At 55.2% G+C, this 57,671-nt stretch carries 51 protein-coding genes, 2 pseudogenes, 1 riboswitch and 2 other annotated features (1 of these 56 running past the window's edge); of the genes and pseudogenes, 15 read left to right on the top strand and 38 right to left on the bottom strand.

What is annotated here, in order from left to right; genetic code table 11:
• Together B4113_RS09035 and B4113_RS09030 are read right to left on the bottom strand one after the other, a co-directional pair.
• Window positions 1-1,259, bottom strand: the 5' portion of a protein-coding gene (locus B4113_RS09035; RefSeq protein WP_033021947.1) for a diguanylate cyclase. Its footprint begins 574 nt before the window's first position; 1,259 of the gene's 1,833 nt are visible here — the first part of the coding sequence; it begins with the start codon at window positions 1,257-1,259; the stop codon falls past the left edge of the window.
• Window positions 1,231-1,443: a hypothetical protein gene (locus B4113_RS09030; RefSeq protein ID WP_165570945.1), complete on the bottom strand. Its 213-nt coding sequence runs from the start codon at window positions 1,441-1,443 to the stop codon at window positions 1,231-1,233. The genes B4113_RS09035 and B4113_RS09030 overlap by 29 nt, the downstream gene beginning before the upstream one ends.
• Before the next feature lie 141 nt (window positions 1,444-1,584).
• On the opposite strand from B4113_RS09030, the gene rpsD reads away from it, so the two are divergent.
• Window positions 1,585-2,187 carry a 30S ribosomal protein S4 gene (gene rpsD, locus B4113_RS09025; RefSeq protein WP_033021951.1) on the top strand — a complete coding sequence of 201 codons (603 nt, stop codon included), beginning with the start codon at window positions 1,585-1,587 and terminating at the stop codon, window positions 2,185-2,187.
• Between the two features lie 46 nt (window positions 2,188-2,233).
• On the opposite strand, the gene tyrS is transcribed toward rpsD, so the two are convergent.
• Window positions 2,234-3,493, bottom strand: coding sequence for a tyrosine--tRNA ligase (gene tyrS / locus B4113_RS09020; RefSeq protein ID WP_033021952.1), 1,260 nt, complete (start codon window positions 3,491-3,493; stop codon window positions 2,234-2,236).
• A 52-nt stretch (window positions 3,494-3,545) separates the two neighbouring features.
• Window positions 3,546-3,844: a binding site (T-box leader), on the bottom strand.
• Between the two features lie 186 nt (window positions 3,845-4,030).
• On the opposite strand from tyrS, the gene B4113_RS09015 reads away from it, so the two are divergent.
• Entirely contained in the window at window positions 4,031-6,802 is a 2,772-nt protein-coding gene (locus B4113_RS09015) for a transglycosylase domain-containing protein (protein WP_051985104.1), read from the top strand.
• A gap of 503 nt (window positions 6,803-7,305) precedes the next feature.
• Here the strand turns inward: B4113_RS09015 and acsA are convergent.
• Entirely contained in the window at window positions 7,306-9,021 is a 1,716-nt protein-coding gene (acsA, locus tag B4113_RS09010) for an acetate--CoA ligase (protein WP_033021953.1), read from the bottom strand.
• A gap of 185 nt (window positions 9,022-9,206) precedes the next feature.
• Here acsA and B4113_RS09005 point away from each other — a divergent pair, with 185 nt between their 5' ends.
• From B4113_RS09005 to B4113_RS08995, 3 genes are all read left to right on the top strand, one after another.
• On the top strand, window positions 9,207-9,839 hold the full coding sequence (locus B4113_RS09005; protein ID WP_033021955.1) for a GNAT family N-acetyltransferase: 633 nt from the start codon (window positions 9,207-9,209) through the stop codon (window positions 9,837-9,839).
• 168 nt (window positions 9,840-10,007) lie between these two features.
• Window positions 10,008-10,652 (top strand): acetoin utilization AcuB family protein, encoded by a 645-nt coding sequence (locus B4113_RS09000; protein WP_033021957.1) that lies wholly within the window; start codon window positions 10,008-10,010, stop codon window positions 10,650-10,652.
• Window positions 10,649-11,818, top strand: coding sequence for an acetoin utilization protein AcuC (locus B4113_RS08995; protein WP_033844361.1), 1,170 nt, complete (start codon window positions 10,649-10,651; stop codon window positions 11,816-11,818). The genes B4113_RS09000 and B4113_RS08995 overlap by 4 nt, the downstream gene beginning before the upstream one ends.
• Window positions 11,819-11,825: 7 nt before the next feature.
• On the opposite strand, the gene B4113_RS08990 is transcribed toward B4113_RS08995, so the two are convergent.
• From B4113_RS08990 to B4113_RS08935, 12 genes are all read right to left on the bottom strand, one after another.
• Window positions 11,826-12,107: a hypothetical protein gene (locus B4113_RS08990; RefSeq protein WP_033844362.1), complete on the bottom strand. Its 282-nt coding sequence runs from the start codon at window positions 12,105-12,107 to the stop codon at window positions 11,826-11,828.
• Window positions 12,104-13,096, bottom strand: a complete 993-nt coding sequence (gene ccpA, locus B4113_RS08985) for a catabolite control protein A (RefSeq protein WP_033021960.1) — start codon at window positions 13,094-13,096, stop codon at window positions 12,104-12,106. Before ccpA ends, B4113_RS08990 begins: the two co-directional genes overlap by 4 nt.
• Window positions 13,097-13,392: 296 nt before the next feature.
• The gene (locus tag B4113_RS08980) at window positions 13,393-14,475 is read right to left on the bottom strand and encodes a bifunctional 3-deoxy-7-phosphoheptulonate synthase/chorismate mutase (protein WP_033021961.1); all 1,083 of its coding nucleotides are present in this window, start codon (window positions 14,473-14,475) and stop codon (window positions 13,393-13,395) included.
• A 322-nt stretch (window positions 14,476-14,797) separates the two neighbouring features.
• The gene (ytxJ, locus tag B4113_RS08975; protein ID WP_033021963.1) at window positions 14,798-15,127 is read right to left on the bottom strand and encodes a bacillithiol system redox-active protein YtxJ; all 330 of its coding nucleotides are present in this window, start codon (window positions 15,125-15,127) and stop codon (window positions 14,798-14,800) included.
• Complete coding sequence (locus B4113_RS20500; RefSeq protein ID WP_081897244.1) at window positions 15,090-15,725, bottom strand: YtxH domain-containing protein; 636 nt, start codon at window positions 15,723-15,725, stop codon at window positions 15,090-15,092. Before B4113_RS20500 ends, ytxJ begins: the two co-directional genes overlap by 38 nt.
• On the bottom strand, window positions 15,709-16,146 hold the full coding sequence (locus tag B4113_RS08965; RefSeq protein WP_231559903.1) for a DUF948 domain-containing protein: 438 nt from the start codon (window positions 16,144-16,146) through the stop codon (window positions 15,709-15,711). Before B4113_RS08965 ends, B4113_RS20500 begins: the two co-directional genes overlap by 17 nt.
• Before the next feature lie 105 nt (window positions 16,147-16,251).
• Window positions 16,252-17,556: a UDP-N-acetylmuramate--L-alanine ligase gene (gene murC, locus B4113_RS08960; RefSeq protein ID WP_033021967.1), complete on the bottom strand. Its 1,305-nt coding sequence runs from the start codon at window positions 17,554-17,556 to the stop codon at window positions 16,252-16,254.
• A gap of 147 nt (window positions 17,557-17,703) precedes the next feature.
• Window positions 17,704-20,265: a DNA translocase FtsK gene (locus B4113_RS08955; protein ID WP_033021969.1), complete on the bottom strand. Its 2,562-nt coding sequence runs from the start codon at window positions 20,263-20,265 to the stop codon at window positions 17,704-17,706.
• Window positions 20,266-20,406: 141 nt separating this feature from the next.
• Window positions 20,407-21,012: a YtpR family tRNA-binding protein gene (gene ytpR / locus B4113_RS08950; protein ID WP_033021972.1), complete on the bottom strand. Its 606-nt coding sequence runs from the start codon at window positions 21,010-21,012 to the stop codon at window positions 20,407-20,409.
• Between the two features lie 18 nt (window positions 21,013-21,030).
• Window positions 21,031-21,828: a DUF1444 domain-containing protein gene (locus B4113_RS08945; protein ID WP_033021974.1), complete on the bottom strand. Its 798-nt coding sequence runs from the start codon at window positions 21,826-21,828 to the stop codon at window positions 21,031-21,033.
• A 45-nt stretch (window positions 21,829-21,873) separates the two neighbouring features.
• Window positions 21,874-22,404, bottom strand: a complete 531-nt coding sequence (locus tag B4113_RS08940) for a DUF84 family protein (protein WP_033021977.1) — start codon at window positions 22,402-22,404, stop codon at window positions 21,874-21,876.
• Window positions 22,405-22,488: 84 nt separating this feature from the next.
• Window positions 22,489-23,565, bottom strand: coding sequence for a M42 family metallopeptidase (locus B4113_RS08935; RefSeq protein WP_033021979.1), 1,077 nt, complete (start codon window positions 23,563-23,565; stop codon window positions 22,489-22,491).
• Window positions 23,566-23,661: 96 nt separating this feature from the next.
• Between B4113_RS08935 and B4113_RS08930 the strand changes: the two genes are divergently transcribed.
• Window positions 23,662-23,958, top strand: coding sequence for a PepSY domain-containing protein (locus B4113_RS08930; protein ID WP_033021981.1), 297 nt, complete (start codon window positions 23,662-23,664; stop codon window positions 23,956-23,958).
• Here the strand turns inward: B4113_RS08930 and B4113_RS08925 are convergent.
• Entirely contained in the window at window positions 23,953-24,804 is an 852-nt protein-coding gene (locus B4113_RS08925; protein ID WP_033021984.1) for an MBL fold metallo-hydrolase, read from the bottom strand. The two genes, B4113_RS08930 and B4113_RS08925, sit on opposite strands and share 6 nt — an antisense overlap.
• Window positions 24,805-25,219: 415 nt before the next feature.
• Window positions 25,220-25,870 (bottom strand): tRNA (guanosine(46)-N7)-methyltransferase TrmB, encoded by a 651-nt coding sequence (trmB, locus tag B4113_RS08920; RefSeq protein WP_033021986.1) that lies wholly within the window; start codon window positions 25,868-25,870, stop codon window positions 25,220-25,222.
• A gap of 295 nt (window positions 25,871-26,165) precedes the next feature.
• Here trmB and B4113_RS08915 point away from each other — a divergent pair, with 295 nt between their 5' ends.
• Window positions 26,166-26,435 carry a YtzH-like family protein gene (locus tag B4113_RS08915; RefSeq protein WP_033844364.1) on the top strand — a complete coding sequence of 90 codons (270 nt, stop codon included), beginning with the start codon at window positions 26,166-26,168 and terminating at the stop codon, window positions 26,433-26,435.
• A 425-nt stretch (window positions 26,436-26,860) separates the two neighbouring features.
• On the opposite strand, the gene B4113_RS08910 is transcribed toward B4113_RS08915, so the two are convergent.
• The 5 genes from B4113_RS08910 to pepV form a co-directional block, all read right to left on the bottom strand.
• Window positions 26,861-27,655, bottom strand: coding sequence for a phosphotransferase family protein (locus B4113_RS08910; RefSeq protein WP_033020152.1), 795 nt, complete (start codon window positions 27,653-27,655; stop codon window positions 26,861-26,863).
• Between the two features lie 227 nt (window positions 27,656-27,882).
• Window positions 27,883-28,800: an NERD domain-containing protein gene (locus tag B4113_RS08905; protein ID WP_033020153.1), complete on the bottom strand. Its 918-nt coding sequence runs from the start codon at window positions 28,798-28,800 to the stop codon at window positions 27,883-27,885.
• A 13-nt stretch (window positions 28,801-28,813) separates the two neighbouring features.
• Entirely contained in the window at window positions 28,814-29,392 is a 579-nt protein-coding gene (gene thpR, locus B4113_RS08900; protein WP_033020168.1) for an RNA 2',3'-cyclic phosphodiesterase, read from the bottom strand.
• Window positions 29,393-29,397: 5 nt separating this feature from the next.
• Window positions 29,398-30,606: an MFS transporter gene (locus tag B4113_RS08895; protein WP_081897309.1), complete on the bottom strand. Its 1,209-nt coding sequence runs from the start codon at window positions 30,604-30,606 to the stop codon at window positions 29,398-29,400.
• A 91-nt stretch (window positions 30,607-30,697) separates the two neighbouring features.
• Complete coding sequence (pepV, locus tag B4113_RS08890) at window positions 30,698-32,113, bottom strand: dipeptidase PepV (protein ID WP_033020154.1); 1,416 nt, start codon at window positions 32,111-32,113, stop codon at window positions 30,698-30,700.
• A gap of 537 nt (window positions 32,114-32,650) precedes the next feature.
• Here pepV and B4113_RS08885 point away from each other — a divergent pair.
• Window positions 32,651-32,872 carry a DeoR family transcriptional regulator gene (locus B4113_RS08885; RefSeq protein WP_033020155.1) on the top strand — a complete coding sequence of 74 codons (222 nt, stop codon included), beginning with the start codon at window positions 32,651-32,653 and terminating at the stop codon, window positions 32,870-32,872.
• Between the two features lie 204 nt (window positions 32,873-33,076).
• Here B4113_RS08885 and B4113_RS08880 read toward each other — a convergent pair whose 3' ends face one another.
• Window positions 33,077-33,823, bottom strand: coding sequence for a pseudouridine synthase (locus B4113_RS08880; RefSeq protein WP_033020156.1), 747 nt, complete (start codon window positions 33,821-33,823; stop codon window positions 33,077-33,079).
• 103 nt (window positions 33,824-33,926) lie between these two features.
• Here B4113_RS08880 and B4113_RS08875 point away from each other — a divergent pair, with 103 nt between their 5' ends.
• Window positions 33,927-34,136 carry a hypothetical protein gene (locus B4113_RS08875; protein ID WP_033020157.1) on the top strand — a complete coding sequence of 70 codons (210 nt, stop codon included), beginning with the start codon at window positions 33,927-33,929 and terminating at the stop codon, window positions 34,134-34,136.
• Between the two features lie 517 nt (window positions 34,137-34,653).
• On the opposite strand, the gene B4113_RS08870 is transcribed toward B4113_RS08875, so the two are convergent.
• Window positions 34,654-36,288, bottom strand: a complete 1,635-nt coding sequence (locus B4113_RS08870; RefSeq protein ID WP_033020158.1) for a polysaccharide biosynthesis protein — start codon at window positions 36,286-36,288, stop codon at window positions 34,654-34,656.
• 114 nt (window positions 36,289-36,402) lie between these two features.
• Between B4113_RS08870 and B4113_RS08865 the strand changes: the two genes are divergently transcribed.
• Complete coding sequence (locus B4113_RS08865) at window positions 36,403-37,710, top strand: NAD(P)/FAD-dependent oxidoreductase (RefSeq protein ID WP_033020160.1); 1,308 nt, start codon at window positions 36,403-36,405, stop codon at window positions 37,708-37,710.
• A gap of 315 nt (window positions 37,711-38,025) precedes the next feature.
• On the opposite strand, the gene B4113_RS08860 is transcribed toward B4113_RS08865, so the two are convergent.
• From B4113_RS08860 to B4113_RS20955, 10 genes and pseudogenes are all read right to left on the bottom strand, one after another.
• Window positions 38,026-38,205, bottom strand: a complete 180-nt coding sequence (locus B4113_RS08860; RefSeq protein WP_008880941.1) for a sporulation protein Cse60 — start codon at window positions 38,203-38,205, stop codon at window positions 38,026-38,028.
• A 305-nt stretch (window positions 38,206-38,510) separates the two neighbouring features.
• Entirely contained in the window at window positions 38,511-40,145 is a 1,635-nt protein-coding gene (locus B4113_RS08855; RefSeq protein ID WP_033020161.1) for a M4 family metallopeptidase, read from the bottom strand.
• Between the two features lie 680 nt (window positions 40,146-40,825).
• Window positions 40,826-40,954 (bottom strand): hypothetical protein, encoded by a 129-nt coding sequence (locus B4113_RS20960; RefSeq protein WP_255358709.1) that lies wholly within the window; start codon window positions 40,952-40,954, stop codon window positions 40,826-40,828.
• A 15-nt stretch (window positions 40,955-40,969) separates the two neighbouring features.
• Entirely contained in the window at window positions 40,970-42,244 is a 1,275-nt protein-coding gene (locus B4113_RS08845) for a helix-turn-helix transcriptional regulator (RefSeq protein ID WP_033020164.1), read from the bottom strand.
• 725 nt (window positions 42,245-42,969) lie between these two features.
• Window positions 42,970-43,284 carry a rhodanese-like domain-containing protein gene (locus B4113_RS08835; RefSeq protein WP_033020165.1) on the bottom strand — a complete coding sequence of 105 codons (315 nt, stop codon included), beginning with the start codon at window positions 43,282-43,284 and terminating at the stop codon, window positions 42,970-42,972.
• Window positions 43,285-43,437: 153 nt separating this feature from the next.
• A complete protein-coding gene (gene leuS, locus B4113_RS08830) occupies window positions 43,438-45,855 on the bottom strand; it encodes a leucine--tRNA ligase (RefSeq protein WP_033844368.1) in 2,418 nt (805 codons plus the stop codon).
• Window positions 45,856-45,936: 81 nt separating this feature from the next.
• Window positions 45,937-46,160: a binding site (T-box leader), on the bottom strand.
• Between the two features lie 298 nt (window positions 46,161-46,458).
• Window positions 46,459-46,985, bottom strand: a pseudogene (locus B4113_RS08825) (MFS transporter); the annotation flags it as partial.
• 388 nt (window positions 46,986-47,373) lie between these two features.
• Window positions 47,374-47,538, bottom strand: a complete 165-nt coding sequence (locus B4113_RS08820; RefSeq protein ID WP_033020385.1) for a hypothetical protein — start codon at window positions 47,536-47,538, stop codon at window positions 47,374-47,376.
• 75 nt (window positions 47,539-47,613) lie between these two features.
• Window positions 47,614-47,877, bottom strand: coding sequence for a YtzC family protein (locus tag B4113_RS08815; protein WP_033020386.1), 264 nt, complete (start codon window positions 47,875-47,877; stop codon window positions 47,614-47,616).
• 229 nt (window positions 47,878-48,106) lie between these two features.
• Entirely contained in the window at window positions 48,107-48,238 is a 132-nt protein-coding gene (locus B4113_RS20955) for a hypothetical protein (protein ID WP_255358708.1), read from the bottom strand.
• Between the two features lie 15 nt (window positions 48,239-48,253).
• Here B4113_RS20955 and B4113_RS08810 point away from each other — a divergent pair, with 15 nt between their 5' ends.
• Window positions 48,254-48,859 (top strand): class I SAM-dependent methyltransferase, encoded by a 606-nt coding sequence (locus B4113_RS08810; RefSeq protein ID WP_061912410.1) that lies wholly within the window; start codon window positions 48,254-48,256, stop codon window positions 48,857-48,859.
• Between the two features lie 158 nt (window positions 48,860-49,017).
• Here B4113_RS08810 and B4113_RS08805 read toward each other — a convergent pair whose 3' ends face one another.
• On the bottom strand, window positions 49,018-50,100 hold the full coding sequence (locus B4113_RS08805) for a tetraprenyl-beta-curcumene synthase family protein (RefSeq protein ID WP_033844371.1): 1,083 nt from the start codon (window positions 50,098-50,100) through the stop codon (window positions 49,018-49,020).
• 206 nt (window positions 50,101-50,306) lie between these two features.
• Here B4113_RS08805 and B4113_RS08800 point away from each other — a divergent pair, with 206 nt between their 5' ends.
• Window positions 50,307-50,837, top strand: coding sequence for a gamma carbonic anhydrase family protein (locus B4113_RS08800; RefSeq protein ID WP_033020391.1), 531 nt, complete (start codon window positions 50,307-50,309; stop codon window positions 50,835-50,837).
• Window positions 50,838-51,032: 195 nt separating this feature from the next.
• Here B4113_RS08800 and metK read toward each other — a convergent pair whose 3' ends face one another.
• Window positions 51,033-52,247 (bottom strand): methionine adenosyltransferase, encoded by a 1,215-nt coding sequence (metK, locus tag B4113_RS08795; protein WP_033844372.1) that lies wholly within the window; start codon window positions 52,245-52,247, stop codon window positions 51,033-51,035.
• 123 nt (window positions 52,248-52,370) lie between these two features.
• Window positions 52,371-52,485: riboswitch (SAM riboswitch) on the bottom strand.
• A gap of 186 nt (window positions 52,486-52,671) precedes the next feature.
• On the opposite strand from metK, the gene pckA reads away from it, so the two are divergent.
• Window positions 52,672-54,258, top strand: coding sequence for a phosphoenolpyruvate carboxykinase (ATP) (pckA, locus tag B4113_RS08790; RefSeq protein ID WP_061912409.1), 1,587 nt, complete (start codon window positions 52,672-52,674; stop codon window positions 54,256-54,258).
• Between the two features lie 193 nt (window positions 54,259-54,451).
• On the opposite strand, the gene B4113_RS20495 is transcribed toward pckA, so the two are convergent.
• Window positions 54,452-55,333, bottom strand: coding sequence for an HEXXH motif-containing putative peptide modification protein (locus tag B4113_RS20495; RefSeq protein WP_025949573.1), 882 nt, complete (start codon window positions 55,331-55,333; stop codon window positions 54,452-54,454).
• An 811-nt stretch (window positions 55,334-56,144) separates the two neighbouring features.
• Here B4113_RS20495 and B4113_RS08780 point away from each other — a divergent pair.
• Both B4113_RS08780 and B4113_RS18780 read left to right on the top strand, forming a co-directional pair.
• Entirely contained in the window at window positions 56,145-57,392 is a 1,248-nt protein-coding gene (locus B4113_RS08780; RefSeq protein ID WP_033844377.1) for an MFS transporter, read from the top strand.
• A 62-nt stretch (window positions 57,393-57,454) separates the two neighbouring features.
• Window positions 57,455-57,671, top strand: a pseudogene (locus tag B4113_RS18780) (IS4 family transposase); the annotation flags it as partial.

The following is a 57,671-nucleotide window of genomic DNA, read 5'->3' as shown; positions in this document are numbered from 1 at the left end:
AACGTAAATCGGTACGGCTCGCGGGCCAACGCGATGCAAACGCCTTTCGTTTCCTTGTTTTGCTGCATGGGCGCGGCCATGATCGAGCGGAACGGCGTAAGGGAAGACGCCCATGCATCACCGGCAAACAAAATATCTTGTCCATCCCGGCGCCGCTCTTCCACCCATTTGACGTACATCGCCGACCGCTCTTCATAAAAAAACGGCGTGCTTCCCGGCAACAGCTCCCGCCGGCCGTCCGCGAACAAGAAAAAACCGACTTCATCGGCGCCAAACGACTGGCGAATTTGCGACACCATGTACTCAATGCCTTCGTGCAGGCGCATGCGGGCGTTCAGCTGGCGCATCGTGTCGTTAATGAGCTGCAAGTCGGCCACGAGCCGACGCGACTGCTCGTACAATTTGGCGTTCTCGAGCGCGCTGCCCGCCGTTCCGGCAAGCAAGGAAATAAAACGAACCTCCCGCTGCGGAAACGGGGCCGCATACGGCGCGATAATTTGAATGACCCCATACACGGCCTGAACTCCTTTGATCGGCGCATACAATACGGAACGGCGCGGCGTTTCCAGCTCGTCGCACTGCACTTGGCCGGTCAAAAACGCCCGCAACGCCGCGGTTTGTCCTTCGCCTTCATCCAAAGCGAGCACTTTGATCGGCAAATGATCGCGCAGGTGGTTGTCGTGCGACAAGAGAAGATAGTATGTAAACGATGGGTAGACGTTTTGCAGCGTGCGGATAATTTCCTCGAGCACATCATCAATGCGCATGGAGGAATGGATTTTCGCCGCAAACCGATGCAGCTGCCCGTACCGCTTTTCTTCGCCCTCCCCTTGAAGCATGGCGGCGAGTTTGCCGAACAAATCAGCAAAATCGGCCCGCACCGCCTGGAGCAACGGTCGGTCGATGGCGCGTTCTTTGCGGTATGTCAGCTCGAGCAACGCCGGCGTTCCGTCCGGAAGCGAAAAAAAGAGCCTAGCTTTCTCATGCGAGCCGCCATCGAGCAAAGCGATTTCCTGCCCTCCGTCAGCTGCCACCGCCCCCGCTCCCATCGCCCCGCCGGCGGACGCTTCCGGATAAAACGCCGCCCGCTCCGGATCGAACAAATAAAAAACGGCTTGCTCGAGCCCCATCTCCTCTTTCAACAGCGCGAGCAGCTCGTCGGCCGCCGCCAGAAACGGTTCGTCGTCAGGAAACGCCAAAAACCAGTGGAAAAATTTTTGTTTAAATGATTCATATCGCTTCATCTCTTCCATGCACATCATCTTTTCCACCTAAATTGGCATTGTCAATAGATATAAGCGAATTTTTTCTAAAAATTGCATCTTTTATTATATCATAGAAACCGGAAAAAGGGAAAACAAAATGTTGACTTTGTTTGCAAAAAATCATATAATAGCCTTTGTGTAAAATATAGCAGCCTTTGTGCTCACCTTTATGGCCCATTTTGTTCCTCGGCTTCCCGTCGAGGTGCATCGCGTAACTCTTAGCTGCGAGAGCGAGGATGCATGAAAACAAAATGGCCATAATTGTTGGCGCACATCTGCTTTTATTTTACGGGAATAAAAGCATAAGGAGGAGCAGTGCATGGCTCGTTATACCGGACCAACATGGAAAGTTTCCCGCCGCCTTGGCATCTCGTTGAGCGGCACGGGGAAAGAATTGCAAAAACGCCCGTATCCGCCGGGTCAACACGGCCCTGGCCAACGGCGGAAATTGTCGGAATATGGCTTGCAGCTGCAAGAAAAGCAAAAGCTGCGCCATATGTACGGCGTGAACGAGCGCCAGTTCCGCAAAACGTTCGATGAAGCAGGCAAAATGCCGGGCAAACACGGCGAAAACTTCATGATTTTGCTCGAGTCGCGTTTGGACAACCTCGTCTATCGCTTAGGGTTGGCCCGCACGCGCCGCCAAGCTCGCCAGCTCGTGACGCATGGCCACATCTTGGTTGACGGCAGCCGCGTCAACATCCCGTCGTACCGCGTCAAACCGGGGCAAACGATCGCCGTCCGCGAAAAATCGCGCAACTTGCAAGTGATTAAAGAAGCGATCGAAGCGAGCAATTACATTCCGGATTACTTGACGTTCAATCCGGAAAAAATGGAAGGCACGTATACCCGCCTGCCGGAGCGCTCCGAACTGCCGGCGGAAATCAACGAAGCGCTCATCGTTGAGTTCTACTCGCGTTAAGGCGCAAAAAAGATCCGAAATGCATCAGCATTTCGGATCTTTTTGTTTACGCGTAGCGAATCAAATAATACTTTTTCTTTCCGCGGCGGATGACGGTAAAGCGCCCTTCCAAGCGATGCGCGGCGGTCAGGACGGCGCCCACGTCTTGGATGCGCTCCCCGTTCACATAAATGGCGCCGTTTTGGACGTCTTCGCGCGCTTGCCGTTTCGACGGCGAAATACCGGCGGCGACAAGCAGCTCGACGAGCGGAACGTCGCCTCCTTCATGAACGAATGACGGCACATCTTTGAAGCCTTGTTCAATTTCCGCCGCCGTTAACTTCGCAATATCGCCGCTAAAGAGCGCCTCGGAAATGCGGACGGCTTGCTTGAGCGCCTCTTCGCCGTGCACGAGTTTTGTCACTTCCTCAGCGAGCGCTTTTTGTGCCGCCCGCTTCTCTGGCGCCTCACGCAGCTCGTGCTCAAGCGCCTCGATTTCCTCTTTTGACAGGAACGTAAAGTACTTCAAGTAACGGATCACATCACGGTCGTCAGTGTTGATCCAAAACTGGTAAAACTCGTACGGCGACGTTTTCTCGGGATCGAGCCAGATCGTGCCGCTTTCCGTTTTGCCAAATTTCGTCCCGTCCGCCTTTGTCACAAGCGGAATCGTCAAGCCGAACGCCTTCGCTTCGCTGTTCGTTTTGCGAATGAGTTCCAGCCCGGCCGTAATGTTGCCCCACTGGTCGCTCCCGCCGATTTGCAGGCGGCAGCCTTCCCTCTCGTACAACTTCAGAAAGTCATACGCCTGCAGCATCATGTAGCTGAACTCGGTGAACGAAATGCCGGTTTCAATGCGCGACTGCACCGACTCTTTCGCCAGCATGTAGTTGATGCTGAAATGCTTGCCGACATCGCGCAAAAACGAGATCACATCCAGCGGCCCGATCCAGTCGTAATTGTTTTTCATTTTCGCCGGGTTGTTTACAGCCGTAAAGTCCAACAACCGTTCCAACTGCCCTTTAATGCGGGCGCTCCACGCTTCGACCGTCTCTTTGGCATTGAGCGTGCGCTCGCTTTTTTTCCCGCTCGGATCGCCGATCAATCCAGTGGCCCCGCCGACTAGCGCAATCGGTTGATGGCCCGCCTGTTGGAAACGGCGCAGCGTCAAAATGGCGGCCAAGTTGCCGATGTGCAAGCTGTCGGCCGTCGGGTCAAACCCGCAATAAAGCGTCACTTTTTCCTCGTTCAGCAGCGCTCGGAGCCCGTCTTCATCCGTCGTTTGGTTGACGAGCCCGCGCCATTGCAATTCTGCAAGCAAATCCATGTCCTTCACCTCTCTATGGAATGTTCTACATAAAGAAAACACCCGCCCTGTATGAAGGGGCGAGTGTTCATCGCGGTACCACCCTACTTAGAAAGCCATAGGCTTTCTCGCTCATTTCGGTAACGGCGCATGCCGGCCAATGGCTACTAGGCCGCCAGCGGCGTGGTCCTCCGCGCCAGCTCCGTCGCAAAACGGAGCCGATGCCTCGTTTGACCCGACCGCAAAAAACGAAACCGTTCGCCATCGCTGCTCAGGGAGGTAATTCACGCCTGCCTTTGGGCTGGCTCGCACCGCCCGCCAGCTCTCTGCACCAGGGAGACAGCCGCTACTTGTTCCCGTCATGGCTTTGTCATGATGAAGCTATACTTTCTTTTACCATATGCGGCGCTCCATGTCAACCGGGTGCACGCAACGCCCCGACCAAAATTTGCGTCCTTTTTCGTCTTCAGCAGCGAAAAAACGGCAAAATTCCACAACAGCCGCCATCGGTATGGTATACTTATAGAAACACCGATTGGCCAAGATAGGGGGGCCGTCATGAAACACCAGCCGTTTCCACTTTCTTTGGAAAAAACGTGGCATTATTTTTCACGTACTTACCGCCTCGTTTGGAACACCGTCTTCGCGTTGCTCGTCGCCCTGCTTTGTCTCGCCTGCTTTGCTGTCGGCGCGGGCGCGGGCTATTTCGCGTTTTTGGTCAAAGATATGGACGCCCCTTCACGCGAGAGCATGTACAGCGCGATTTCCAGTTACGAGGAAACGAGCCATATGTATTTTGCCAATGGGGTCTATTTAGGGCGCTTCCGGTCCGACCTCGACCGCGAGGCGGTGCCGCTGTCTAATGTCTCCCCGTATGTTGTGCAAGCCATCATCGCTACCGAAGATGAACATTTTTACGAGCATCACGGGGTCGTTCCGAAAGCGGTCATCCGCGCCATGTTCCAGGAGCTGACCAACTCGCCGATCAAAAGCGGCGGCAGCACGCTTACGCAGCAGCTCGTCAAAAACCAGCTCCTCACCAACGAAGTATCGTTTGAGCGCAAAGCGAAAGAAATGCTCTTGGCGCTGCGATTGGAAACGTTTTTTTCCAAACAACAAATTTTAGAGGCGTATTTGAACGTCGTGCCGTTCGGCCGCAGTTCCTCGGGACGGAACATCGCCGGCATTCAAGCCGCCGCACAAGGAGTGTTTGGCGTTAACGCCAAAGACCTCAACCTCGCCCAAGCCGCCTTTTTGGCCGGCTTGCCGCAAAATCCGTTCGTCTATACGCCGTTTGCGCCAGACGGCAGCGTCAAACCGGACATTTCGGCCGGACTGCGGCGGATGAAAACCGTGCTCTACCGGATGAAACGCGCCGGCTACATTTCCGAGAAGCAGTACAACGAGGCGCTGGCATACGACGTCGCCAAGCATTTCGCCGCTCCGAAGCCCTCGCCGTTCGAGCAGTATCCGTTTTTGACCATGGAAATTGAGCGGCGAGCCAAAGACATTTTAGCGGAGGTGCTCGCTAAGCGCGACGGCCACCAACCGGCCAAACTGAAGCGCAACCCTTCTCTGTTCCAGCGCTACGTCGGTGAAGCCGAGAAAGCGCTGCGCCAAGGCGGATACCGAATTTACACGACGATCGACAAGGACCTGTATGAGCAAATGCAGCGCATCGCCGCCCGCTATCCATACTATGGCAACGACAACGTCTATTACGCGAAAGACAAACAAACAGGCAAAACGATCGCCCATCGCCAGCCTGTGGAAGTCGGGGCGATGCTCATCGAAAACAAAACCGGCAAAATCCTCAGCTTTGTCGGCGGGCGCGACTATAAGCGCGAACAGCTGAACCATGCCACCCAAGCGCACCGATCCAACGGCTCAACGATGAAGCCGCTCTTGGTGTACGCACCGGCGATGGAAATGGGCATCGTCCAGCCCGCTACCATCATCCCTGACCTTCCGCTGTCCATCGGCTCGTACAAGCCAAAAAACGCGGATGGGAAAACGCACGGGCTCGTCACGGCGCGCTATGCCTTGCAGCAATCGTTCAACATCCCAGCCGTTCGCGCCTACATGCGAATTCAGCATCGCCACCCGGTCGACTATTTGCACAAAATGGGGATCACCAGCGTTACCAAGCAAGAGGAAAGCCATCCGGCCTTAGCGATCGGCGGAACAAACGTCGGCATCACCGTCGAAGAAAACGTCAACGCCTACGCAACGTTCGCCAACTACGGCACGTTTGTCGATGCCTATATGATTGAAAAAATCGTTGACAAGAACGGAACCGTCGTCTATCAACATCAAAGCAAGCCCGTTTCCGTCTTTTCCCCGCAAACATCGTACTTGATGATCGACATGATGCGCGATGTGCTCCATGGCGGAACGGCGTCTTCACTGCCTAGCTATTTAGCGTTTTCCGCCGACTGGGCCGGCAAGACCGGCACGTCGCAAGCCAACCGCGATTCGTGGTTTGTCGCCGTCAACCCGAACGTTACGTTTGGCGTTTGGATCGGCTACGACCGGCCAGCGCCGCTGGAAACGTATTATAAAGGGCTTTCCTATGGGAAACGTACCCAACTGTTGTGGGCGCAGTTCATGAACGCCGCCTATCGGGTTCATCCGAAGCTCATCGCTCCGCGGGAGCGGTTTGCCATGCCTGGAGGCATCGTCCGGCGCGCCTACTGCGCCGCCACCGGCCTCAGCCCGTCGGAGGCGTGCCAAAAAGCCGGGCTTGTCCGCTACGATTTGTACAATACGCGCTTTGCGCCCAAAGAAGGGAGCGGCGCCGATTTGACGGAAAGCCGGCTCGTGGTCATTGACGGACGCCGCTACTTAGCGTTGGCGACGACGCCAGAGGAGTTTGTCACCCGCGGAGTCATCGCCCAGCCTGAGCTGCTCGCCGCTTGGGAAATGGCGAAAGACGACTGGGACAGAATGGATTTCACCGCTGCGGTGCTCAAAGAAAACGGCCATCCGCCCGCCCCTCCGTCCGCGCGTCTTGATGGCCACACCCTTGTCTGGACGCCCCACCGCGAACGCGATGTCATCGGGTATCGCGTCTACCGAGTGGGCGATGGCAGAGCGCGGCGCGTAGTGGCGGTGGTGAAAGCCGGGGAGCCGACGGCGTTTTCCGCGCTCGAACCCGGAGCATCGTACGATGTCACGGCAGTGGACATCGCCGGCCAAGAATCGGCGCCATCCAATCTCGTTTCGCAGACGGCGGCCGAACGACCCACACCGCCGGCCGCCGAGGACGGGGCGAAGAACGACACTCCTCCCCATTCGGAAGCAGCCGAGGAAGAGACGGATGCCGACTGATCCCTTCGTTGTAAAGCTGTATCCACGATTACATCACCAGCCTAAGAGGAGCACAACAGCCAACAGAAGCAGCCGATTCGTATCTAGTAAATAAAGAGGGTGTCCCGCCCCCGTTGGGACACCCTCCCTCATTTTTTGTTCGACCCTACTCGCCCCGTTTGTTTCACCCGGCGTGGCCCCCAAATGCAACGGTGCGCTTCGGCCCACCCTTATTCTATCCTTTTCTTGAGCCCGCTCTAGGAGGCAGGTGATTTACTCGCACAACCGCTTTTCCGAGTAGAAAAGCTTGTTCCATTAGCCTCTATGTTCACACGTTCCATCGTTGATCAAGGCAAACAATGATTTTTCACCAAGCCCTCTAGAAGGCGGGTGATTGAAGGGAGCCGGCCGCACACCAATCTTGTTTCCCAAATAGAAACACCCTGTCACATCAGATCGCCTTTCACACGCTCCCCCATTGCCGAAAAGAAACAACCGCTTTTCACCAGCCGTCTAGCAAATGTTCAGTCTTCCATCGTCGACAAGTCGCCGGTCGGCAAGTTGAGCTCCCACGCTTTTAAGACGCGGCGCATAATTTTCCCGCTCCGCGTTTTCGGCAGTTTGTCGCGGAACTCGATCTCGCGCGGCGCCGCATGGGCAGCGAGCCCTTGTTTCACAAATTGGCGAATGTCCTCTTTCAGCTCCTCGGACGGCTCGTACCCTTCACGAAGCGCGATAAACGCCTTGATGATTTCGCCGCGCACCGGGTCTGGCTTGCCGATGACGCCGGCTTCAGCCACCGCCGGATGCTCAACGAGCTTGCTTTCGACTTCAAACGGCCCCACGCGCTCACCCGACGTGTTGATGACATCATCGACGCGCCCTTGGAACCAGAAGTAGCCGTCTTCATCCATGTAGGCCGAATCGCCGGAGACGTACCAGTCGCCGATGAAATATGATTCATATTTTTGCGGATTGTTCCAGATCGTTTTCATCATCGACGGCCAGCCTTTTTTGATGGCCAAGTTGCCCATCCGGTACGGCGGCAGGACGTTGCCTTGGTCGTCGATGATCGCCGCCTCAACGCCCGGAATCGGTTTCCCCATCGATCCCGGCTTGATGGCCATGCACGGATAGTTGCAGATCAAGTGCGCCCCTGTTTCCGTCATCCACCACGTGTCATGGATGCGGCGGCCAAACACTTTCATCCCCCAGCGAATCACTTCCGGGTTGAGCGGCTCGCCGACGCTCAAAATGTGGCGGAGCGAGCTTAAATCGTACTTTTTCACGATCTCATCGCCGGCGCCCATCAGCATGCGGAACGCCGTCGGCGCGCTGTACCAAACGGTGACGTCGAAATCTTGAATCGTTTGATACCAAGCGTCCGGGCTGAACCGGCCACCGACGACGACGCTGGACGCTCCGCACAGCCATGGGGCGAAAATGCCGTACGACGTCCCGGTCACCCAGCCCGGGTCGGCCGTGCACCAGTAAATGTCGTCCTCTTTTAAGTCGAGCACCCATTTCCCCGTTTGATAGTGTTGAATCATCGCGTTATGGACGTGCAAAACACCTTTCGGCTTGCCGGTTGAACCGGAGGTGTAATGCAAAATCAACCCGTCTTGGCGGTCGACCCATTCGATGTCAAAGTGCTTGCTCGCTTCCTTCATCCGCGTTTTCAAATCGATGTACGGCCCTTCCTCGGTGATGCCGTCCCCGACCAAGAAAACGTATTTCAGCTCCGGCAGGTCGCCGACCGGCACGCGCGGCAGCAGCTCCGGCGTCGTCACGATCGCTTTCGCCCCGCTGTCTTCGAGACGGTCGCGCACCGCGTCTTCCATGAACGCCTCAAACAGCGGTCCGACGATAGCGCCCGTTTTGATGATGCCAAGAACGGCAAAATACAGCTCCGGAGAACGCGGCATAAAAACAAACACGCGATCGCCTTTTTGAATGTCAACCGTCTGTCTCAACACGTTCGCTACTTGGTTGGACAGCTCTTTCATTTCTTTGAACGTATATTTTTCCTTCCGAACCGCATCACGGTAGTAAAGCGCCACTTTATTCTTGCGGAACGATTCGGCATGGCGGTCGATCGCCTCGTACGCCATGTTGACTCGTCCCGTTTCATACCAAGAAAATGCTTTCTCAGCTTCTGACCATTGAAAATGGGGATATGTGTCCTCATAGCTTTTCAAGTTGTAATCCCCTTGTACGGCTGGCAACAGTTCCGTCTTCATTCTCCGATCCCCCTTATGTAAGTGGTTACATTTTTATTATAGTGGATCGTTCACAGTTTCTCAATTTTTAAAATATTCATCGTCCTCGCTTTTTGAATTTTTTTTGAATCGCTTGTTATGATAGCGTTTTCATTCCTGTTTTCATGTATAATGGAAGCAGAACGATCGATTCAGGTGGTGACCGAATGGAGCATCGAAAAACGTATAATGCCAAAGAGCTGAAAACACCAAAAGGAACGCTGCTCATCGAAGGGCCAGTGACGCCGGAAGCGTTGGCCCGCTATGCGTTTCACCATGATTTGACGTCCTTTCGCCAACCCGAGAAACAGCACCGCGCGCTCATTGACATCGCCCATCTTCCCGAGGGGCGCATCATTATCGCCCGCCGCGGCGAAACGATCGTCGGCTATGTGACGTTTTTGTATCCCGACCCGCTCGAGCGGTGGTCGGAAGGGAACATGGAAAATTTGCTTGAACTGGGCGCCATTGAAGTCATCCCCGAGTTTCGTGGGTTTGGCGTCGGCAAAAATTTGCTGATCGTCTCGATGATGGACGATGCCATGGAAGACTACATCATCATTACAACCGAATATTATTGGCATTGGGATCTAAAAGGCACTGGGCTGAACGTATGGGAATACCGAAAAGTGATGGAGAAAATGATGAACGCCGGCGGACTTGTCTGGTATGCGACCGACGACCCGGAAATTTGCTCGCATCCGGCGAACTGCTTGATGGTCCGCATCGGCAAACGGGTCGACGCCGAATCGATCCAACGGTTCGACCGGCTTCGGTTTATGAACCGCTACATGTACTAACATATCGGATGCCTAAAAAGCCGGTGACAAACCGCTGTCACACGCCGATCGGCGGCGTTTTCATTCAGAAGAGAAAGCGGATTCTGCAAGGTTTTTTCTAATTGAGAAATGAGTGGAATCAGTCGTTTTTGCACTAAATCACCAGCCTCATAAAGGGAGAGGGAAACGATGCTTGTTGAGCAAATCATGAAATCGCCGGTCGTTACGCTCCGCGCCGCGAACACGATCGCTGAGGCGCTGCAGCTGCTTCGAACGCACCGCATCCGCCATTTGCCGGTCGTCGATGACGAAGGGCGCTTGATCGGGCTTGTCACCAGCCGCGATTTGCGCAGCGCCAGCCCGCCGATTGACGATCTTCCTAAACAGCTCGATGACCTGCAAAAACCGGTCGGCTCCATCATGAACACCGACGTCATCGTCGGCCATCCGCTCGACTTTGTCGAGGAAGTAGCCGCGCTCTTTTACGAACACCGCATCGGCTGCCTGCCGATCGTCAACAACGGAAAACTCGTCGGCATCATTACGCAGACGGATTTATTGCGCACGTTCGTGGAACTGACCGGCGTGCATCAGCCGGGATCGCAAATCGAAATTAAAGTCCCGAACGAAGCCGGAATGCTCAGCAAAGCGGCGGCCATCATCAGCGAGCGCCATGTCAACATCGCCAGCGTCCTGTTGTACCCCGACCCGGACCCGAACGACAAAATTTTAGTCTTCCGCGTGCAGACGATGAACCCGCTGCCGTTGATCCGCGACTTGCAAAACGCCGGCTATCACGTGCTATGGCCGAACTTGCCGGGGGTTACGTCATGAGCCGAAACTGTGCATTCGTTTACAGCGAGGATTTTCTTCAGTACAAATTTCATGACGACCACCCGTTCAACCAGCTGCGGGTCAAACTGACGCATGATTTGCTGCGCACGCTCGGCGCTTTGGATGATCGACATATCATCGCCCCGCGCATGGCGACGGACGATGAACTTGCGCTCATTCATGACCGTTCGTACATTGCGGCGGTCAAAGCAGCCGGGCGCGGCGAACTGCCGGAGGCGGTGGCGCTCAACTACGGCCTTGGCACAGAAGATACGCCGGTGTTTCCAAACATGCATGAAGCGAGCGCCCTGCTTGTCGGCAGCACCCTCACCGCCGTCGACGCCGTGCTGTCCGGGCGGGTGGAGCACGCGCTCAACCTAGGCGGCGGCTTGCATCACGGGTTTCGCGGCAAGGCGTCCGGCTTTTGCGTTTACAATGACAGCGCGGTCGCCATTCAATATATCCGGGAAAAATACGGGCTGCGCGTATTGTACGTCGACACCGACGCCCATCACGGGGACGGGGTGCAATGGGCGTTTTACGATGATCCGAACGTCTGCACGTTCTCGATTCATGAAACGGGCCGCTACTTGTTTCCAGGGACGGGAAATGTCAACGAACGAGGGCATGGGGCGGGGTATGGCTATTCGTTCAACATTCCGGTCGACGCGTTTACGGAAGATGAATCATGGCTGGCCGCCTACACGACCGCCCTCCGGGAAATCGCCGATTTTTTCCGTCCCGACGTCATCGTGACGCAAAACGGAGTCGATGCCCATTACTATGACCCGCTCACCCATTTGTCGGTGACGATGAAAACGTATCGGGTCATTCCAAGACTTGCGCATCAAATCGCTCATGAATATTGCGGCGGACGCTGGATCGCCGTCGGCGGCGGGGGCTACGACATCTGGCGCGTCGTGCCGCGGGCATGGGCCCTCCTTTGGCTGGAGATGACCGATCAAGCCGATGTGTTCGGCCCATTGCCGGCCGCTTGGCGCGAACGATGGCAACCGCTTTCACCCGTCGCGCTGCCGCTCGAGTGGGATGACCCGGATGATTTGTACCCGCCCATTCCGCGCCGAGCGGAAATTAACGAGAAAAACGCCCATACGGTGGAAAAGGCGTTGTCGTTCATCCGCCGTTCCCATTCGAACCAGCTGTAGCCGTATGTTAGGCGGCAAAGCGGACGCGGCGATGTCCTGAACGCCGGCCGCTGCCGACAGCCCCAACGCCGGACGACTTCGGCAGCTGGCGGTCCGCCCCGCTCGCCGGGCGAACGGCGCCTCCTCCTTTCCTGTGCGGCTTCGCGCCAGCGCTTGGGATGAGCCAACGGCCTTCACGATCGGCAAACATCCCGCTTGGCAAAAGAGCGGAATGAATCCTTTTTTGCCCCAGCGAACGAAAACGGCTGATTCCGAACGCGTCTAGGCGTGGAATCAGCCGTTTTGTCATTTCGTCGACTCGCGTACCTCGAGTCGGTGCGGCAACACAACGATATGGTTGTCAACCGGCTCTTTGTTCATATACTTCGTCAACAGCCGCATCGCCACCGCTCCAATGTCATACATCGGCTGGACGACGGTCGTCAGCCGCGGCCGCACCATCGTCGCCAATCGCGTGTTATCAAAACCGACGACTTCCAAGTCATCCGGCACGCGCACCCGATGGTCTTGGGCGCTGTGAATGATGCCAAGCGCCATTTCATCGGTGCCTGCAAACACCGCCGTCGGCCGTTCGGCAAGCTCGGCGATTTTTTCATACGCCTCCAAGCCCGAATCGTACGAGTTGTCGCCCTCGATGACGAGCTCTTCATCATACGACACCCCGCGCTCCTCAAGCGCCCGGCGATACCCGGCCAACTTCCGCTGGTTGATCGGGTCGTCGGTCGGCCCAGTCACATAGGCCACGCGGCGGTTCCCTTTTTCCAACAAATACGTCACCGCTTCAAACGCCGCCTGCTCGTAATCGATGTTGACCGACGGAATCTCCTCCGGACCCATCGTCGCCGCCAGCACAATCGGCACGGACGACTTTTGAAATTCGGCGGCGTGCTCCTCGGTGATCGTCCCGCCCATAAACAAAAGGCCGTCCACTTGCTTGGCGAGCATCGTATTGAGCAAATGCAGCTCCTTTTCCTTGTTTTGATCGGAGTTGCTCAAAATGATGTTGTATTTGTACATCGTGGCGATGTCCTCAATGCCGCGGGCCAGCTCGGCGAAGAAGATGCTCGAAATATCCGGGATGATCACCCCGACCGTCGTCGTTTTTTTGCTGGCGAGGCCGCGCGCCACAGCGTTCGGGCGATAGCCAAGCCGCTCGATCGCTTCAAGCACTTTTTTCCTTGTCGATGGTTTGACGTTCGGGTTTCCGTTGACGACGCGCGAAACGGTCGCCATCGAAACGTTCGCCTCACGGGCCACATCGTAAATCGTTACGGTCATTCCGTTCACTCCTTTTTACTCGATCCGATACCCGGTGAATTCCGAATGTATGTACACCTATCATACGATACATTATCGCCAACTCGCAACGAAATCGCAACCATTTTGCCGGTTTGTTCACAAACCGTTCACGAACGGCACCGCTTGACAACAACGGGCGGAAACAGCGGATTGGTTCACAAACGACCGTTCACAGGTAGCTTTCCCCAAACAATCGCCGGGCATGAGAAAAGCCGCCCATCAAATGGACGGCTTTTTTCGGCGGACCCTGTACGGCGCAAGCCGGGGAAGCGGCGTTACGCTTGAACAAACTGGCGCTGGAAGGCGCGCACTTCCCGCATAAACTCATCAAACTGGGCAAGGTCCATTTGCTGGGCGGAATCGGACAGGGCGACAGCCGGATCCGGATGCACTTCGGCCATAACGCCGTCGGCGCCGATCGCCAAGGCGGCTTTGGCGCACGGGAGAAGCAGATCGCGCCGCCCGGTCGAGTGGGTGACATCGACGAACACCGGCAAGTGCGTTTCTTTCTTCAAGATCGGCACCGCCGAGATGTCGAGCGTGTTGCGCGTCGCCCGCTCGTACGTGCGGATGCCGCGCTCGCACAAAATGATCTGCCCATTTCCTTGCGACATGATGTACTCGGCGGCGTTGATAAACTCTTCGATCGTCGCCGCCAAACCGCGCTTGAGCAAAATCGGCTTGTTTACTTGACCAGCTGCCTTGAGCAGCTCGAAGTTTTGCATGTTGCGCGCGCCGATTTGGATGACATCGATATAATCCAAGGCGGTTTCAATATCCGCCGGTGTGACGATTTCACTGATGACCGCCAAATCAAATTCATCGGCGATCCGTTTTAAAATTTTCAGCCCTTCCACGCCGAGCCCTTGAAAGTCGTACGGCGAGGTGCGCGGTTTGTAGGCGCCGCCGCGCAGCAATTTAATGCCGTGCTTCTTCACCGCGGCAGCGACAGCGGCGACCTGCTCATAGCTTTCGACCGCGCACGGCCCCATGACAAAATACTGGCTGCCGTCGCCGATTCGCTCCCCTTTGATCTCGACGATCGTGTTTTCCGGATGTTTTTTGCGCGAGACAAGGAGCGCTTTCCGATGGTCGTCCTCCTGCAGTTCGAGCGCCGCTTTGAAAATCTCCTTGAAAATGTGCTGCAGCGTTGACGTTTCAAACGGCCCGTCGTTATGCTCGGAGATGAGGTCGAGCATCTTCCGCTCGCGCACCGGGTCATAGCGGTGCGTTCCTTGCGCCTCTTTGATTTTGCCGATTTCCTGAACGAGCCGCCCCCGTTCATTGATCAGCTTCAGCAGCTGCAAGTTGATCTCGTCCACGCGCGCCCGCAGCTCGTCTAATCTGTCATTGCTCATGCTTCCCTCATCCTTTCCCAATATCGTACATCATTGCGCCGCCCAGCGGCATCCCCGTCATGGCGAACGGAGTTTTTTAATTAGTGTTTATTATAATCGATAGCCGCATCGTTGTCACGAAAAAATTGCTTTTTTAATTAAACGCTTTTAAGCATTAAAGCAAAAAACAAAAAACGAGGGCAGACGAGCTTGGCGAGACAAGCGCCGGACAGCCGGCGATTGTGAAGGAACTTGCTTTGTGCGTCAAACAACGAGCGGCCGGCCACCGCCAACCTCGTTCATCCCGTGCTGGCGACAATAGCCGTCCGCTCGTCTGAAGAAATCAGCTTCCCGCCGCCGTTTCTAGCGTCGCGTACGTGATGTTCCCATGCGAGGCGTGCCAAACGACGCGGCCGTTTTCAAACAGCAACGCTTGCGGCGACTCGTGCTTCACCCCGGTCGTCTCGGCAATATGGTTGGAAAGCGGGCGCGCCTCTTGGACGTACAAGCAATATACGGGCAGCTCTGGATGGTCGGCCGCAAACGTTTCGCATTCGCGGAACGCCGCCCGACTGATCGGGCAGGTCAGGCTGTGCTTGACGAACAAAAAGCGGCCCGTTTCACTCTTGAGGCGTTCAAACTGTTCGATCGTCTCCAGCTTCTTCATGCCCATAGCTCTCCCCTTCTTTCGGCGGCTTCACGTTTTTCTCGGCATCATCCAAGGCCGTTTCCGCTTCTTTCAGAAGGCGTTGGAGCGTGTCGCGGTCCATGTTTCCTGACGCCGCCACGTCTTTTATGTTTTCGGCGATCTTCGCCACGTTGTCAACGGCATTTCCCGCCTGCGCCGCCACCTCATCCGCCGCTTGTTCCACCTTCTTGGCGGCTCGATCTGCGACCTGTTTGGCGCGCGGCGCCGTTTCGCTGATCGTTTTTTCCACCGTGGTCATCATTTCTTTTGCCGTATGTTTCATTTGATTGGCCGTTTCTTTGAGTCTTTGTTTGGCGTTGGCGGCTGCTTCCTTTGTGGCTGCACCGACATTCGACACCATTTCGTTCGCTTTAATCGGGATGTATTCTGCCACTTCTTTCGTTTTTTCTTTCGCCGTTGTCAAAAAGTCGTTCGCCGTATCTTTGACCGGCTTCCATGCTTCTTGATCGCCCCATTCGGCGAGCCATTTCCGCCCTTTTTCGCTCGTCAAAAACAACGCCGCCGCCGCGCCGGCCAAACCGCCAACCAGTGCGCCAAGCAAAAAGTTATTGTCTTTGCCCATTGATTTCAACCTCCTTGCCTGATTGTTTTCTTCTCCATTTTGCCCATCGTTTGCGGAAAACATTTGCCTTTTGCAGCGTTTCCCACCATTTCATTTTCGATGAATCGGCCGCGCGCAAAAGCGTGGCCGCCGTCTGACGCAGGGCACGATTGGCCAATTTCAGCGCCTCCCCGGTTTCCCCAACGGCTTCCACCACCCCGGAAAGGGCGTGAACGTTTTTTTGCACATCATGGGCAACCCCGTTAGCCGTCTGCAAAAGCTGGCGCATTTCCCCCGCCACCGCTTGCACTTGCTCATCCGTGTGGCCGATCATTTCCGTTAAGCGCCGGAGCGTCTCCTGCAACACCGTCAGCGTTTTCGCTATGTAAACGGCCAAAAGCGCAAAAGCAAGCGCCACGACAGCGAGGCTTGCATACAACATCCACTCCACTCCATTTCCTCCCCTCTTCTGTTTTTTTTACCCTAATGGTTTCGACTTGAAACAGAAGCGGGCCTTCCCCTCCTTGGCCCGCTTGCTTGACGGTCGTCAGGCGGAAAGAACGACCCGCTCATACGCCTGCTGGAATTTTTGAATGTCACCGGCGCCCATAAACACCAGCACCGCGTCTTGATGTCGCTTGAGCACGGCGACATTTTCTTCCGCGAGCAGATGTGAACGCGGAATTTCCGCCTGCAAATCGCGGATCGTCAACTCGCCTTCATGTTCGCGCGCCGAGCCGAAAATGTCGCACAAATACACGTGATCGGCTTGCCGCAAACTTTCGGCGAACTCGCGCAAAAACGTTTGCGTCCTTGTATACGTATGCGGCTGGAAAATGGCGACGACTTCACGCCCCGGATATTTTTGCCTAGCCGCTTCTAACGTCGCCGTAATCTCGCGCGGATGGTGGGCATAATCATCGATGAGCACTTGGCGCCCGACCGTCTTTTCGCTGAACCGGCGCTTCACTCCTTGGAACGTTTGCAGCCCTTTGGCGATCACCTCGGCCTCCACTCCCTCATAGTGGCAAAGGGTGACGACGGCAAGCGCATTGAGCACATTGTGAGTGCCGAAGCGCGGAATGGCAAACGAAGCAAAAAACGTGTTGCGCACAAACACGTCAAACGCCATCCCGTCCGACGTTTTCACGATGTTGCGCGCTTGAACGTCGTTTTCTTCGCCAAGCCCGTAAAACAACATCGGCACTTTCGCTTGAATGTTCGGCAAATACGGATCGTCTCCACAGGCGACGATCGCTTTTTTCACCTGATTCGCCATTTCCTGAAACGCCGAAAACACATCGTCAATATTGGCGAAATAATCAGGATGGTCGAAATCAATATTCGTCATGATTGCATAGTCTGGAAAATAGGATAGGAAATGCCGGCGGTATTCGCACGCTTCAAAGATGAAGTATTGGCTGCTAGGCTCCCCTTTTCCCGTTCCGTCCCCGATTAAATACGACGTTGGATGCGCTCCTTGCATCACATGAGCGAGCAACCCCGTTGTTGTCGTCTTTCCGTGCGAACCGGTCACCGCAACGCTTGTAAACTGGCTGGCCAACTCGCCCAAAAAGCGATGGTAACGGATGACAGGAACGCCGAGCTCGCGGGCCGCCTCAATCTCCTCATGCGTATCCGGAAACGCGTTGCCGGCAATGACGATGCAGCCCGGGCGAATATTGTCTCTCGAAAAAGGCAAAATCGGAATGCCCCGCTCCTCAAGCGCCCGCTGCGTAAAAAACCATTTTTCCACGTCCGAGCCTTGCACGGTATGGCCAAGGCCGTGAAGCACTTGGGCAAGCGCGCTCATCCCCGTGCCTTTAATGCCAACAAAATGGTAAACGGTCATCGCTAAGCCCTCCAACCATCGTCTCTCTGTAAGACAGTATATGATCTCACACTCGTTTTGCCATTTCTTTCATCCGGCTGTGCCGGTCGTTTCATTTTCCCATTATAGCATGATGCCGGCCAAAACACTACCTTGATCGGCCCGCGCTTAGCTGCCTTGCCCGCGCCGGCGCTCCCATTCTTCCTCGCTCATCAACACCTCGCGCGGTTTGCTGCCGCGCGCTTCGGAAATCAGCCCTTGCTCTTCCATCATCTCGATCAATCGGGCGGCGCGGTTGTAGCCGATGCGGAAGTGACGCTGCAAACTCGACGTCGATGCCCCGCCTTGCGCGATGACAAACCGGCACGCTTCGTCGAACAAATCGTCATCTTCTTCGCCAAACGCCGCCGCTTGGCGAAAATCGTCCGAGCTGAACAGATAGGAAGGGCTTTGCTGCGCCTTTACATGCGCGGTCACCCGCTCGATTTCTTCATCGGAAATAAAACAGCCTTGCAGCCGAATCGGTTTGGCCGATCCATTTTCCAAAAACAGCATATCGCCGCGCCCTAGCAGCCGCTCGGCCCCATTCGCATCCAAAATGGTGCGCGAATCCACTTGGGAAGAGACGGAAAACGCCAAGCGAGTCGGGATGTTCGCTTTGATCAACCCAGTAATGACATCGACCGATGGCCGTTGGGTGGCGATCAGCAAATGAATGCCGCACGCGCGCGCCTTTTGCGCCAGCCGGCAAATCGATTCCTCGACATCGGCCGGAGCGGCCATCATCAAATCGGCGAGCTCGTCAATGACGATGACGATATACGGCAGCGGTGGCTCACCGCCGCCGGCTTCACGAAGATGGCGGTTGTACTTTTCGATGTCGCGCACGCCGGCATGGACAAACCGTTCATATCGCCGCTCCATCTCGCCGACCGCCCATTTGAGCGCTCCGGCTGCCGCCTTCGCCTCGGTGATCACCGGGCTGAGCAAATGGGGCAAACCGTTGTACGGAGCGAGCTCGACCATTTTCGGATCGATCAACAGCCATTTGACTTCATGAGGGGCGGCTTTATACAACATGCTGACCAGCATGGCGTTCATGCAGACGCTTTTGCCCGAGCCGGTCGCTCCGGCAATCAGTCCGTGCGGCATTTTTTGAATATCCGTGACAACCGGCGCGCCGCTGATGTCGAGTCCAAGCGCGACGGTCAACGGCGAATGGCGATCGCGGAAGGCGCTGCTTTCTAGGATTTCTCGCAGACGCACCGGACGGCTCGCGGGGTTGGGCACTTCGATGCCGATCGTCCGCTTGCCGGGAATCGGCGCTTCGATCCGGATGTCTTCCGCCGCCAAGCTGAGCTTGATGTCATCGAGCAAACTGGTGATTTTGCTCACTTTCACCCCTAAATCGGGCTGCACTTCAAATTGGGTGACGGTCGGCCCTTGGGTCGCTCCGACGACGTTGGCACCAATATGGAAGCTTTCAAACGTCCGGGCGAGACGGGCGCACTGTTCCGCCAGCCATTGCTCATCGCGGACGTCCAGTTCCGCCGGAGGGTCAAGAAGCGCAAGCGGCGGCCGGCGATAGCGGTTCGGGCTGGAAACGGTCTTCTCAGCCAGCTTGCGCCGGTCCTGCTGCAACATGATGACATTATACGGGATGCGGATCCGCTCCACTTTGGAAGAAACGGCCGCCAGCTCGCCACCCTGATCGTTCTCCTGCGATGGTGCCGCCGTTTCTTCCGGCACCTCTTGCGGCAGCCGCCCGTCTCCTTCGCCGTCCGCTTTCCCTTCGTCAGTCGGCGACTTGGACGGCTCAACGCCGCATAAGTGCTGGCTGTCCCCCTGTTCCGCCGCCTCCTCCGCTTCGTCGGCCACCGGCGGCTCAGTCACCGGCGCCGCTTCCGCTCGATCGATACCGATGTCGCTGTTCCGGATTTGATGACGGTGAAAGGAGGGGACCAATGAGGCTCGACCGAAACCGGTGTCGCTGTTCCCTTGGTGCGCCGCCGTCTTCTGGCAGCCCGCCGCTCGCTCGGCAAGCGGCCCGCTGTCATCGCCAACGAACGCACTGGCGCCGCTGTCATCGAGCCGTTCTTCCGTCGGAGCCCGATCCGCGTTCGGAACGGCTTCTTCGACTGCCGGCTCCCCCAACTCCGCAGCGCGCCATCGCGTTCCGGTGTCGCTAGACGATTGGGCGCTCCCATCGTTCATCTCGTTCGGCGGCTGGCGACGCGAGCCGGCGCTTTTGTCCGCTTCAGTTTCCTCCGCTGCGGTCGACGGCCCACCCGGCCGAACGTTTCCGCGTTCTAGCGCTGTCCGCAGCCTAGCGCTTTCCCGTTCCGGCGCCAAGGAGACCGCGTTCCGCTCCTCCGCCGCTTCCTGTTGTTCGCGTTTCTGCTTATGATAGCCAAAAACGGGAGAAGGCACATCGGACGGTCGGAACGGCCGCTTTTCTCCTTCTCTTCTCATCGCACCGCCCGCTCGCTGACGGTTGACATTGTTCCGGACTTCTTCTCCTGCGGGCCGCTGCGGCGCCTCCCGCCTTTCGGAAGGCGGATCATCGGGAATGAGCGGGAAACGAAAACGGCCTTGCGGATATCGATCGCCACCGCTTGCCTCGCCCTCGTCAAACGTTCCGGCCGACGGAAGGCGACGAATGGGCGCCCCGCTCTCTTCCCTCTCTTCCTCGCCTGTCCAAAAACGAAGCCATCGTTTCCACCAATTCATCGATTCATTCCACGCTTTCTTTCTAGGGGCCGAACGCCGGTCCGGTGACCCGTTCCGAGCCGCTTGCCCCGCTTGGTTGCTGCTGGGAAAAGACGGGAAAAAACGCCACCGGAACTTCCAGTGACGTTCGTTCACCGCCTGCTAAAAACGAAACGGTTGACCGACTTCGTACTCGTCGGAAAGCACCAAAATGCCTTTTTCCTGCGGAGCGTTCGGCAATCCGAGCTCACGCGCCGAGCAAATCATGCCCGATGACCGGACGCCGCGCAGCTCGCTTTCTTGAATAACGAGACCGCTTGGCATGACCGCGCCGATTTTCGCGACGACGACTTTTTGCCCTTCGGCAACGTTCGGCGCCCCGCAGACGATTTGCAGCACCTCATCGCCGACATCGACTTGGCAGACGCTCAACTTGTCAGCGTTCGGATGCTTCGCTTTTTCCTTCACATACCCGACGACGAATTTCGGCGACAAGTCCGCGTCAATCTGTTCATCATAGCCGTTTTTTGCCAAAATATCATTGATGATGCCGACGAGTTCCTCGTTCACTTCCAGCGGGCCGTTTCCTGAAAACGGATAGTAGGAAGAAGCGGAAAAAATATTATAGCCGACCGGCTCGCCGGTGCGCTCAGAAACGATGCGGACGACATCGCCTTGTTTCGTAAACGCCCGCTCCTCGTCAGCTGTCGGCTTTAGCGATACGAGCAGCACATCACCGATCCCTTCGCGGTTGTAGAACACGTTCATCGCTTGGCTCCTCCTTATTTACGTTCTCCGTTTTTTTCCTAAAATGAAAATCGGTTCGAGTTTGCCGTTTTCGTATAAAAACGACAGCGCCGTGATCGGCACGCGGCCGCCGGCAAAAAAGCTCATCGTCATTTGCGCGAGCACATCGTAGCCGATCTCATTGCGCAAATCGGCAAGAATGAGCACGTCTTGATGCGGAACGGCCAACGCCATCGTTCCTTCGATGCGCGTGTGCATTTCGGCCAAAAACGCATCGTTTAGGATTCGGCTCGCGTCATAGCCGTCGTTCGTGTTGACAAAATAAAACACGTTGCCGGCGACGCGGTCTTCTTTGACCGGCGTCGGCAGCGAGCGAACGTTAAAACGGGCGATCTCTTTCACCCGGTCGCGGCTCCATCGCTCGCTCTCGATCATTCGTTCGTCAATCAAGCGGTACGTTTTCCCTCGATCAAGCGCGTAGTAAACACGCGTTTCCGCCGTATGATCATCATAAAGGAGCGGAACGCCTTCTTTCGTTTCCGTCGGAAACGACGTCGAGCGAATGACGGGATAAATGTTCCGTTCGTTTCCGGAAAGCGTTGCCGCTTCCTCCATCGTTTTCAGCGTTTCTTCCACGTAATAAATGATTTCGCGCACCGCTTCGTCTTTTTGTTCGTGCCACTTGGCGATCACGCCGGGAAGCGAGATCGTCACCCCTTTGTTCGTGCGGCGGTCTTCGATGCGCATCGTGTCTTGTCGGGCATCAAAGTGGAACGTCCAGTGCGGATAAGTTGCGAGACGTTCCTTGATCATTTCATACATTTGCCGGCTGTTCATCCGTCTGCCTCCTTGTTTTATGGCGGCGCCAGCGATTCTCCTTTATCATACCGTGAACGGACCGTTTTGACAAAAAAATTCGTATTGGCCAGCCAACAGCGCGACGATATGGGAAAACATCGCCGCGCGGTCGATGCGTCCGTTCGTAAATACGCCGATCGCCCCTTCCTTTGTGCGGATATTCCGCCGCCCTGTATACTCCTCCATCAGTTCGCCGAGCTCGCGCCCCGCCTCAAGCCCGGCGCCGAGCTCCGGCGGCAAGGCGAGGCGCGCGCCGCCGGCCGCGACCGTCATGCCGTTTCGGTCAATGAGCGCTCCCCAGTTGCAAAGCCACCATTGCCCGTCGATGTTCATCACACCGCCCTCAAGCCCGATGCCGATGTCCGCCTCTATCGCTTCCAGCGCCCGCTTGGCGCGCTCGATCGCGCCACGCCGCGTTTCCTCGTCCGAAAGCGGCTGCCGGGAGACGCCTGAGGGCACCTCAAGCGGAACGAGGCGATCGCCCGTCTCCCCGAACACCGCGCGGACGGCAGCGATTTTCGCTTCGTTCTTTGTTCCGACCGCAATTGTTTTCATTGCTCAACCTCCTAGCATGGAAAAGGAGAAGCCGATGCTTCTCCCCCTGATCTGTTTTGCCTCTTTGCCGCCATTCGTTTTTGTTTAGCTGTTGGCGCGGATCGCTTCAACGGTTGCCCGGTCGCACCGTTTGACAAGCTCAACGATGAGCGCTTTTGCCGCCGCATAATCATCGACGTGAATGATCGCGGCATGCGTATGAATATAACGGGCGCAAAGGCCGATCACCGCCGACGGCACGCCGCGGTTGGCGATATGAACCCGTCCGGCGTCCGTCCCTCCGCCTGGGGAAATGAAAAACTGATACGGAACGCCAATCGTTTCCGCCGTATCGAGCACGAACTCGCGCATGCCGCGGTGCATCACCATTGTCCGGTCGTACAAACGGACGAGCGCTCCTTTGCCGATCTGGCCAAACGCCTGTTTGTCGCCGGACATGTCGTTTGCCGGGCTCGCCTCAAGGGCAAAAAAGATGTCCGGATCGATCATCGTTGCCGCCGTCTGCGCCCCGCGCAGCCCGACTTCCTCTTGGACCGTGGCGCCGGCATACAACACGTTCGGCACCGATTCCTCTTTCAGCTCTTTTAACAGCTCGATGGCGAGCCCGCAGCCGAACCGGTTGTCCCACGCTTTCGCCATCACCGTTTTCCCGTTTGCCAGCACCGTAAACGGGCTGACCGGCACGATCGGCTGCCCCGGACGAATGCCGATCCGCTCGGCGTCCTCACGGCTTTCCGCACCGATGTCGATGAGCATCTGTTTGATTTCCATCGGTTTATTCCGCTGCTCGTCATCGAGCAAATGGGGCGGAATCGAGCCGATGACGCCGACGACCGGTCCGTCGTTCGTGATAATTTGCACGCGCTGGGCGAGCAGCACTTGATTCCACCAGCCGCCGAGCGTTTGAAAGCGAATCATGCCATTGTCGGTAATCGCCGTGACCATAAACCCGACCTCGTCCATATGGCCGGCGACCATCACCGTCGGGCCCGTCTCGTCGCCGCGCTTGACACCGAAAATGCTGCCGAGGCGATCTTGAATGATTTCATCCGCGTATTTGGCGAGCTCATTGCGCATAAACTGCCGCACCGCGTGTTCATGGCCCGGCGCTCCCGGCAGTTCGGTCAGCGTTTGAAACAGTTGCCGTGTGTCTTCGTTCATCACCGTTCTCCTTTCTTTTTCCCTTCCGCTTTGCTTACATCGTTCGCCAACATCGGCTATACTAAACGATAGCAAAGCAAAAGGAGGAATGTGCACATGGCTTGGAAAAAGTGGCTCGTTGGCGCCGCCGTCGGTGCCGCGGCCCTGTACATGGCGCGCGCTTCCGGCCGCCCTGCGCTTCTTTCGCCCGAACGCGCGCTGAAGCTGGCAAAACAAGCGCTCGGCGGGGCGCACCCGATTCGCGGCTCTTGGATTCAAACCCATCCCGAGCGCTATGAAAAAAACGGGTGGACGTACACCGTCTACCGCGGCGGCCTTTGCCGCGATGACGGGGATGACGAGTTTTGGGTGAACACGTACACCGGCGCCATCGTTGACACGCGGCCGTTATAGCGACGGCCGGTTGCGCTTCACCTGTTCCGCGATCGCGCCGTCCTCCCCCCATTTGACTGCCCGGTAATAGGCATCGTGGTAAAACGTAAACCACGCGTTCCGCTCGATGCCGTACGGAAGCCAGCGCTGTTTGGCGAAAATCGAATCCATCGGGTAATCGTCATACGCCATCACCCAAAGGACGTTTTGATGGGCGTGCGTGCCGAGCAAATCGCCGAGATGGATCGCCATTTCCCCCTCCGATTCGATCAAGATGATCGCATGGCCGGCGCTATGCCCGCCGGTATGTATGAGGCGAATGCCGGAGACGACTTCCGTTTCTTTCGCAAACGGCACGACTTGGTCGGCGATCGGTTCCCAATTTTCTTTCCAATACGTGTTGCGCGAGCGAATGTTGGGCTGGCGCATCTCTTCCCACTCGACCTCCGAAGTGATGATGGCCGCGCGCGGAAACGCCGGTACGAGCCGGCCGTCTTCCCAAACCGTCAGCCCGCACGCATGATCGAAATGAAGGTGGGTCATGAGAACCACATCAATGTCGTTGCGCGTCAACCCAAGGGCGGCGAGCGATTCGTCAAGCGCCGATTCCTCGGTGACGCCGAAATTGCGCTTTTGCTTCTCAGTCAGCTTGCCGTTGCCGATGCCGGACTCAATGAGCAACCGCTTGCCGCCGGCCTCGACCAAAATCGGGTCGGTGCGCAGCTCAATTTGATTGTTGGCATTGGGCGGATATTTTTTCGACCAAAGCGGCTTCGGCACAACCCCGAACATCGCCCCGCCGTCAAGATGCGTAACTCCTCCGTTCAGCCAAGTCAATGTCACTTGTCCGACTGTCAATTGCTCCATGCTCCTCTCCCCCCTATCTTTAGTGTACCATTTTCTTCATCGGGTGGAAATCAAAAAGAGAGGGATGCAAAAAGAGCGCCCTCTCTCGTCTATATGTGCTTGCTGGTTGTTATGTCGTGACATACTCCCATCGCCTACGCGGACGGTTAAAAGGCTGGTGATTGAAGGGAGCCGACCTTCCTTTTTGAGATGGAACCGGAATTCATCTCCTTTTTTCACTTTGTTTTGAAGTGGGAGACTTCTTCCGTTAGGTAAGTTAAAAGCAGGCTGAATCGGCGGCCTTACCCAAGAAGCGCGAGACCGCTTCTTCCATTAGGTTCAAAGCAGGCGGTCACCCATCCGTCCTCTCCGGCCGCCGCGCTGGCCCGCTACTTCCATTAGGTTAAAAGCAGTTCCCTTTTTCAGCCAGCGCCGATCATGGCCGCCTAGGCGGGCGCACCGCCTCGCAGCGATAAATGCGGTTCCCTTTTAAGGAAAATTTTTCCTCGTACTCCGTCATGACGTTGCCGACGACATCGCTCCGATGCAAATCGAGCTGAACGGCGGCAAGCACAAATCCGTATTGGGACAAGCTGACAAGCGAGTATTCAAAAAACGACTGATTGTCCGTTTTCAAATGGATGTCTCCGTCTTCTGCCAAAACGCGCTCATAGAGCGACAAAAAACCTCGATGCGTCAGACGCCGCTTTTCGTGCCGCTTTTTCGGCCACGGATCGGAAAAGTTCAAATAAATGCGGGCGACTTCTCCTTCGGCGAAAAAGGCGGTGAGGTCTTTGGCGTTCGCATTGAGCAGCTTGACGTTCGGAAGCCCGCTTTCGATCAGCTTGTCAAGCGCGGACACGAGCACGCTCGGGTACAGCTCAATGCCGATAAAATTCATATCGGGGTGAAGACGGCCCATTTCGGTGAGAAACTTCCCTTTCCCCGTGCCGATCTCTACATGAATCGGCCCGTCGTTGCCAAACAGCTCGTGCCAGCGCCCGCGCTGGGCTTCCGGATCAGGGATGACATGTTGCGGATAAGCGGCGATTTTGTCTTTCGCCCATGGTTTGTTGCGCAAACGCATATGGACACCTCTACTCATGTTCGATTTGTTGCCTTGAAGGAGTGGCAGTCAAAGAAGCAAACAGCCCAAAAGACTCGTGATTTCATCCTAAGATCGTTCACGCCTTCATTCATTTCTGGTTCGGACAACGCCCGAGTGAAAAGGTGTGTCATCGCCCGTCCCATCGGGTTAGATCGTTGGGCTCGCTTTCATCCCCCATCGAAAAAAGTGGGTTTTCTCGCTCGCTCTCTTATAAACGGCGCACCGCCGGGGCATGCTACAACCGTACCCATTTTGTGAAAGGACGGTGACCGACATGCCGCTCGACCACACCCACCAATTGACCATCCTCCGCGACATTTTGTCGGAACATCAACTCGATTGCTGCGGAACGGTGGCCGAATGCGAGCAAATCGAACGGCTTGTCAAGTCGCTGCTTGCGAACAACGAAGTGAGCGCAAATGTCAAGGACATTCTGCCGAACATTTATGCCTACGGACAAGGCGGGAAATTCACCGCCGATCTGAACGCCCACATTAGCGCGCACCAACGCGAGCTGGCTGACTGGGTGGACCAACTGTCGTAACCCGGCTCTGCTCGGCCGCTAATCGACCGGCTTGGGCCGGATCGGTTTTTTGCCCAGCGGAGCTAGGCGGCGATCTTGTTTCGGCCCCGCGTTTCTTCGCTCCCTCGCGCCAGCGCCCTCCCGGCGGGCGACCGCGTGGCCAAGAACTAGAAGGCTGGTGAAAAACAACCGATTCGCTCGATTGGTTAAAAATTCCAAGTGTGAAAGGGTAGCGTTGTTTGAGAAACAATGTTGGAAAGCGGTATTGCCCCTAAGTCACCAGCCTTCTAGACAACGGGTCCGTACGTTTCCTAAGTTCCGGGCCCATCCGCGCTCGCCGGGCGCCAAAGGGGCGAGGGAGCCGCCGATCACCGCCTTTCGCTTACGGCTCGCTCCGTTGATCCGGGCCATCTCGGACAATCCTCGCCACGGGCGACCTCTTTCGCTTATGGCTCCGCTTCGTCGCCAGCCAGCACCCGTTTCACTAAATGAAGCGACTGCTCCCGCTCTTTGTCGCGGTCTTTTCCCTTCGGCCAAAACAGCGAATGAAGCGCGTGAGCAAGCGTGTACCATTTGATTCGAAGGGCAAGCCCCTCGCTCCACGCCAGCCCATAACGGTCAAGCCATGCGTTCCACCTAGCGCGCGGAATATACAAATAAAGCAACATGCCGATGTCGATCGCCGGATCGCCGATGACCGCGCCGTCCCAATCGATTAAATACAACGTGCCGTCATCAGCCAACAGCCAATTGTTATGGTTGATGTCGCAATGGCAAACGGCACGCTGATCGTCAGGCAGCGACCAAACGCGCTGTTCGAGCCAGTCCAGCGCTTTTCGAACCAAAGGCTCCCCGCTCGGCTGGCGCCGCTGCTGCCGTTCCAGCGCAGCCAGCAGCCCGCTCGGAGGCAGCGGAGACTTGCCGAGCCGCATGAGCATGGCCGCCAGTTCCTTGGACGTATGAATTTTTCGGAGCAGCGCTGCCACTTGGCCGCTCCCCATCTCACACGGCTTGAGCTCCCGGCCGTTTAGCCACTGCTGAGCCGTAAACACATCGCCGTTTTCCAACCGTTTTGTCCAGACGAGCTTCGGAACGATCCCTTCCGCCGACAAAACGGCAAGAAACGGCGAAGAGTTCCGCTTCAAAAACAGCTTTTTCCCTTCATACTCGGCAAAATACGCATCCCCTGTAGCGCCGCCAGCCGGAGTGATCTCCCACTCCTTACCTAATAACTGTTCCAAAGCTTGTTCACCTGCGACTTAAAAAATAGAAAAACGTGTCCGTTTGCTTCTTGCGCACAAATAAAAAGGACGGCTATGCCGCGTCCTTCTTCCGTTCATTTTACTTGTATTATACTGAAATACCGCCCCGGCATGCAAACATTTTTCGTGCCCGCCTCCATGCCGAAAACTGCCAACTTCCGAGCGAACCACCGGTGCCCCAAATACGTCGAGCGCGCTTCCATCGCTCATGATCCGCCTTCCTCGCTATCCGCCCAGGCAAGCCGCTCATCGTAAAAACTGGCGCAATGGCGAAGCAACGCGGCCGCTGCCTTCAGCTGCCCATGGCGAAGCGGAAGCGGAGAACGGCGCAGCCGCGAAAACCATTCATCATAATTTCGCTTATCAATATAGTGAACGAACGGAAACAAACCGCCGCTGTCGACATAGCCATACCGGTTGAGGAGCACCGGGTGAAGCGGCCAATCGATCCCTTCTTTTTCAAAAATATCGGTCACGACCCGAACCGTTCGTCGCAGCGACGCCACCGGACTGACCCGCTTCCGCTCAACCGCTCCAGCTCGCTCGACCCAAAAGCGCCCGGTCGAGGCGATGATGATGTTATCACGCGCTCCTTCAGCGAAGACGAGACACCAAGCGGCCGTCGGCGTCACCACCACCGTGTCCAATTCCACCGCCGCCCGCCCAACGATAGCGACCGGTCGATAAAAACATAAATGCGTGTCTGGAAACCGCTGCAACAAATATTTCAGCGTTTCATCTCTGTATAGCGACTCATCGAAAGACGAAGCATGCCCGACCGTTGAACTCGCCCAACGAAGTTGCAGTGCGAACATCTCCTCTAGAAACTGCCGCTTCAATTCATCCAATGTCGAAGCCCCCGGCGACGCTGCCGGCGGCTCGTCCGCGACCTCATCAGCGCGCCGCCGAAACAGCCGCTCCCACCACGACGGCTGATCAAGCCAATCTTCCCTAATTTCAATCGTGCCACCGCTCCCCCTATCCCACTCTTCTCGCTCCGCCTCCCATCGCGCCTTCGCCCGCTCCCACTGCCGCCTTTTCAAGCGGATGAATTCCGGCACATAATGATAAATGTCCGTTTCATAGCGAGAAATGCAATCCCGCAGCTTGATGAGCTGTGCCATGGCCTCCTTCCTCCTACCGCTTGCTGGCCGTCGGCGTCCCAAGCAGCGGGAACGCGGCCATCGCTTCATACTTCGGCGTCCGCTCCATATTCGTCCGATACAGCACGATTTCGGGCACAGAAAACGTCGCCGAAGCGGGCGCCAATGGGCGAAGACAGTCCGGCGCAAACGGCTCTTCCCCTTGCCAGCGGCGGGCGATCGTAATATGCGGGGCAAACGGGCGCCGATCGAGGGAAAAGCCAAGGCGGAGGCACGCTTCGTACACATCGCGCTGCAGCGCGCGCAGCGGCTCGCTTTCGATGACGCCTTGCCAAAAAACGCGCGGCGCCTTCCGCTCCCCAAACGTCCCTAATCTAGCGAGCTGAAGGGAAAACGAGGCATGATGGGCGGTCGTTGCCGCTAACGCCTCAGAAAGCGGCACCATCTGATCCGGCGGCACATCGCCCAAAAAAGCGAGAGTAATATGGTAGTCTTTTTCGTGCACCCATGTTCGGAACGGCAGCGATGGCGCCGCCTGATCCGCAAAGCGAGCCATGGCTTGCTTTGCCTCATCCGTCAATGGAACCGCGATAAAATAATGAGTCCGTTTCAATCTGTTCACCTGCCCATTTGATCCTCTCGTTTTCTAAGCGCCAAAAGCACCGCGGCGCCAGCGAGCGTACAGACACCAAAAAACGAATAGACCGCGCCCATCCCCCAGCGCTCGAGCAAATAACCGCCCACCAGCGTGCAAAACCACGCGCCCAAGCCGTTGCTGACTGCCGAGTACAGCGCCACAGCCGTCGCCTGCACGGGCTCTGGTGCCAAGCGGCGCGCCCACTGGAGCGCGGTTGGAATCGCCAGCCCGACCGAACACCCTTGAACCACTGCCGTCATATACACAAGCCAAAGGGGGGGATCGGCGACATACAGCCACCAGCGGGCAGCCGACACGAACGCCGCAAACAGCAACAGACGGGCCATGCCGAAGCGCAGAATGAGGCGATCGGCCGCTTTCATAAACGGCGCCTCGCTGCCAGCCGCGAGCAAAAAAGCAACCCCGATGCCGGTGAGCGTTCCCCCGAGCTCATGAATGAGCAGCCCGAAATATGAGTTGTTGGCCAAAATCGGGCCGAACAGCAAAAAGACGGCCACCAACAACAAACGGAACGGGCGAATCGACAGCAACCCGCCGATAGCGCGCCTCGTCAACCGCCCCGTCGGCGCCGCCTGCGAGCGCGGCAGCCGGGCAGCCAACGCGGCCGCCGCCAACAGCATCGCCGAAAATGCGTAAAAGATGGCGGCGAATCCGAAACGCTCGGACAACCAACCGGACAAAAGAACCGCTGCGGCGAATCCGAGCGACCCCCAAAGCCGAATCGCACCGTAGTTTCCCCCTCGCGTCCGCACATGCTCAAGAGCGATGCTATCGGAAAGCGGCACGATGGCGCTTTGCGCCGCTGAAAGAAGAACGGTCAGCACCACAAACGCCCGATACCCATCGGCGAACGAATACAACCATCCGAACAGCGCCGCCAGCCCAAGCGCCATCATCAACAACCCGACCGGCTTGCGCGTATAGTCGGCAGCCATCCCCCACAGCGGTTGCGCCGCCATCGTCACAATCGGGGGGAGCGACATGATCCAGCCGATGGCCGTCCCCGCCAAGCGCGCCTCTTCCTGCAAATAGAGGGACAACAGCGGAAACAATGCGCCAAACGCGAAAAAAATCAAGAAATAAAAGAGCGGGAACATCGATTTTCGCTCCGCCGCATGCTTCAGAGCTTTTCGATCGGAGAAACAATGCTCAAGAACATCATGTGCCATGTCGTCACCGCCCTTTTTAGTGAAAAGCCAAGAAAACACGTTTTTCACAAACGTTTGCCGCCCTCGTGTCGCGAGAGCCGAGCCGGGATGGCTATCGCGCCAATTCATAAATCGCTTGCGCATAAATGGCGGTCGCTTTGATTACATCGTCTATGTCGATGTATTCATCTTTTTGATGGGCGACATCGGGCCGACCGGGAAACAACGCGCCAAACGCTACGCCGGCATTGAGCGCGCGGGCATACGTTCCCCCGCCGATGGCCAATAGGCGAGCCGGCTCGCCGGTCTGCTCCTCATAGACGCGCTGCAGCGTGCGAATCCACTCTTGATCGGGCTTAACGTAATGCGGCTTCGTATCGGAAAACCGGCCAAGCGTCAAGCCGGATCGAGCCGCTTTGTCGGAAAGCGTGCGCCGGATCGACTCGCCATCCGCCGTCACCGGATAGCGAATATTTAGCCCCACGGTTCCGCCGCGCTCGCGGTCATACGACAACAAACCAACGTTCACGGTCAACTCGCCGCTCGCCTCATCGCGATAGGCAAGGCCGAGCCGCCGGCCGCGCGTATCGCCGGCAAAGGTTGCTGCAACAAACTCGACAAACGGGCGGCTGCGGCCATCAAGCGGAAGAAGCGCCAAAAACTCCATCAACGCCACACCGGCGTTTGTTCCTTTCTCCGGCTCCGCTCCATGGGCCGACACTCCTTCAAGCGCCAGCGTCACCGTTTCGTCCGCCCGGCTCGCCGTGCCGTTTAGCCCGCGCGCCCGGCAAAACGCTTCATACCGGCGGATCCATTCGTCCGCCCCCTTCGCCCCTTTCATGACGACCTCGGCCGCATCAGGCACCATATTATAGCGGCGGCCGGCTTGAAACGAGACAAGCGTCGCCCCTTCCCCCTCTTTCTCGCCGTCCGGCCGGTAGATCAAATCGGCGTCAATGATTCCTTTTTCCGCATGGATAATCGGAAAATCGGCATCAGGCACAAACCCGACGTCCGGCATTTCTTCATGCTCGAAATAATGGCGGACGCACCGCCACTCGCTCTCTTCGTCGCCCCCGATGATAAGGCGCACCCGCTTGTTCAACGGCAACCCGAGCTCTTTGACGATTTTCATCGCGTAAAACGCCGCCACCGTCGGGCCTTTGTCATCGATCGCCCCCCGCCCGTAAAGGCGACCGTTTTTGACCTCGGCGGCAAACGGGTCAACGGTCCAGCCGTCACCCGCCGGCACAACATCGATATGACCGAGCACGCCAATGAGCGCCTCCCCGTTCCCCATCTCCAAATGCCCGGCGAATCCATCGACATTTTTCACGCGAAATCCTTCTTCGCGACCGCGGCGGAGCAAATAGTCAAGCGCTTCAGCCACCTTCAGGCCAAACGGCGCGCCCGGACCCGCGCTGCGGTCATCGCGAACGCTCGGGATGCGGACGAGAGCTTGCAGCTCGCGAACTAGCTCATCCTTCCGCTTCCGCGCCTCTTCGAACCAATCGATGTTTACCGTCATTCCCTTCCCCCTCCAGTCCTATAAGGTTGGTGAAAAATCGCTGCCTTGATCGATGATGGAACGCGCAAACATAGAGGCTGATGAAACAAGCTTTTCGACTTGAGAAACGGTTCCGGTAAGCGGTTGCGCGAGTCAATCACCGGCCTCCGATAAGCCATTCAAACACGATCTGCCGGCCAAGAGCGCAGCCAGCTCGCCTCATTTCTCCGTCGACAACCGCGGGAAAAACCGGCCAAGCCGGATCGCTTCCCCGCCTTCGGGTCCGAACGATCTTCCAGCCGTCTCCGGTCCAGTATCATCGTGGTTTTCCATCTGTTGTCAACGTACCATATCAAAAAAAAGAAGTCAAAATGTTTCGTTTGTCACCATTTGTTTTCGATTCGGCAACAAAAAGTTTAAATTTTTCGTGAATACGGGCAAACGGGTAGCATTTTTCCAGCCGTTTCGTGTACAATGGTAACAAACAGAGAAAGACATCTCTCATCTGCCAGCTGTCGGTTGTGCCATGCGAATGATGCTAAGATAGGGAGTGGTCTTTTGAAACCTTCCACACACCGGATGCTTACCCGGATCAAATCCGTGTATATGTACATTAGTGAAAAAGGAACGGTGACGACCCAGGAACTGGTTGAGGAGTTCGGCACCACCCCAAGAACGATTCAGCGCGACTTAAACGTGCTTATGTACAATGATCTCGTTCGCAGCCCGAGCAAGGGCAAATGGACGACCACCAACAAAAAAGTGCGCATTTCCTCTTGATCTGTTGGTGCCAAAAAGGCTGGCAAACGCGCCGCTTCTGGCCCGAACAGAGCGGAAATGGCGAGGAAAAACAGACGGCCCAAGCGCCTTCTCGCCTGCACTCCTTGTCCGCCTGACTGCCGGCCTGCGGGATGAGGCAAGATGAGAGAAGCAAGTCCTGACGAACGGAGATTCATTCCTTTTCCATAAAACAGGAACCCCTTGCTAGGTTCCTTTTTTTTCGTTGCTGTTCGGCCGGTACTGCTTCAGCAGCTTGATCTCTTCCTCCGTCAATTCGCGATATTCCCCCACCGCCAAATCCGGATCAAGGAAAAGCGGCCCCATCCGCACTCGCTTCAAATAGACGACGCGCTTGCCGACCGCTCGAAACATCCGCTTCACTTGATGAAACTTCCCTTCTGTGATCGTCAGCTCGACGTCCGAACGAAGGCCCGATCTCAACACGACGAGCTCGGCCGGCTTCGCTTCATAGCCGTCATCGAGCACGACACCGCGCCGAAACGCCTTCACGTCGTCTTCCGTCACCTCACCGTCGATGATCGCCACATACGTCTTCGGCACGTGCTTTTTTGGCGACAGCAGCTGATGAGCGAGCGCGCCGTCATTGGTGAGCAGCAGAAGCCCTTCCGTGTCTTTGTCAAGCCGTCCGACCGGAAACGGGGCAAACCGCCGATCCTCGTCCTCTAACAAATCAATGACCGTCTCCTCGACGGGGTCTTCCGTCGCCGAGACGACACCAGGCGGTTTGTTCATCAGCAAATAAATATACGGTTTATACTCGACCGGTTCTCCCCACACCGTCACGGTCTGCTCCTCCGGTCGCACTTTTGTTTTCGCATCGTGGACCGGTGCTCCGTCCACTTTCACGGCACCGGATTTCAGCAACTTCTTTACTTCCTTCCTCGTCCCGTATCCCATATGGGCGAGCAGTTTGTCAATGCGCAAATCCACAGGAACTCCCTCCAAAAAAACGGATTCTCTGGGCGTTCATCTAGTCCGCTTTCGCCTTGTTTCCATACACTATGAGGGAAACATACAGAAAGGGGTTTTGCTCATGAACGAATATTACCACGTTCCGGTGTTTGACAGCTATCGTCAACAACCGCCAGCCGGCCAATTCTGGCCCGGGTATCCCGGTGGGCCGTTTGCCGGTTGGGCGCGCCGCATCGAACGGCTCGAGCGGGCCGTCGAACGGCTCGACCGGCGGCTCGACCGAGTGGAAAGCCGCCTCGACCGCATCGAGCGCCGGCTCGGCCTCTCGTAAGCCGCATTGGTAACACGAAGGCGGGATGGTCTACCGCCTTCTTTTTCGTTGGGGCGGTGTTCCCAGCGAGGAATCGAAACTTCCCCATCGGTACATAAGAGACCGGTGATTAAATCGTGCATACTGCTTCCCGGCATAAGGGTGTCTAAAAAGGATCGGGATACCCTTTCTCAACACCATATATAGACTATGACATACTAATACACACTATATGTCGTGTCTTTCTTGAGAGAGGATCACCTTTTGGGTCATCCCCTTGCAGCACTGAAGGCATTGATTCATCGACCAAAGGAACGCGCTGTTTTTCACCAGCCTCATAAGGAAAAGGTTCCGCACATTTTTCACTTGCCGACGAGCTGTCGCCCTTCCTCCATCCAAGTCCCTCTAGGAGGCTGGTGATGTAGTGATACTACTGATTCCATCCATTTCTCAATGAGAGAAACTTTGCACAATCAGCTTTCTTTTTTGAATGAAAACGCCGCCGATTGGTGTTCGACAACCGTTTTTCCCCAGCTTTCTAGGAAGCGGCGTCGCTCGTTTTTCGGCGCCAAAACGCCCACCGCTCAAAACGGCGGCCAAACAAAGCCGCAAACAAGCCAGAACGAATGCTGAGAAACAAATAGACCGAAGCGCCTACCGCCATTCCGACAACGGCAAGAACGACCGATTCCCCTTTGCCGGCTCGATAGTCAAGCCATTGCCCGGCCAACGCCTCGGCGGCCGCCACAGCGAGCGACATCACCGCTGTCAATATGACCATAAAAGTAGCTCGTCGGAGAACAAAACGGTAGCGGTAACGAGCATACCGATGAATCACCCATAAATTGAACGCCACCGAAACCAAATAGCCAGCTGTCGTCGCGACAACGGCGCCAACCGTCCCCCACTTCATAATCAACAGCGTATTCAGCGCCCCTTTCACCAACAGTCCGGCCGCTAAGCTGACAACGGTAAACCGCTGTTGATTGATGCCCTGCATAATGGCGGCCGTGACGGAAAACAAAGCAAACAGCACCGCTGTTGGCGCATACCAGTGCAGCACTTGCTCCCCGAGCGGGTCGTAGCTGTAAAACGAACTGTACATCGGGCCGGCGAGCACGGCCATGCCGATCACCGCCGGCAACGTCAAAAACAAGAGCACTTGAAACGTCTGGTTCAAATATTGCCGCATCGCCTTCCGGTTTTGCTCGACGTGCGCTTTCGTAATCGCCGGGATGAGCGCCGAGCTGAACGATGTCGCCAACGTCACCGGAATGATGACGAGCTTTTGCGCCCACATGTTCAGCACGGAATACGCATGTTCCGATACGTGCCCGCGCCCGGCTGCCGCCATGGCGTGATTGAACGTAAATTGATCGACCAACTGATAAAGCGACATCGCCAAGCCGACGAGCACAAACGGGATGGAAGAAAAAAGCAGCTCGCGATACATGGCGCGCAGTGGCACATGCACTTGATCGCGGCTCTGTTCCAAAAGCGATCGCAAATGCTCGCGCCGCTTCCACCAATACACAAGCAGCACCGCCAGTCCTCCGATCGCCCCGACAAACGCGGCAAACGTCGCCGCGCTTACAGCGGTCACGATCGAGCCGTCCCACCAGCGCAAAATGACATAACAAGCCCCAAGCAAAAACGCGATGCGCAACACTTGCTCGATGACTTGCGACAGCGCCGTCGGCCCCATCGATTCATGCCCTTGAAAAAAACCGCGGATCAAGCTCATCACCGGGACGATCACAAGGGCAAAACTGACCGCGCGGATGACGGCCGTGACATCGGCGACCGAATTGACGTTCGTTTTCGCGTCAATGACATATGGCGCCAAAACCGGAGCCAACGCGTACAACACAAGCCACGAAACAACCCCGCTCGCGAGCATGAGCGCAAGGCCGGAGCGGAACAGCGTATAGCCGACCCGGTACTCCTCGAGCGCGTTATATTTGGAGACAAATTTCGAAACAGCGACCGGTATGCCGGCCGTTGCCAAGCTTAAAAAAATTTGGTACGGCACATAGCCGTAGCCATACAGCGCCCCGCCGCGCTCGCCGACGAGGTGGTAAAACGGAATAACGTAAAACAAGCCAAGCAGGCGGGAAATCATCACGCCAGCGGTCAAAATAAACGTGCCGCGCAGCAGCTTCGATGTTGACATACAATCCCTTCCCTAACCGTGGACGTTGAAAATCACAACATTTGTATTTTATCATAGTTGTCAATGGAACGAAAAACATTGTCTCCTGTGGACAAACGAAAGGATGGAATCAACATGGGGCATGACGTCATCGTTATCGGCGGCGGTCCATCCGGGCTGATGGCGGCCATCGCGGCCGGCGAATGCGGGGCGGACGTGCTGCTGCTGGAAAAAGGGACGAAACTCGGGCGCAAGCTGGCCATCTCCGGCGGCGGCCGCTGCAATGTGACGAATCGGCTGCCGATCGATGAAATCATCCGCCACATCCCCGGCAACGGCCGCTTTTTGTACAGCGCCTTTTCCGTCTTTAACAACGAAGACATCATCCGCTTTTTCGAACGGCTCGGCGTGCCGCTGAAGGAAGAAGACCACGGCCGCATGTTTCCAAAAAGCGACAGCGCTCAATCGGTCGTCGAGGCGCTCATCACCGAACTTCACCGGCTCGGCGTCCGCATCCGGCTCGAAACGCCGGTAGGCGATATCCTGTACAAGGGGGGAAAAACGATCGGCGTCAAGCTGAAAAGCGGGGAAACGATCGGCGCTACCGCCGTCGTGGTCGCCGCCGGAGGCAAATCGGTGCCGCAAACCGGCTCAACAGGCGATGGCTATCCTTGGGCGGAAAAAGCCGGTCATACGGTAACGGAGCTGTTTCCGACCGAAGTCCCGATCGTATCGAACGAACCGTTCATCCAAGCGCGGACGCTCCAAGGCCTGTCGCTGCGCGATGTGGTGCTTGGCGTCTTAAAACCGAACGGCAAACCGATCGTGACCCATCGGATGGACATGCTGTTCACCCATTTCGGCATCTCCGGCCCCGCCGCTCTCCGCTGCAGCCAGTTTGTCGTCAAAGCGCTGAAAAAGGCGGCGAACGGCGCCGTCGCCATGAGCATCGATGCGCTGCCGGACGTCACGCGAGAAGAACTGTTTCAACACCTAGCCCAATTATGCAAAGAAGAGCCGAAAAAAGCGGTGAAAACCATCGCCAAAACGGTGCTGCCGGAGCGGTACGCCGTCTTTTTGCTGGAACGAAGCGGCATCGACCCGCAAGCGGCCGCCGGCACGGTCAGCCATGAGGCATTGCGGGCGTTCGTCCGCTGCTGCAAACAGTTTACGTTTCACGTCCACGGCACGCTGCCCATCGAAAAAGCGTTCGTCACTGGCGGCGGCGTATCGGTGAAAGAAATCGAACCACAAACGATGGCCTCCAAACGCATGGCCGGGCTTTATTTTTGCGGCGAAATTTTGGACATCCACGGCTACACCGGCGGCTACAACATCACCGCCGCCCTAGTGACCGGCCGGCTCGCCGGCATGAACGCCGCCCGCTATGCGTTAGAGGCGAAAACCAGCCGAAGCGAATCACCGGTGCAGACAGCCGATTGACAGTGTCGAGATAGACGTAATCGTCATCATAAGTGGCGCCATATCGGTAGTAAACAGCCGATTGGTAGTGTCAAGATAGACGGATTTTCGACGAATGATGGGAATCACAGCTGATTGACAACAGCCAAACGAGGCGCAGCCGCTTTCCCACCGATGGAGCGGACAACGGCCGGCAAAAAGCAGGCCGCCAAGCCTGTTACAAAAAACTGGGCGTGTGTTTATGGCCGCTTTGCCACACGACCGGCAAAATCCGCCAAACTTCTTACAAAAAACTCGGCGTTCCGGCCCCACCTGCAGCCGGGGCGGCCCGGCCCATTACGTCCGGTAAATGACCATGGCGGAAAAGCAATAAATTTGCTCGCCTTCTGACTCCATGGCTGCCACGCTGTATTTGACGTCAATCAGCTGCCCATCTTTTAAGCGAGCTAAAAAATCGTTGACCGCCGCTTCCAAATCTTTTTCGTGTTCTTTATCAAAAACTTTGACTTTGTACATCCTATCCCTCCCGTTTTTTGCTTTGCACGCGCCAAGCCAGGCGGGCTTACGAAACATTTCTCCTTACAGCGGCATAGTCCTGCCGACAAACGACCGGAAATAGAAAGGGGGGCCCGCAGAATGGGAACCCCCTCTTTCACTAGACCGCTGCTTTCCGTGAAAATGCCGAACTGGCGCGAGATTTTCATCCCCGGGCGGAGGGCAGATCGTGCTGCCCATGGATCTTTTCTGAGACTTGTCTTTCATACACAGAGATCGTCCTTGACGGAGAGACGCGACGCTCCGCACTTTTCCAAGTCTCGTCTTTAATACACCCCAACCGCATTGAACGCCTGTTTCACCGAGCTGACTTCTTGGCTCGCTGAACCGTACAGATCGGCGGCCGCTTGGATGCAGGCGGCGCGCAGCTGGCTGAAGTTTGACGTCGGCGTCAAATAATAGACGAGCGCACGGTAGAAGATTTTCCCCATTTTGTCGCGGCCGATGCCGGTGACGCTGACTCCGTAGTGCGTGCCGCCTTGGCTAAGCAAATAGGCAGCTTTGTTAATGATACCGCTGTTCGTATGGACGCCGCCGTTATCTTGTGTGCCGGTATAGCGTTTGGAATAATGATCCGGGTCCCCGTATTTCGCCGGGTCGGACATAGACCGGAGCGCATCGCCGGCAATGCCCGGCGTATAAATGTCTTCGCCGATTTCCCAATCGGGATTGCGGTTTGCGTAAAATTCAACCAGCGTCCCGAAAATATCGGAAATCGCTTCATTGATGGCGCCGGATTCATTTTGATACACAAGACCAGCTGTGTAATCGGTCACGGCGTGGGTCAGCTCATGGGCGACGACGTCAATGCCGCCGGAAAACGGCAAAAACGTTTGCCCGTCGCCGTCGCCATATACCATTTGCGATCCGTTCCAAAACGCGTTGTTGTAGCGGCTCCCATAGTGAACGGTCGAGCGGATGGCGGCGTTGTTGCCGTCATAGCTGAGCCGGCCATGCACGTTTTTATAATAGTCATAGACCACTCCGGCGTAATAATGTGCATCCACTGCAGGAGCGTCATAGCTAGCAAAAAACTGGTTGTCGCTATCGGCCCACAAGCTGCCGGGCAGTGTCGTCCGGTTGCGCCCGTCATACGTGAAAATGCCGTTGCCGCGCGTATTGTCTTGCAAATAGTAATAGCCGTAAGAAGAAGAATACGTCGTGTTGATCGATTTTTGATCTCCCAACACCCCGCGCCCGGTGCCGACCGTTGACGTGCCTGCCACTGTCTGCCCGCCGCCCGGCTTCGCCTCGTCCAGCTCGTTCCATTTATTCAACACCGCGCCGCCGGCGGCATCAATGAGGTAGACCCAATTGCCGGGAGACGGGTCCAAAAAGCGAACGTTCACTTCATAAGCGAGATGAACGGTATCGCTAGTTGGATAAATCACAAGCCGCGTCGGGTTCCCCTGCTCTTTGACCGGTGATGCCCCGATGGAAGCGGCGACATCCCGTTCGGCAATCGCTTCCGCTTCCTGCGATGAAATGGTCTTTCCGCGCTTCCAGTGTTTCTCCACATCTGGAATGAGCGTACCGGAGAGAGCTGTCAACGCACCGGCTTTGACATGGGCCACCAAGACGGCACCAAACACCGGAATGCCTTGATACCGCTGTTCAAACCGCATGACCGTATGGCCGAGATCATCCGTCTGCTTGCTGAGCAGAACCAGCCGCTCCGCCGCCCGGCCGCCGAGGCGGAACGTTCCCGCCTGTTCATCGATATAGCGGTATACTAATGTTTGTGGATCAACAGCGTTGTCCTTCGCCAACGTTCCAGACATAAAGGACGGCGTTTCCCATTCGCTCCACACTACGGAGTCGCTTTTTGGCGCCGCTCCTGCTGGTGTAGCGATTAGGCCGAGCGCCAATCCAACCATCCCGAGCATCGTCCGCTTTTTCATTTCCCTCTTCCCCTTTCGTTTTGATAATTAACTATGTCATTCATTTTAATCAAATTCGTCTATTTTGAGTATTGGGAAAATAAAGACCTGCGAGCGGGATTCATCGCGTCTTCCCCCTTCCTCCGTTTCCTTCGCTGCGCCATGGGTCCTATGTCTGAAGAAAGGCGTCCGGAGCGGTTGCGATGAAACCCGGTCCGTACCGTTGCTTGTTCCCACCTTTCTCCATGCCCGGTTTTCCTCGTTGTGATGAAACCGAGTCCACACCGTCGGCAGCGAATGGCCGGCTTCCGTCAAAACCCGTTCATAAGCTGGGCCTGACCCAAAAAGTTGTCTGCCTTCAAGATCGTCACAACCGATCGCGCGGCAGAAGCCGTCAGCACGTATAGATAGCAACGAAAGAGGGGGAGCCCGATCTTTTTGGAACATCCTCGGGCTGCCTACGTCGAATCGAACGTTACCCTTGCCGCGCTGCCGCCGGCTGTTCCCAACGGGCGAAATCGTTCGGAGCCACGGCAAAAAATCGGCCGCCCGTATTCTCCCGATCACCCCCGGAAACTTAGGACAGCCTTTTTCACCGCTCCTTTGCACCCGTCCGCACTAGGAACGGAACGCTCTCTTTTTTCGCTCCGTGCTTCTAGAACAGCCCGCTGCTCATCACACAGTCAAAAACAAACGTCCGCTTAGCGAGCGATCACAGTCGGCGGCGGATGCTCGTCTTTCGCCGCTTCCTTGACCCCGATTCCATGGCCAAAGCCCGCAGCGAGGCCGAGGGCGGCCAAAGCGATGATCAGAACGATCCGCTTTTTCACGCCTTTCACCTCCTTTCACGTGCCCGTTCGTCTTCGCAACAGTTCGCAGCTCAATCGGTAATAGTGGGCCGCCTGTTTGTATTGGCGGGCGCGGGCGTAGTAATCGGCCAAATAGCCGGCGTATTGGGCGGCGTCTTCATACTCTTTTCGTTTTTGAAAATACGGAATCGCTTCGTGTTTCAGCAGCCGCTCGAACTCTTCCCCTTCCCCGGCGAGCAACAGCCGGTAGACGGAAAAATGCAAATAGTATTCGTAGTGTTCGGTCATGCCGTTTTCCGTCTGCTCAAGCAGCTGCCATCCTTCTTCCGCGGTCGACAGCGCCTTGCGATAGTTTTGCGCGGCATAATGCTCGCGCAAAAGCGCCAAAAACGTAATCAGCCGGTCGGCCAGCGGAGCGTCCGACTTGTACACGAGGCTATGCTCGTAATGCTGCACCGCCTCGCGGTATTGTTTTTTCATCGCCTTCAAATGGCCGAGGTTATGCTCGACGATGCCGATCAGCAGCCGATCGTTGGCGAGCTGCGCTGCCTTCTGCGCCAACAGGCAGCAGTCGATCGCCTGATCGATTTCCCCGCAGCGCCGGTAGCAAATCGCCAGCAGCACATGGCATTCGGCCCCGCGCCGCAGTTCATACTCCGCTTGGCTGAGGGAAAGCGCCCGCTCCGTGTAGCGGATGCATTGGAACACTTTCCACAGCCGGCTGTACGCGAGCGCTAACAAATACGACAAATCCGCTTCTTCCCAATTCGGCTTCCTTTGTGTCCCCAATAATGCTTCTGCTTTTTGATAGAAGTGCAAAGCATCGTCATATTTTTCTTGGCAATAAGAAAGCAGGCCAAAAAATTTCCAATAATAGTAGCGCATCGGTTCATCGAGCGCCTCGTACCATTCGCGCACGCTCCGCGCCGCCGCTTCCGCCCCTTTCAAGTCGCGCAGCAGCAGCAAATATCGAATGCGCATCAAATGAAAATAGATCATCGCCTCGGCATCTCCGGATTCGCTGCACTGTTGCCGGACGGCGGCGTATTGCTCCCTTGCCGCGGCCACGTTTTTGTCCGTCATCGCCTTATACCACGCCATGACCGATTCAAACCATCCGGGTGCTGTGCCGCTTTGGCCGCGGTGAATGCCGAGCCGGCGAAACAGCAATTCAATGACATCTTCTCCCGGCATCGCTTGATTGTTCTCGATTTTCGATAAATACGAAACCGAGATAATTCCTTCCGCTGCCTCCTCTTGGGTCATTCCTTTCATCAGCCGAGCAAGCTTCAAGCGGTCGCCTAGTTTCAAACAGCATCGACCCCTTCGGTCTTTTTTTACTGAACATTATATCTTTTCTTTCTTCTCCCTTCTATCACCCTTTAGCACTATAAGGAAAAATTTGTTCTTCAGCATAGCGGTGATGAAATAAAGAAGACCCCCTCCATTCGGTGGTTGCCATGCCAAATAAAAGGTTCATCACCAAAACGTGTACTTGCCAGACGGTGCACTTCTCTTGAAGGTGTATGCAAAAAATGTTTTGTTTCCTATTTCTTTTGTGGATACAACGTTTGGTGAGGAGCCTAAAAATGATCCTTCGGTTGAAAATCGGCCAAAATAAAAACCTAAAGAATGCTGATTGTCGAACATCCTTTGGGTTTGCTTTTTTAGGGATCTGGTAATTTAAGGGGGCAAACCGTCTATCCAGCTCTTTTCGCAAATAGAAAAGCCCTGTCGCATCAGGAGCGCCGTTCAAACGCTCCCCCGTTGCCGAAGAGAAACAACCGTTTTTCACCAACCATTTAGGAGGGCGGTGATGAAAGGGATGGGTTGCTTCACCGCCTTGTTTCTCAAATAGAGAACCCTTGTGGCATCGGTTTCTCGTTTCACGTCATCCGCCGTGGGCTAGGGGCGATTGCTGTTTTTTACCAATCATTTGGATTTCGGGATGTAATACCACTTTTCCGACAGCCCCGTTGTTCCCTTCGCGAGCCGCGGTGCCGAACCGCGTTTCCGCCGAGCGGAAAACGGCGCCATTACTGCTTCGGCGCCGTTTCTCCTTCCCACTCGAGCATGCCGCCGGTCATGTTGCGGACGCGATAGCCGAGCTCCTGCAAGTAGCGGCAGACGTTTTCGCTCCGCCGTCCGGAGCGGCAGACGAAAATATATTCTTCATCGCGGTCGAATTCCGCAAGCCGGTCAGGGATGTCGCCCATTTTGATATGCTTCGCGCCGGGGATCATGCCGAGGGCGACTTCCTCATCCTCGCGCACATCGACAATGTTCAGTTTTTCACCGCGCTCAAGTTTTTCCTTCACTTCGGCCGGCGTAATTTCCTTGATTTCTTCCATAGCCGATCAGCCCCTTTCTCTCGCGTTTTCGACAAAAGACGGCGGTGAAGGCGTCGATTCCTCCCTGCTTGCGCTAGCTAGGCGGAAACTAGTTTCAGATGATCGTTCCTTCCCGCCGCGTGCGCCGCCTCAAGGCGGGCGGCCGCTTTTCCATCAATTAGCGACGATATTGACGAGCTTGCCGGGGACGGCGATCACTTTGCGCACCGTTTTGCCGGCAAGCTGCTCTTTGATTTTTTCATCGGCGAGCGCCCGCTCCTCGAGCGCTTCTTTCGATAAGTCCGCCGGCACGTTGAGCTTGGCTCGCACTTTGCCGTTGATTTGGATGACAATTTCGACGACGTCTTCGACCAGCTTCGCTTCGTCATACGCCGGCCATGGTTCATAGGCGATCGTGTCCGTGTGGCCGAGCTTTTGCCACAGTTCTTCGCCGATGTGCGGGCAAACCGGCGACAAGAGCTTGACGAACCCTTCCATGTATGCTTTTTTCATTTGCTCCGCCTTATACGCTTCATTGATGAAGACCATCAGCTGCGAAATGGCGGTGTTGAAGCGCAAGGCTTCGTAGTCTTCCGTCACTTTTTTCACCGTTTGATGATAGACGCGCTCAAGTTGGTCGTTCGCCGGCTCGTCGACGATGTTCGGGTTCAATTCCCCACTCTCAGTGACAAACAGCCGCCAGACGCGGTCAAGGAAGCGGCGCGCCCCGTCGAGCCCTTTCGTCGACCAAGCGATCGACGCCTCGAGCGGCCCCATGAACATTTCGTACAGCCGAAGCGTGTCAGCCCCATGGCTGTCAACGATGTCATCCGGGTTGACGACGTTGCCTTTTGATTTGCTCATTTTTTCGTTGTTTTCGCCTAAAATCATCCCTTGGTTAAACAGCTTTTGGAACGGCTCTTTCGTCGGCACGATGCCAAGGTCATAGAGAAACTTATGCCAGAAGCGGGCGTAAAGCAAATGCAAGACGGCGTGCTCCGCCCCGCCGATGTAAACGTCGACCGGCAGCCATTGTTTCAGTTTTTCTGGATCGGCAAGCTGTTTGTCGTTGTGCGGGTCGATGTAGCGCAAATAATACCAGCAGCTTCCCGCCCATTGCGGCATCGTGTTCGTTTCGCGCCGCCCTTTTTTGCCCGTTTTCGGGTCGACGACGTTAACCCATTCGTCGATGTTGGCGAGCGGCGACTCACCCGTTCCCGACGGACGGATTTCATCCGTTTTCGGCAAGACGAGCGGCAGTTCCTCTTCCGGCACGGTCGTCATCGTTCCGTCTTCCCAATGGATGATCGGAATCGGCTCCCCCCAGTAGCGCTGGCGGCTGAACAGCCAGTCGCGCAGCCGGTACGACACTTTTTTCCGCCCTTTGCCGTGTTCCTCAAGCCACGCGATCATTTTTTCGCTCGCTTCCTGCTTGTTCAAGCCGTTCAAAAACTCGGAGTGGATGTGCTCCCCGTCGCCGGTGTACGGCCCGTTTTCAATATCGCCGCCAGCGACGACTTCTTTGATCGGCAAATCGAACGTTTTCGCAAACTCGTAGTCGCGCTCATCGTGCGCCGGCACGGCCATGATCGCCCCCGTACCGTAGCCCATCAACACGTAGTCGGCGATCCAAATCGGAAGCCGATCGCCAGTCACTGGATGGATGGCGTACGCGCCGGTGAACACGCCCGTCTTTTCTTTCGCCAAATCGGTGCGCTCGAGATCGCTTTTGCTTTGCACTTCTTTCAAGTAGGCGGCAACGGCCGACTTTTGCTCCGGCGTGGTGATTTTCTCGACAAGCGGATGCTCGGGCGCCAAGACGGTGTACGTTGCGCCAAACAGCGTATCTGGCCGCGTCGTAAACACCGTGAACGTCTCGTCATGGCCGTCGACGGCGAACTCGATTTCCGCTCCTTCCGAACGGCCGATCCAGTTGCGCTGCATCTCCTTGATGCTTTCCGGCCAGTCGAGCTCTTCCAAATCCTCGAGCAGCCGGTCGGCATAAGCCGTAATTTTCAACATCCATTGCCGCATCGGCTTGCGGATGACCGGATGTCCGCCGCGCTCGCTCCGGCCATTGATCACTTCCTCGTTCGCCAGCACCGTGCCGAGCGCCGGGCACCAGTTGACCGGCACCTCGTCCATGTAGGCGAGCCCTTTTTCGTACAGCTTTAAGAAAATCCATTGCGTCCATTTGTAATAGTTCGGGTCGGTCGTGTTAATTTCGCGATCCCAGTCGTACGAAAAGCCAAGCGACTTGATTTGCCGGCGGAAGTTGTCGATGTTTTTTTGCGTAAACTCGGCCGGGTCGTTTCCAGTATCGAGCGCATACTGCTCGGCCGGCAGCCCGAACGCGTCCCAGCCCATCGGATGAAGGACGTTATACCCTTGCATCCGCTTCATGCGCGCCAAAATGTCGGTCGCCGTATACCCTTCCGGATGGCCGACGTGCAAGCCGGCGCCGGACGGATACGGGAACATGTCGAGCACGTAAAACTTCGGTTTGTCGTCCTCATCGGGCGTGCGGAACGTTTTGTTTTTCTCCCAATAGTCCTGCCATTTTTTTTCGATTTCCCGGTGGTTGAAGCTCATCGCAGCACTCCTCCTATCAAGATTCTGCTTCTACTTGCATCATGGACGAAAGTATGTACAAAAAAACCTCCCATCCCTATGCAAAGGGACGAGAGGCGCGCTTCCCGCGGTACCACCCTTTTTGGCGCGCCCATGGCGCACCCGCTTTGCTCCTTAACGCAGATTCACGGCCGACGTTAGTAGGCAGCGCCGTTCGCGCCGGCAACTCCGAGGCGAGTTCACAGGCTGGCTTCGGTTGACTCGCACCGACCGTCAACTCTCTGCTGTCCGCCAAGCCCGCTACTGCTCCTCTTCACCGCTGTTCGCTTCATTGACGTTTTCGTTACATACGAAATGACAAATTTAATTATTATTTTAAAAAATTTGTCGAGCGATTGCAAGCCGAAACTTATGGGACTGGTGATGAAATCGTGCATCCCGCTTCTTGGCATCGTTTCTCAACTAGAAAAACCTTGCATCATCGAGCAAAGGAAACCGCTGTTTTTCATCAGCCTTCTATACGGTTGCCGCCGTTTTTTCTTCAGTCTCCCGCGCCGACTTCGGCAGCCAACGGTCGTACAACAACGCGGCTGCCGCTGCCAACATGGCGAACCCGACAAGCAATCCGATGGTGACGATCAGCAAAAACGCCGCATAAAGCAGCGAATTGGCTAAAAACACGAACGAGAACGAATACGAAGCGACGAGCCCGCCGAGCGCCGAACCGATGGCAACGGCCGACGTTTTGCGCCACATACAAGGCATTGAACGCCCGCCGTCCCCCTTCCGGCCAAAGCGCGCCGGCATACGCCGAGGCCACGGGAAACACGATGCCGCTGCCGATGCCGATAAGCGCCAAAAACACCGCGTAATGCGGCCAACCGTGCCAGACGCTCAAGCCGGCCGAAGCCGCCATCGTCACACAAGCGCCGAGCAAGAGAGCGCGAAACCCGCCAATCCGGTCAAACAAAACGCCGCCGATGAGGCTGCCGATGACGCTCCCCCCGGAGTTAAGCATCAGCACCGCTCCCACCACCGCCAGCGTGGTCAAGCTGTTCATGCAAATAAATCGTATTGAGCGGCCATAAAAAAGACCCGCCTGTCACGTTGAGCGCCATGCCAACGAGCAGCCACCAAAGCGCGCGGGGCATCAATCATCATCCTTTTCATCCGTTTTCTTTTGACTCCCGAAATAATTGTAGGAGAAAACCGGGAAAAAGCAATCAAAAAAAACGCGCAACCATATCAACGAGCAAACGACAGGGCCGCCTTGCGCCAACATCCCCGCCGACGTTCACCCAAAAATTCCATGGGCAACGTCTTGCCCTCCACTCCAAGATGAACACCAGAATTTTCACAGAAACGTTCCATAGGCAGCGCGATCTGCCCTCCACCCGGGGAGAAAAATCCGCACTAGCTCAGCATTTTCACAGAAAACCGACGGGCCATGCCTCCGCTTTGGGATGAACATCACCGCTTGCTGCACGACATTTTTTACGAAAAAAGGCGGCTTGATGGCCGCCCGCGGTCAGGAATGACTCACCCGTTGCGCTGCTTGGAACGGATTGGCTGTCCGCCCGTTTGTTCGTACTGCTTTTTGGCCAATTTGACCGGGTCGAACTCTTGACCGAGCTCGAGATCGTTATTGTTCCGTCCGTTGCGCGTTTTTTGTTCCGGATTGGTTTGCTTGAGGCGTCGCTTCATATCGTGTCCCTCCTCGTTGCTGTTTCCCCGTCGTTTTCGGTTTTCTCTTAGTGGGTCGTCCCTTTGCCGCTCGTCTCAGCGGTCAAGCAAAATCATTTCGTTTTGCAGCTGCTCAAGCTGGAGCCGCATCCGGTGCAGCTGTTCGCGCTGCTGGGCGTTGCAGCTGCGGGCGAGGTGCGCCAAATCGAGCACCGTTTGCTCGAGCATTTGCTGGGCGTTTGTATATTCTGTGAGGTTGTAATGCTCTTGCTTTTGCGCTTCGGTATATTGTTCTTTCGCAAAGCGAATGACATCTTCACAGCGCTGCAAAAACTCTTCCACCGATTGTCGTGTCGCCATGCGTTCACCCCTTTTCATCATCTTCCCTCATGTTTACTATGCGCCGCCTGCGGCCGTCGTATCACGCCAATGATTGGCAGGCGACCGATCACCGCGATGGTGTGACCGGCAATCGGCCGCCCTAGTCGTGCTGACACGCCCCGCGGTCGTTGAGGTTCTCTCAATAGCCACCGGCGAAGGACGGCGACGGGATTCGAGCATCGGCAGTCGCTTTTCCCCGCAGTTTTTGCTACAATGCCGACATCGGGCCTTCATCTCGCTTGATCCGCGCTAAGCGGTTCGCCGCTTCGAGACAGCGGACGGCCGAGCCGGACGGACAGCCGTCTGCCATCCGCCCGAGCGTCAACGATCCATCGATCACAAGGAGGACCAACCGATGGCATTGATGAACATTTTGCCGTTTGCCCGTTTTTTGCTCAACCAAGCGATTCAAGAGGGCGACATCGCCATTGACGCAACGGTCGGCAACGGCCATGATACCGTCTATCTCGCGCAACGCGTCGGCGGCAGCGGCCATGTTTTTGGCTTTGACATCCAACGCGAAGCCATCGCCGCGGCGGCCGCCCGCCTCGCCGAACACGGGCTGCGCGAGCGGGTAACACTGTTAGAGCGAAGCCATAGCGAGCTGCTTGTCGCGCTTCCCGTTGATGTGCACGGGCGGATCGCCGGCGCCGTGTTCAACCTCGGCTATTTGCCCGGCGGCGACAAACAGATCGTCACCCAACCGGAATCGACGATCGCTGCGGTCAGCCAGCTGCTTTCCGTCATGAGGCCGGGCGGCGTGATCGTCCTGGTCGTCTACCATGGTCATCCCGAAGGAAAGTGCGAACGGGACGCGCTTCTTGATTACGTCCGCTCTCTTGATCAACGGCGCGTCCACGCCTTGAAATACGAATTCATCAATCGGCAAAACGATCCGCCGTTTTTGCTGGCGCTGGAAAAGCGGGAAGAGGAAAACGGGCAACCGGCCGGCGAGCGCTAAACCGCGCTGCTCTGCCCTCTTCTCGTTCTCTTTCATCCCACCGGCGCAGCGAGCGGAAACGAAGCGTGAGCCTCCAAAGCGAAAAAACGGGGGAGACGGGCTCAGACCAACAAAGTTCCCTTGTCCAAACCGGCACCTCGACACAAAAACGGCCGCCCTTATGAAAAGGACAGCCGTTTTTGTGTACCTTGCCAAAAGCGATAAGCCTTGCCGTTCCAGTAAAAAAACTGCGACGCCGCCCCGCCGGCACGGACAAGCCGGCGCGCCAGCCGGCGCAAACCGCGCTGCTTTTTCACCTTGTCATCCGATAAATAAAGCCCAAGCAGCCCGCGGTGAATGAGGCGGTGAAATTCACCGTGCGGCAGCCCGCTCACCTGGCGATCGGCTTCTTCGATGAAATGGCAAAGCCGCTCGAGCATCACCGTTTCATTCGGGTAGTAAAAACAAAAATTCAAATCGCCGCCTTCGCGGTCCTCTTCTTGGTCGATCAAATAATCAAGCAAGATGTGCAACCCTTGAATGTACGGAAAATAGCCGTCGCGCACGCGCCGTGCCATCTCCGGTGGCAACGATTCGCCAAACGCATAGGCGACAAGGCAGAAAATGCCGAGCGTCGAGCCAGAGCAGGCGGAAAATTCGTACCACTCCATCGGCGGCAACGAATCTTTATGCTGGGCAAACCATTGCACAAGCCGCGGCACGCGCTCACGGGCGTCGACATGTTTATGCACTTGCAAGTCGCAATAATACCCGGCCAATTCATGCAAAAACGGAGCGATCGTTTCATAGTGGCGAACCGTTCCGAGCACTTCTTGGCACGTGCGCACGAGCGCCGGCAAGTAGCCGCCGTCTTCCTGTTCGCGGCGATGGCGGTAATAGTTCGACGGCTCGGCCCCAAGCGTCAAGGCGTCCGGCATCGATTCATGCAAGGCGCGAAAATCGACCGGATCGAGCGAAGTGCTGCGATCGCACAAATTATCCAAATAGTCGCTGATGGTCTGATAGGCGACGATAAAACGGACGCACGGCTCGATTTGTTCCCCGGCTAAAAGCGCCAAAATCGCTCCGCCTTCGCAATGAAACGTTTTCGCCGCGATGCTGGCGAGCGCTTGCCGCCGCAGTTCCGGATCGGGGATTTGCTCGGCTCGGCGCCGCCAGCCGGCCAGTTCGCGGTGGACAAGCGGAAACACGTCACGGTACACCATTTTCAGCAATGCAATCGGATGGGTCGGGATCTTCAATCGGGCTCACCTCGGGCGCAAAAACAAATGCTTTGTCTATTAGTATTGCCAGCCCCACCGCCTTCACAAACCGCCGCAGTGCGCGTTCATCGGCGAGCGGGGACGCATAAACTACATCATTCACATCGACAAGCGCGTGCAAAACAGCGGGATACCGTTGTACAATACTTGATGAACAAGATTGCCATAGAAAGGAACGAACGACGATGATTTATCCGTACAAAGGCAAAACGCCAATCATTGCTCCATCCGCCTTCATCGCCGACTATGTGACGATCACCGGCGATGTCACGATCGGCGAGGAGACGAGCGTCTGGTTTCACACCGTCATCCGCGGCGACGTGGCGCCGACGATCATCGGCAACCGGGTCAATATCCAAGATAACTCAATTTTGCATCAAAGTCCAAACAATCCGCTCATCATTGAAGACGGCGTGACCGTCGGCCATCAAGTCATTTTGCACAGCGCCATTGTTCGCAAAAACGCCTTGATCGGCATGGGATCGATCATCCTCGATGGCGCCGAAATCGGCGAAAGCGCGTTTATCGGTGCCGGCAGCTTGGTGCCCCCCGGCAAAACCATCCCGCCGAACGTGCTCGCCCTCGGACGGCCAGCGAAAGTGGTGCGCGAGCTAACCGAGGACGATTTCCGCGAAATGGAACGCATTCGCCGCGAATATGTCGAAAAAGGACAATATTACAAGGCGCTCCAGCAGCAGCGGACCAACCGGCCGTAACGAGCCGACTTCTTGCTCGGTCGCCAAGCCGCGCGACGGGACGCACACGAACCGCCAGAAGAACAAAGTCCGGATGGGCCATCAAGGCCAGCCGCGCCTTCTTGGCGAGACCACACTTCTTTTTCGAAGCAAGCGAACCATGAAAACGAACAAGAGGGCGGCCGGCTATCGCCTGCAGGCCACCCTCTTGTGTCTTTATTGCTTGCTCGCCAACGCCAGCGCTTGTTCTTTCAACAAGGCAGCTTTGTCGGTGCGCTCCCACGGCAAGTCGATGTCCGTGCGCCCGAAATGGCCGTAAGCGGCCGTTTGTTTGTAAATCGGACGGCGCAAGTCAAGCATTTTGATGATGCCGGCCGGACGAAGGTCGAAGTTGTTGCGCACGACTTCAATTAAAATGTCTTCAGACACTTTGCCGGTGCCGAACGTATCGATCGAAATCGAGACCGGACGGGCGACGCCGATCGCGTAGGCGAGCTGCACTTCGCACTTATCGGCGAGCCCGGCCGCGACGATGTTTTTCGCCACATAACGGGCCGCATACGCCGCCGAGCGGTCGACTTTCGTCGGGTCTTTGCCCGAGAACGCGCCGCCGCCATGACGGGCGTAGCCACCGTACGTGTCAACGATGATTTTCCGCCCCGTCAGCCCGGCATCCCCTTGCGGACCGCCGATGACGAACCGGCCGGTCGGGTTAATGAAGTAGTTCGTGTTCTCATCCAACAGCTCCGCTGGAACCACCGGCTTGATGACATGTTCTTTAATGTCACGTTCCATTTGGTCTTGAGTAATGTCCGGATGATGTTGCGCAGAAACGACGATCGTGTCGACGCGCACCGGTTTGCCGTTTTCATCGTATTCGATCGTCACCTGCGTTTTGCCATCGGGACGCAAATACGGCAACACGTCCGTTTTGCGCACTTCCGCCAAGCGGCGCGCCAAACGATGGGCGAGCGAAATCGGCAGCGGCATCAGCTCTTCCGTTTCATTGCAGGCAAACCCAAACATAAGCCCTTGGTCGCCGGCGCCGATCGCTTCAATTTCCTCATCCGTCATCTGACCTTCGCGCGCCTCAAGCGCCCGATCTACTCCCATCGCGATGTCCGGCGACTGTTCGTCAATCGACGTGAGCACGGCGCACGTGTCGGCGTCAAATCCGTATTTCGCGCGCGTATAGCCGATTTCGCGAACCGTATCGCGGACGATGCGCGGAATATCGACGTACGTCGACGTCGTAATTTCCCCGCTCACGAGCACCAGCCCGGTCGTGACGCTTGTTTCACAAGCAACGCGGGCGTTCGGGTCTTTTTCCAAAATGGCATCCAAAATCGCATCGGAAATTTGGTCGCAAATTTTGTCCGGGTGTCCTTCGGTTACAGACTCTGAAGTAAACAAGCGGCGTTTGGCTGACATTCGGCTCATTTCCTCCTCTTGACATCGTTGCTGGAGATACGGAACTCATTTCCCTTGGCAATATAAAAAAACCTTTCCTGTCACGGCGAGGAAAGGTCGTCGCAATCGTATTGCTTCCTTTCACTCTTATCGTTCAAGGACTGCGCCTTGCCACAGGTTAGCACCATTTCACACATGTACAGTTGTGACGGTTGCTGGGCTTCATCGGGCCTGTCCCTCCGCCGGCTCGGGATAAGAGTATCCGTTCAATGACTTATCATATCGCAACAAACGAACGGAAGTCAACCATACAAAACATTTTTTTATTGTTCAAAAAATGAGGAAAAATAAGTCCGAAAAACCTTCACAATTAGTATGGACTATTAATAAAAATGTGTTATACTATTTTCAAAAGTGATTCCAATAAAGAAGGCAGGTTTTGAACATGGGGATTGCCAATATGACGAATAAACTCGATCTCTTGCTGCAAAAACCGTACGTCCACCACCAACTGTCCGTCGCGGAACTCGTTGAAAAAGTGCTGCAGCGAAAGGAAGGCCGGCTGACGCATACCGGCGCCGTCGCCGTCACGACCGGCAAGTACACGGGGCGGTCGCCGAAAGACAAATACATCGTCGAAGAGCCGTCAACGAAACAAACGGTCGACTGGGGAACGGTCAACCAGCCGATGGCGCCGGAAACGTTTGAAAAACTGTACGACAAAGTGCTCGATTATTTGTTAAAACAAGAGGAACTGTTCGTCTTTAAAGGCTTTGCCGGCGCCGATCCGAAATCCCGGCTGCCGATTCAAGTCGTCAATGAATTCGCCTGGCACAACTTGTTCGTCCATCAGCTGTTCATCCGGCCGAGCGCCGAAGAGCTCGCCGCGCATGAACCGCAATTCACCGTCATTTGCGCGCCGAACTTTAAGGCGGATCCGGCGGTGGACGGCACGCGCTCGGAAGCGTTCATCATCATTTCCTTTGAACGCCGCGTCGTCCTAATCGGCGGGACGGAGTACGCCGGCGAAATGAAAAAATCGATCTTCTCGGTGATGAACTATTTGCTGCCGGAACAAGGCATCCTGCCGATGCACTGCTCGGCCAACGTCGGCCAGGAAGGCGACGTCGCCCTCTTCTTCGGCTTGTCAGGAACCGGGAAAACGACGCTCTCCACCGATCCGAACCGCCGCTTGATCGGCGATGACGAACATGGCTGGTCGAGCCGCGGCATTTTCAATATCGAAGGCGGCTGCTATGCGAAATGCATCAACTTATCGCGCGAGAAAGAGCCGCAAATTTTCGACGCCATCGGCTTTGGCGCCGTGCTCGAAAACGTCGTTCTCAACGACGCGACGCGGGTGCCGGATTACGATGACGGCACGCTGACGGAAAATACGCGCGCCGCCTACCCGCTTCAAGCGATCAAAAACATCGTCGACCCGAGCGTCGCCGGCCACCCGTCCACGATCGTGTTCTTGACGGCCGATGCGTTCGGCGTCCTGCCGCCGATCAGCAAACTGACGCGCGAACAGGCGATGTACCATTTCTTAAGCGGCTACACAAGCAAACTCGCCGGCACCGAACGCGGCGTCACCGAACCGGAAGCAACGTTCTCAACGTGCTTCGGCGCACCGTTTTTGCCGCGCCCGGCCGTTGAGTACGCGGAAATGCTCGGGCAAAAAATCGCCGAACACAACGTCCGCGTCTTTTTGGTCAACACCGGCTGGACAGGGGGGCCGTACGGCGTCGGCAGCCGCATGAAGCTCGCCTACACCCGGGCGATGGTGCAAGCCGCCGTCGAAGGGGAGCTCGACAACGTCGAAACGGTCAAAGATCCGATTTTCGGCCTCGCCATCCCGACCCGCGTCCCGGGCGTGCCGGATGACGTCCTGCAGCCGCAAAACACATGGGCCGACAAACAAGCATACGAACAAAAAGCAAAAGAGCTAGCGCAAAAATTCCGCGCCAACTTCCAAAAATTCGCCCACATCGATCCGTCCATCGAAAAACTCGGCGGACCGCTCGTTTAACAAGAACCCAGCCGGACAGGGAACCGTTCCCTGTCCGGCTGTTTTTTATTTCTTTCCTTTGCTTTGGACTCCGACACTGAATCCTTAAGCATTTCTGTACGTCGATCCGTTTCATTCGCCTCAAACAACCTCAAAACAACCGGACTCGATCAAACGCAATGGGCTTCTGTGTTTTCATTTGTCGCAATGGCCATTAGTTCTGTAAGGAATACGTAATGTCATCAAAAGATGGATGATTAATGAACTTGCGCATGATTTCTAAAGTTTTTACTCCCTGTTCCCCCAAGAATTGTGTTCTTGCCTCTATTTCTTCAACTGTTTTCCGCAAATCATCCATATACTTCTCAGAATTTTTAGAATCATTAAACAAGTGATAAAGATGCATAATTCCTATAGAAACTCCAGCAGCATGATATGCTCTGTCTAAAGGCCTTTTGATTTTCAAGATGGTTGATGTAACTAGAGCTTCTTCTTTTGCACATTCATTAGCATTAGGAAACATACAGTTAATCATATCATCCAAGAAGATACTTTGGTGGATAAACTCATGATAAATGGCCTCTGCATATTCAATGATTGACCAATCAGATTGAGGGTTTAACCATACTAATCCCATAACATTGGACACTGATCCTCCACCAAACAAATCTTTTTTTAAAATCAAAAAGGTACCAATAAGTGTATTAATTAAATCATACAAATCATTATGCAATACTTTGATCAACTTTAATGCTTTTTCAATTCTATCAGTAATTACTTCTTGCTCTTGTTGTGAATAAATGTGTTTATCGTTTTCCAAATCCTCTTTGTCAATCATACCCAAACTAAGTAATTTATTTTGCAATGTTTTATCAAAATATGTAACATGTATTTTTTCGTTTGAGTATGGAACAGGAACATCTTGAATATAATTTATGGCTTCAAAATATTTCTCTTTTAACGTGACACCTAATGGGAATTTCTTTCCACTTTCCTGCTCGACATAATTTTTTAGAATCTCGATATTCTCGATAATGTGTGATTTATGCAGAAATGGTAAAAAGATTTTTGATTCTGTCTGAACTATACTTGACATACTACTCCCCCTATTCACGGTATATTTATGGCTCTTCACCACAAAATACACTTGACAAAAAACGTTTTTCATAACGTCAAAAAGATCAATTTCCATTTTTTTGTTATTTTGTTCAACCGGGAGGGTCAATATCATGTTTGTTCCTAAAAGTCAAGTACATCTTTCACCCGAGTTCGACAGTTTTGAGGTCATTTTAGGCTCTTGGGTGATGTCCCCACGGGTGAAGGAGCGCTCCCCTTCCCATGGGTCGTAACCGTCGAGGTTGGACTTTTCGCGATGTTCCTGGAGCTAGTTGAGTTTTAGCGATCAACTAGCCCCATTTTTTTCATAAATTGAACAAACTACTTTGTCAAATGAATTTGCATTCTAAGTGGTTGTACTACAAGAGACATTTGTGCATTACTTTTTAAATAATGTTCAACATAACGTTTAATATTTTCGACATGCTTTTTATTCATGGAATAACACCTCCTTCTATTTGTATTAATTGCCATTTTAACAAAAAATGTATAATTACAACAATCAAAAAAATAAAATTATTCTATACCTATGGTGCTAATTGAGCGCTGATGCTCAACCAGCACCATAGAAATAAAAATGGACTCTAAACAGAATAAGGGGGAGGCTTCCATTGCTTCAGTATATCCATTCGCCTTTAGGAAATTGTTGAAAATCCATCCGCTTTCTTTCGCCTCCTCGCTTAGGGGCGCGACAAAAAGCTCGTTTTATCAAAAACTGAAGAGCTGGCTTTTGGTTCGTGTTTACGATTCCATTACCAATCGTTTCGATGATCAAAGAGAGGATTGAGGTCATGAAAAAGAAACCATTTCATTTCCTTTGGATCGGACAATCTTTCGCGAATTTCGGAGATGTGTTCTACATTGTTTCCGTTGTCTCTTGCCTATATCATTTGACATCGAAAGCCATGGCTGCCGCCTTAGTCCCTTTTTTCGTTACATTGTCGTTATTTATTAGTGGAATCGTCGCACCGATATTTTTCGAAAAATATAAACTAAAAACGTTATTGTCCTACGGACAACTGTGTAAAACATTTCTGCTGCTTTTTCTCTCGCTGTTTTTGCAATGGGGTGCGGAACATCACATTGCGATCGTTTACGTTTTTGTATCATTGATCGCTTTTTTAGACGGGATCAATAATCCGATTAAAAACTCCCTCGTTCCTTTTATAGTTTCCAAGGAGGAAATCTTGAAAGCCAACAGTTTTTTAAACACGTTAGACCAATTCATCAAACTTAGCGCATGGCCGATCGGGAGTTTGATTGTCAGTGCGGGATCGCCGTTCCTTTTAATCCATATCACCTTATTGTTCTATATCGTTTCAAGCATTCTCATGTTTCTGTTGCCTATACAAGAACATACAAAGAAGAATACGGTCCAAGACAAAGGCCTAAAGAACTTTCTCCTTTCGATCCGTCTAGGATGGGAATACACGTGGAGAAATGTGCACGCAAAATCGATTAGCTTCATGTCATTTTTTGAAGGAATCGGAAATGGCGTCTGGATTTCGGCCATCCTTTATATGTATGTGAAAGAACAATTACATGTAGGAGAGGAATGGTGGGGATATATTAACTCTGTTTTCTTTGGCGGCATGGTGATAGGGGGATTGTTAAGCGTTAAGTTTAGTCAATCGGTTGAAAAAAACCAGCAATTTTTTGTATTGTTTGGCCCGTTTTGTATCGCTATTGTCACACTGTTATTTGGCACAACGACGCACGGTGCGCTGGCGCTTCTGTATTCCGCCCTGTACGGGATCATCGAACAATGGAAGCTGATCTGTCTTCAGACGATTCTTCAAAAAAATGCCCGGATGGACGCTCTGCCTCATGTTTTTGCCGTGCAGGGAGTCATTAGTTCCGTAACATTCGGAATTTCCACATTGTTAATGAGCTTTATCGCCGATGTTTACGGGATTCGTTTTTCATTTTATTTGTCTGTTTGCTGCTTTTTGATCAGCGGCTGGATCAGTTATCGTCAGCGGAAAATCTGGAGTTATAAGGAGAACCACATAGCCATCAAGTTAAGAAAACAGGAATAAATCTATGCCTCATTTGACCATCCTTTTGAAGACTTCATCATGTCTTAGAAAGGGTGGTTTTTTTGAAGACGTCCTTATCTCTCCAAGAGGAATGGCATTGTTTTTTAGAGGGATTACGAAGCGTGTGATCGTGCGAAGAGCTGGAACAGATGGCCCGAGACCATCGATTTATTCAACGAAAGGGGAAGTTGCGCGCCCATGACTTCGTGGCACTTTGCACATTTCTCCAAGAAGAAGGCGGTCAAAAATCATTGGTGCAGCTCTGCAGTGCTCTAGCTC

The sequence above is a fragment of the Geobacillus sp. B4113_201601 genome, assembly GCF_001587475.1.
GTDB lineage: Bacteria > Bacillota > Bacilli > Bacillales > Anoxybacillaceae > Geobacillus > Geobacillus icigianus.
This window is presented reverse-complemented; position numbering and strand designations above follow the sequence as displayed.

Coding starts and splice junctions, on each gene's coding strand:
- B4113_RS09015 (WP_051985104.1), top strand. CDS start 4,031: ATGAAACACCAGCCGTTTCCACTTTCTTTGGAAAAAACGTGGCATTAT.
- B4113_RS08855 (WP_033020161.1), bottom strand. CDS start 40,145: ATGAAAAAGCGGACGATGCTCGGGATGGTTGGATTGGCGCTCGGCCTA.
- B4113_RS08930 (WP_033021981.1), top strand. CDS start 23,662: ATGGCTTGGAAAAAGTGGCTCGTTGGCGCCGCCGTCGGTGCCGCGGCC.
- B4113_RS08875 (WP_033020157.1), top strand. CDS start 33,927: ATGAACGAATATTACCACGTTCCGGTGTTTGACAGCTATCGTCAACAA.
- B4113_RS08915 (WP_033844364.1), top strand. CDS start 26,166: ATGCCGCTCGACCACACCCACCAATTGACCATCCTCCGCGACATTTTG.
- B4113_RS08980 (WP_033021961.1), bottom strand. CDS start 14,475: ATGAGCAATGACAGATTAGACGAGCTGCGGGCGCGCGTGGACGAGATC.
- metK (WP_033844372.1), bottom strand. CDS start 52,247: ATGTCAGCCAAACGCCGCTTGTTTACTTCAGAGTCTGTAACCGAAGGA.
- B4113_RS08945 (WP_033021974.1), bottom strand. CDS start 21,828: ATGAACAGCCGGCAAATGTATGAAATGATCAAGGAACGTCTCGCAACT.
- B4113_RS08905 (WP_033020153.1), bottom strand. CDS start 28,800: ATGGCACAGCTCATCAAGCTGCGGGATTGCATTTCTCGCTATGAAACG.
- B4113_RS08815 (WP_033020386.1), bottom strand. CDS start 47,877: ATGGCGACACGACAATCGGTGGAAGAGTTTTTGCAGCGCTGTGAAGAT.
- B4113_RS08965 (WP_231559903.1), bottom strand. CDS start 16,146: ATGTTGTATGCAAGCCTCGCTGTCGTGGCGCTTGCTTTTGCGCTTTTG.
- acsA (WP_033021953.1), bottom strand. CDS start 9,021: ATGAAGACGGAACTGTTGCCAGCCGTACAAGGGGATTACAACTTGAAA.
- B4113_RS08955 (WP_033021969.1), bottom strand. CDS start 20,265: ATGAATTGGTGGAAACGATGGCTTCGTTTTTGGACAGGCGAGGAAGAG.
- B4113_RS08820 (WP_033020385.1), bottom strand. CDS start 47,538: ATGAAGCGACGCCTCAAGCAAACCAATCCGGAACAAAAAACGCGCAAC.
- B4113_RS08860 (WP_008880941.1), bottom strand. CDS start 38,205: ATGTACAAAGTCAAAGTTTTTGATAAAGAACACGAAAAAGATTTGGAA.
- ytpR (WP_033021972.1), bottom strand. CDS start 21,012: ATGAACGTGTTCTACAACCGCGAAGGGATCGGTGATGTGCTGCTCGTA.
- murC (WP_033021967.1), bottom strand. CDS start 17,556: ATGACCGTTTACCATTTTGTTGGCATTAAAGGCACGGGGATGAGCGCG.
- pepV (WP_033020154.1), bottom strand. CDS start 32,113: ATGACGGTAAACATCGATTGGTTCGAAGAGGCGCGGAAGCGGAAGGAT.
- ytxJ (WP_033021963.1), bottom strand. CDS start 15,127: ATGGGCATGAAGAAGCTGGAGACGATCGAACAGTTTGAACGCCTCAAG.
- B4113_RS08835 (WP_033020165.1), bottom strand. CDS start 43,284: ATGGAAGAAATCAAGGAAATTACGCCGGCCGAAGTGAAGGAAAAACTT.
- B4113_RS08810 (WP_061912410.1), top strand. CDS start 48,254: ATGGCATTGATGAACATTTTGCCGTTTGCCCGTTTTTTGCTCAACCAA.
- trmB (WP_033021986.1), bottom strand. CDS start 25,870: ATGCGTTTGCGCAACAAACCATGGGCGAAAGACAAAATCGCCGCTTAT.
- B4113_RS09000 (WP_033021957.1), top strand. CDS start 10,008: ATGCTTGTTGAGCAAATCATGAAATCGCCGGTCGTTACGCTCCGCGCC.
- B4113_RS08895 (WP_081897309.1), bottom strand. CDS start 30,606: ATGGCACATGATGTTCTTGAGCATTGTTTCTCCGATCGAAAAGCTCTG.
- rpsD (WP_033021951.1), top strand. CDS start 1,585: ATGGCTCGTTATACCGGACCAACATGGAAAGTTTCCCGCCGCCTTGGC.
- ccpA (WP_033021960.1), bottom strand. CDS start 13,096: ATGACCGTAACGATTTACGATGTGGCCCGTGAGGCGAACGTTTCGATG.
- B4113_RS08925 (WP_033021984.1), bottom strand. CDS start 24,804: ATGGAGCAATTGACAGTCGGACAAGTGACATTGACTTGGCTGAACGGA.
- B4113_RS08865 (WP_033020160.1), top strand. CDS start 36,403: ATGGGGCATGACGTCATCGTTATCGGCGGCGGTCCATCCGGGCTGATG.
- B4113_RS09005 (WP_033021955.1), top strand. CDS start 9,207: ATGGAGCATCGAAAAACGTATAATGCCAAAGAGCTGAAAACACCAAAA.
- B4113_RS20500 (WP_081897244.1), bottom strand. CDS start 15,725: ATGGGCAAAGACAATAACTTTTTGCTTGGCGCACTGGTTGGCGGTTTG.
- B4113_RS08780 (WP_033844377.1), top strand. CDS start 56,145: ATGAAAAAGAAACCATTTCATTTCCTTTGGATCGGACAATCTTTCGCG.
- B4113_RS08935 (WP_033021979.1), bottom strand. CDS start 23,565: ATGAACGAAGACACACGGCAACTGTTTCAAACGCTGACCGAACTGCCG.
- B4113_RS09030 (WP_165570945.1), bottom strand. CDS start 1,443: ATGGGCCATAAAGGTGAGCACAAAGGCTGCTATATTTTACACAAAGGC.
- pckA (WP_061912409.1), top strand. CDS start 52,672: ATGGGGATTGCCAATATGACGAATAAACTCGATCTCTTGCTGCAAAAA.
- B4113_RS08870 (WP_033020158.1), bottom strand. CDS start 36,288: ATGTCAACATCGAAGCTGCTGCGCGGCACGTTTATTTTGACCGCTGGC.
- B4113_RS08800 (WP_033020391.1), top strand. CDS start 50,307: ATGATTTATCCGTACAAAGGCAAAACGCCAATCATTGCTCCATCCGCC.
- B4113_RS08990 (WP_033844362.1), bottom strand. CDS start 12,107: ATGACAAAACGGCTGATTCCACGCCTAGACGCGTTCGGAATCAGCCGT.
- B4113_RS08995 (WP_033844361.1), top strand. CDS start 10,649: ATGAGCCGAAACTGTGCATTCGTTTACAGCGAGGATTTTCTTCAGTAC.
- B4113_RS20495 (WP_025949573.1), bottom strand. CDS start 55,333: ATGTCAAGTATAGTTCAGACAGAATCAAAAATCTTTTTACCATTTCTG.
- B4113_RS08940 (WP_033021977.1), bottom strand. CDS start 22,404: ATGAAAACAATTGCGGTCGGAACAAAGAACGAAGCGAAAATCGCTGCC.
- tyrS (WP_033021952.1), bottom strand. CDS start 3,493: ATGGATTTGCTTGCAGAATTGCAATGGCGCGGGCTCGTCAACCAAACG.
- leuS (WP_033844368.1), bottom strand. CDS start 45,855: ATGAGCTTCAACCACCGGGAAATCGAAAAAAAATGGCAGGACTATTGG.